This window comes from Pseudomonas sp. HMSC057H01, assembly GCF_001836405.1.
Lineage (GTDB): Bacteria > Pseudomonadota > Gammaproteobacteria > Pseudomonadales > Pseudomonadaceae > Pseudomonas > Pseudomonas aeruginosa.
On record NZ_KV828374.1, the window covers coordinates 1 to 47,855 of the forward strand.

Below are 47,855 nucleotides of genomic sequence, written 5' to 3' on the forward strand. Positions count from 1 at the left end.
CCACCGGCAGCCCGGACGCGGTACGCCTGGAACACCGCGTGGCCGGCGCCGACGCCAACCCCTACCTGCTACTGGCAGCGGTGCTGGCAGGCGTTCATCACGGGCTGACCAACAAGGTCGAGCCGGGCGCGCCGATCGAAGGCAACTCCTACGAGCAGTTGGAGCCGAGCCTGCCGAACAACCTGCGCGACGCCCTGCGCGAGCTGGACGAAAGCGAGATCATGGCGAAGTACATCGACCCGAAGTACATCGACATCTTCGTCGCCTGCAAGGAAAGCGAGCTGGAGGAGTTCGAGCACTCGATCTCCGACCTCGAGTACAACTGGTACCTGCATACCGTCTGAGGTAGCGGTATCGGCGCGCCGGTCCTGGGCCGGCGCCGTACGCAGCGAAATCCGGGGCGGTTTCGCAGACACTCAACGCGGGGGCGTCTGTGTCTGGGAAACCGCCCCGGTCCTTTTCTCGGAACCGGGAAATGTGCGCCACGGCACAGCCTGCCGCCACGCCTCCCGCCAGACTCGATGCTGGCCTGCATCAATGCCTCTGCCGCCTGGCTCCGGCACCATCGTCCGCTCCGTTCCGTCCAGCGAGAAGATTCCATGCCCCGCCTTTCCGCCCTGCTGTTCCTCGCCCTCGCACCCTGGCTGGCCCAGGCCGAGGAGACCCTGCGCGTCTACAACTGGAACGACTACATCGACCCGCAGGTGCTCGAGTCCTTCCAGAAGGACACCGGCATCCGCGTCGAGTACCACACCTTCGCCACCGCCGAGGAACTGGACAAGGCGCTGCGCAGTGGCGAGGCGATCGACGTCGCCGTCCCCTCCCACGACACCCTGCCGGCCCTGCTGAAGGACAACCTGCTGCGGCCGCTGGACTTCACCCAGCTGCCCAACCGCAGCCATCTCGACCGTCAATTGCTGAGCAAACTGGCCGCGGTCGACCCTGACAACCGCCACGCCGTCCCCTATCTATGGGGTGCCGTAGGCCTGGCCATCAATACCCCGCAGGCCGAAGCCGCCTATGGCGGGCCGCTGCCCAACAGCTGGAGCCTGCTGTTCGACGCCAGCCAGAGCCAGCGCCTGAAAAGCTGCGGCATCAGCCTGCTGGACGCGCCGGACGAAACCCTGGCGATCCTCCTCAACTACCAGGGCCGCAACCTCGGTCGTACCGCTCCGAGCCAGGTACGCCGCGCCGCCGAGGCGCTGCACGGACTGCGACCGAACCTGCGCTACGTCGACAGCGAGCGCTACATCGCCGACCTCGAAGGCGGTCGCCTCTGCCTGGCCATGGCCTGGGTCGGCGACGCCCTGCGCGCGGCCAAGGCGGGCCAGCCGGTAAGTTTCGAGGTACCGCAGGAAGGCTCGGTGCTGTTCATCGACAACCTGGTGATCCCGGCCGGCGCCCAGCATCCACGCGAGGCGCACCGTTTCATCGACTACCTGATGCAACCGAAGATCGCCGCACAGATCACCGCCGCCACCCTCTACCCCAGCGGCAACGCCGACGCCGCCGGCTTCCTCGATCCCGCCCTGCGCCAGCAACCCGGCCTGTATCCGGACCGCGACACCAGCCGCCGCCTGTTCGCCCTGGAAACGCCGCCGGAAAAACTCCGGCCGGTGGTCGACGAGATCTGGAAGGCCTTCCGCGGCGCCAGCCACTGAGCGGCTTGCCCCGGTCGCGTGAGCTGGCGTCCAATAGCCGCTCACGCCCGGAGACCCGCCACATGCAGCCCACCTCGCCCACCCGCAAGCCCCGCGCCAGCAGCCAGGCCCGGATCGCCGCGATCCTCGACGCCGCTCGCGGCCTGCTCGCCGACGAAGGCATCGGCGGCCTGACCATCTATAGCGTGGCCGAACGCGCGGAAATGCCACCATCGTCGGTCTACCACTTCTTCCCCAGCGTGCCGGCCCTGCTCCAGGGGCTGACCGGCGAGGTCCACGCCGCCTTCCGCGCGTGCCTCGAACAGCCGGTGGACCATGCAGGCCTGCGCTGCTGGCGCGACCTGTCGCGGATCGTCGAGGAGCGCATGCTGGCGGTCTACGCCCGCGACGCGGCGGCCCGCCAACTGATTCTCGCCAGCCACGGCCTGGCCGAAGTCACCCAGGCCGATCGCCAACATGACGTGCAACTCGGCCAGGCCATGCGCGCCCTGTTCGAGCGGCATTTCCTGCTGCCTCCGCTGCCGACCGATATCGAGATCTTCAGCCTGGCCATGGAGCTAGGCGATCGCGTCTACGCATTGTCGGTACAGCGTCACGGGATCATCGACGCACGCCTGGCGGAAGAAGGCATGCGGGTGTTCGACGCCTACCTGGGGCTCTACCTGCCGCCGATCCTGGAAAAGCGTAGTGAACCATTAACCGGATTTATATCCGATTTAAATCGATAGAAAATCCATAACACTCCCTTAAACCGCTTCACAGTCCGATTTTTATCGGATATAAATCCGCCCATCACTCGATCGGGCGCGACACCCCGTTCCCGCCCGCCCGACCCACAACCGGCCGCCGCCAAGCCCGGCAGCCATCCGAGCCAGCACACGAGGTGTTCCATGACCCGCAACGTCACCGTCGCCGCCACCCAGATGGCCTGCTCCTGGGATCGTCCGGCGAACATCGCCCGCGCCGAGAAACTGGTGCGCCAGGCCGCCGCCAGGGGTGCGCAGATCATCCTGATCCAGGAACTGTTCGAGACCCCCTACTTCTGCCAGAAGCCGAACCCGGACTACCTGCAGCTGGCCACCACGGTCGAGGAGAACGCCGCCATCGCCCACTTCCAGGCCCTCGCCCGGGAGTTGCAGGTGGTATTGCCGATCAGCTTCTTCGAACGCGCCGGGCGCGCCCGCTTCAACAGCATCGCGGTCATCGACGCCGATGGCGGCAACCTCGGGGTCTACCGCAAGAGCCACATCCCGGACGGCCCGGGCTACCACGAGAAGTACTACTTCAATCCGGGCGACACCGGCTTCAAGGTCTGGCAGACCCGCTACGCACGGATCGGCGTCGGTATCTGCTGGGACCAGTGGTTCCCCGAATCGGCGCGCAGCATGGCGTTGCTCGGCGCGGAACTCCTGTTCTACCCGACCGCCATCGGTAGCGAACCGCACGACGCCAGCATCAGCTCGCGCGATCACTGGCAGCGCGTGCAGCAAGGCCATGCCGGGGCCAACCTGATGCCACTGGTGGCTTCCAACCGCATCGGCCGCGAGGAGCAGGATGGCTACGACATCACCTTCTATGGTTCCTCGTTCATCGCCGACCCGTTCGGCGAGAAAGTCGAGGAGCTGAACCGCACCGAGGAAGGTATCCTTGTCCACACCTTCGACCTCGATGCGCTGGAGCGCACCCGCAGCGCCTGGGGCGTGTTCCGCGACCGCCGGCCGAACCTCTACGGTCCGCTGAAGACCCTCGACGGTTCGCTGGAGTCCTGAGGCCTCGGGAAACGATCCGCGCGGGGACGCCCCGCGCATTCCGCGCCGGCGTCCGCCGCGCATAGCAACGATTTCAGGAGCAGCGATGAGCAACCCGACCAGCACCCCACGCGCCGACGGCTTCCGCATGCCCGCCGAATGGGAACCCCACGAGCAGACCTGGATGGTCTGGCCGGAACGCCCGGACAACTGGCGCAACGGCGGCAAGCCGGCCCAGGCGGCCTTCGCCGCGGTGGCCAAGGCCATCGCGCGCTTCGAGCCGGTCACCGTCTGCGCCAGCGCCGGGCAGTACGAGAACGCGCGCGCGCGCCTCGACGACGGCAACATCCGCGTAGTGGAAATCAGCAGCGACGATGCCTGGGTCCGCGACACCGGCCCAACCTTCGTCATCGACGACAAGGGCGATGTACGCGGCGTCGACTGGGGCTTCAACGCCTGGGGTGGCTTCGAAGGCGGCCTGTACTTCCCCTGGCAGCGCGACGACCAGGTGGCACGCAAGATCCTCGAGATCGAACGGCGCGCCCGCTACCGCACCGACGACTTCGTCCTCGAGGGCGGCTCGATCCACGTCGACGGCGAAGGCACGCTGATCACCACCGAGGAATGCCTGCTCAACCACAACCGCAATCCGCACCTGAGCCAGGTGGAGATCGAGCGAACCCTGCGCGACTACCTTGCGGTGGACAGCATCATCTGGCTGCCGAACGGCCTCTACAACGACGAGACCGACGGCCACGTCGACAACTTCTGCTGCTACGTGCGTCCCGGCGAGGTGCTGCTGGCCTGGACCGACGACCAGGATGACCCGAACTACCTGCGCTGCCAGGCCGCCCTCCGCGTGCTGGAAGAAAGCCGCGACGCCAAGGGACGCAAGCTGGTGGTGCACAAGATGCCGATCCCCGGCCCGCTGTACGCGACCCAGGAAGAGTGCGACGGCGTGGATATCGTCGAGGGCAGCCAGCCGCGCGATCCCTCCATTCGCCTGGCCGGTTCCTACGTGAACTTCCTGATCGTCAACGGCGGCATCGTCGCGCCGAGCTTCGACGATCCCAAGGACGCCGAGGCCAGGGCGATACTCCAGCGCGTGTTCCCCGAGCACGAGGTGGTGATGGTCCCGGGGCGCGAGATCCTCCTCGGCGGCGGCAACATCCATTGCATCACCCAGCAGCAACCGGCGCCGCGCAAGGCCTGAGCAGCGTCCAGTCGACAGATAGCGCCGGCTGGCTCCGGAATGAAAAAAGCCCGCGCCCTCTCGGAAGACGCGGGCTTTTCCATGCCTGGCCGGCGCCTTACAGCAGCGGCAGGGTGTAGCTGACGATCAGGCGGTTCTCGTCCTGGTCGCGCTGGGTCGCAGTGCCCGAGCCGGACACCGGCAGACCGGTGCGGAACGAAGCGTTCTTCCAGGTGAAGCCCAGCCCTTTGAAGGTACCGTCCGGGATCACATAGGCTAGGGCGATGTCACGCTCCCACTCGCTCTGGTCGCCGCGCCCGGACTTGATGTTGTCGCCCTTGAGGTACATGGTGTTGAAGGTCAGGCCCGGCAGGCCGAGGCCAGCGAAGTCGTAGCCGTAGCGGACCTGCCAGGTGCGCTCGCCGGCGCGCTGGAATTTGCCGATCTGCACGTCGGTGATCAGGTACGCGGTGGAACCTTCGCCATCGCCACGGTTCAGGAACGGGAAGTCGCTGTCGCCGTTGAGGATCTGGTAACCGGCGCCGATGCTGTGGCCGCTGACGGTATAGGTGAAGAGACCGCTGAAGGCGCGGTTGTCGACTTCGCCCTTGGTCACGCCGCTGCCGTAGTAGCCGCTGCTGACGTAGCCGTCGGCACGGCCGGAACGGCTGCCGTTCTTGCCGTCGGAGCTGCTGTCGAAGGCGCGCAGGTCGGTCTTCAGGACGCCCGGGCCGATCTGCCAGTTGTGGATCAGGCCGAGGAAGTGCTGCTTGTAGAAGTCGTCCAGGTTGCCGTAGTAGTACTGCAGGGTCAGGTCCTTGTTGACCTTGTAGTCGCCACCCGCGTAGTAGAACTTGTTGCTGTCGCGCGAGCCGGCGCTGCTGCCGTTGGCGCCGGCGATGCTCAGGCTGCGGTTGTCGGTGGAGTTACGGCCCTTGGAGTGTTCCAGTTGGCCGGCAACCAGGGTGAAGTCCTTGAGGTCGGTCGAGGTGACCTGGCCGCCCTCGAAGGTGACCGGCAGCAGGCGGCCGTCGTTGTAGGTGACCACCGGCAGCTTCGGCTGCAGGGTGCCATAGCGGAACTCGGTGTTGGATACCTTGGCCTTGGCGGTCAGGCCCAGGCTGGCGAAGTCGTGCACCGGCTCACCGTTGCTTTCCAGCGGGAACACGGTGCCCGGCTGGCGGTCCAGGCCCAGGCCGCTCTTGCCGGCACGGCCGCCGCCGTCCAGGCGCACGCCGAGCAGGCCCAGCGCGTCGACGCCGAAGCCGACGGTGCCCTGGGTGAAGCCCGACTGGTAATTCAGGATGAAGCCCTGGCCCCACTCTTCCTGCTTGCTCGGCGAGGCGCTGCCATTGCGGTTGTCGGTATTGATGTAGAAGTTGCGCAGGGTCAGCGATGCCTTGCTGTCCTCGATGAAACCGGCGGCGACCGCCTGTTGCGCCAGGGCACCGAGGGTACCGGCAGTGATGGCCAGGGCCAGTCGTGACTTGTTGATCTTGCGACTCTTCATTGGTCTTTTCCCCATTGGTATTGCTAATTGTCTTCCGGTCGGGGGAAGTGGAACGCGTGGGCCCGACCGGTCGTTGAAACACTGAGCGCCGAACCATCCCGGAAGATGGCGCGCGCGAAACTCGGCATTCGATGGATCAGGAAACGGCGCAACCCGCGACGATGGAACGACGGGGCAGGCAAGCAGGCAGGGAGGCAGCGAACGGAAGCGTGTGCATGGGTGTACTCGTGTCTTGTTATTGTGCGGCGGGTGTCTCGACCCACCGCCAGTGAAGGCAATTTGTAAGCCAATCTTTCCATCGGGCTCCGCCTTCGCGTCCTCTCGGGCTTCCTGCCCTTCTCCCGGCTGACGGGCCGGAGGGTATCGGCAGAAAACCGCCTATTACAGCTTCCTTTCTGGCGAGTTACCGCCACGTTTCAGAAAATCGTTATTTCCTGCGCTTTATAGCGCGTGGGTAATAAACAGTAAAATATCCGCAATAAACCTAAAAAGAATTAATTATTCGTATTTAATAGCTTTAAGGAATATTGTACCGCAGCCGCAGCCTGCCGGTCGCCTCCCCAAAGAGGTATTCCGTGGCGCCGTCGACAAAACGGAAACGTTTGCCCAGCGGTCAGCCCACGACGATGCAGTCCTTGCCCTGGCGCTTGGCCGAGTACATCGCGGCGTCGGCCCGGCTGTAGAGGGCACCGAGCCCCTCGTCATCAGCCTGGAGGACCGTCAGGCCCTGGCTGACGGTGATCCCGAAGCTTTGTTCGCCCTCCTGGAAGCGCAGGCGTTGCACCTCGCGCTGCAGGCGTTCGCCGATCTGTCGCGCGGTCTGCTCGTCGCAGCCGGGCAGCAGCACGGCGAACTCCTCGCCGCCGATCCGCCCGAACAGGTCGCCACGGCGCAACGCGGCACTGCCGCTCTGGGCGATACGCTGGAGGACCTGGTCGCCGACCTGGTGGCCGAAGCGGTCGTTGATCTTCTTGAAGTCATCGACGTCCAGCAGCAGGAACGCCAACGGTATCCCCTCGCGGCGACACTCCTTGAAGGCCGCCTCGGCACTGTCGAAGAAATAGCGACGGTTGCTGCTCTGGGTCAGCACGTCGGTGGTGGCCAACCGTTGCAGCTCGCTCTCCATGTGCTTCTTGTCGGTGATGTCCTCGGCGATGCCCACCACCATCAGCGGCAGTCCCGCCTCGCCCTGGCGACTGACGAAGCACTTGTCGTTGAGCCAGCGGACCTCGCCGTCGCCGCGCACGATGCGGTATTCGCGTTGTTCCACGGCGCCACGTTCGAGCACCTGCAGCAGGCTGCTGTCGGCGTAGTCGAGGTCGTCCGGGTAGATGCTGTTGCGCCACTCCTCGTAGTCCGCCAGCAGCAGCGCCGCGGAACGGCCGAAGATTTTCTCGTAGGCGGGGCTGACGTAGACCATCCGCCGGTTCTGCCAGTCGTAGGCCCAGAGCACCGAGTTGACGCTGGCCAGCAAGGCGCTGAAGAGTTGCTCGCGCTCCTTCAGCCGGGCCACTTCGGCACGGCTGTGCAGCAAGGCCAGCGCGGCCTCCTGCGGGTCTTCGGGAATGCCGGGTAGGTCGTCCATGGATCGTCGCTCTGCTCGCGGAACGGGTTCGACCGCCAACTTAGCGCAGGGGTCGCGGCGATACAGAAATGCCCGCCGAACGGCAGGGAAAGGCTCCAGCCAGTGCGCTCGGTCACAGTTGCCGAGCGATACCGTTCGTATTCGCCGGCACCTGCACGCCCAGTTGTTTCTGCGCCTCGAACAGCGAGCGCAGGAACAGGGTCAGGGTCGGTCGTTCTTCGTGTCCCTGGCGGGTAATGCAATGGAATTCCGAGTCGTAGGCCAGTTGCCGCGGCCGGATCGCCCGCATGCGTCCTTCGGCGACCCAGGTGGCGGCGTAGTGCGTCGGCAGGTAGCCGATGTAGGTGCCGCTGAAGACCAGGGTAGCGATGGCCTCCATGGTGTAGGCATCGGTTCCCTGGTTGAAGCGCAGGTCGTGCGGGCGATGGTTTTCCGCCATGTAGCCGCGGCCGACATAGTCGGCGGCGCAGATCTCGTCCAGCGCCGGTTCGTCGTCCGCCCGGGCGAAGAAGGGGTGCGCGCTGCCGCAATAGAGGTTCTGCTCCTCGCGGAACAGGGGTTGGTAGTAGAGCCCGGACAACCGGTGGTGGAAGGCCCCCACCGCCAGTTGCAGGCGCTCTTCCAGCACCGCGTGCTCGAGTTCGTCGGGACGCCGCGTGTGCAGCTTGAGCAGCACCTCCGGGGCGCGCTGGCGAAACAGCCGGATGGCCAGCGGCAACGGTAGGCAATGCTGGCCGATGACGCCATCGACGCAGCCCAGGTGCAACGCCTCGCGATCGCGCCCGCCGAGGCCACGGACCTGCTCGCGGAAACGGGCGATGTCGCTGAACAGGCCGAGCGCGGCGTCGTAGAGTTCCTGTCCCTCCTCGGTCAACTGGAAACCGCCGTTGCCGCGCCGGCACAGGGAATAGCCCAGGCGCACCTCCAAGTCGCGCACCAGCACGCTCAGGCGCGACAGGCTGGTGTTCAGGCGCGCCTGGGCGGCAGTGAAGCCGCCGGCCTCGACGATGGCGCAGAAGGTGCGCAGCATGCGCAGGTCGATGTCGTTGAGGTTGCCCAGCATTCCCGCCCTCATGGCGTTCGGTCCGCCTTCGTTATAGCGCCAAAGCCGGGCCGGCGGAACGCCGTCAGGCGCTTCGCGCGGCCGACTCGGCAAGCAGGCAGAGCAGTTCGAACATCATGGTCGCCCCCACCAACGCCGTGGCGCCGCCGACATCGAACGGCGGCGAGACTTCCACCACGTCGGCGCCGACCAGGTCCAGCCCGCGCAGGCCACGGACCAGTTGCTGGGCCTGGAGGCTGGTCATGCCGCCGATCTCCGGGGTGCCGGTGCCAGGCGCGAAGGCCGGGTCGAGCACGTCGACGTCGAAACTCACATAGGTCGGCCCGTCGCCCACCACCCGCCGGGCTTCGGCCAGGGTCGCCTCGACGCCCAGTTCGACGAACTCTTCCATGTGGATCACGCGGATGCCGCACTCGCGGGCGAAAGCGTCGTCGTCCGGCGAATACACCGAGCCACGAATGCCGATCTGCACCGTGCGCAGCGGGTCGAGCAGACCTTCCTCGATGGCCCGGCGGAATGGCGTGCCGTGGGTGTAGGGGTTGTCGCCGAAGTAGCGGTCGTTGGTATCGGAATGCGCATCGAAATGCACCATGCCCAGCGGCCGCTCGCGACCCAGGGCGCGAAAGATCGGCAGGGTCACCAGGTGGTCGCCACCGACCGACAGCGGCAGGGTACCGGCGGCATGGACCTGGCGATAGAAGCCTTCGATGCGGCGCAGCGAATCGAGCAGGTCGATGGGATTCACCGGCGCATCACCGAGGTCGCCGACCCGCACCAGGTCGTAGGGCGCAATGCGGCTGACGTGATGCACCTTGCGCATCAGGCTGGACAGGTTGCGCACCTCGCGCGGGCCATGGCGGGCACCGGCGCGGTTGGTGGTGCCGCCGTCCCAGGGCACGCCGATCAGGCCGACCTGCAGCGCCGCCGGGTCGGTGAACGCCGGCAGGCGCATGAAGGTCGGGATACCGGCGAAGCGTGGAATCTCGGCGGCGTCGAGGGGCTGCGGATGGTCGTTCGACATGGAGCATCTCCGTGTGGCGGGAAGAAAGCACCGGGCGCCGCCCGGCGCAGTGGGTTCATTCCGGCTGGGCTCGCAGGCTGGCGGCAGGACGGGTGGCCAGGCTGACCGCGACGAAGGTCGCCAGGCTGGCCAGCAGGCCGTAGACGATCGGCGAGTTGGCGAGCAGGCCGTCGCGGGCCATGCAGGCGATCACCGCCAGGCAACCGGCGACGATGCTGGCGATCGCTCCCTGCGGACTGGCCCGACGCCACAGCAGCGCGCCGACGATCGGCACCAGCAGGCCGCCGACCAGCAGGTTGTAGGCGATGCTCAGGGCCGCGATGACGTCGTTGACCAGGCACGCCAGGACCAGCATCGCCACCCCCATCAGCAGGGTGATGCAACGGCTCAGGCGGATGTCGCTGGTGGTACCGGGGCGCAGGAAGCGCGCATAGATGTCTTCCTGCAGCACGGTGGCCGCCGCCAGCAGGCACCCGCTGGCGGTGGACATGATCGCCGACAGCGCGGCCGCCACCACCAGGCCGCGCAGGCCCGGCGCCAGTACCTCGCGGGTGATCTCGGCGTAGGCGTTCTCCGGCACCGCCAGGTCCGGCAGGAGGACCCGCGCCGCCGCGCCGATCAGCGCGCAGGCGGCGCCGTAGAGCATGCAGTAGACGCCGGCACCAAGCCCGGCATAGCGCACCACCGTCTCGCTGCGCGCGGTGAACACTCGCTGCCAGATGTCCTGGCCGATCAGCGCGCCGAAGAAGTACAGGAGGAAGTAGGTGAGGATGGTATCCAGGCCGATGTGGCCGAGGTCGAAGAAGCCCGCCGGCAGCACCTCCTGCATGCGCGCCAGGCCACCGGCGCCGTCGATCGACAACGGCAGCAGGACCAGGAAGATACCGACGGTCTTGATCACGAACTGGATGATGTCGGTCAGCGTAAGGGACCACATGCCGCCGATCACCGAATAGACGATGACGATCCCGCCACCGCAGAGGATCGCCGGGATCCGCGGGATGCCGAATACCACCTCGGTGACCGAGCCGATGGCGATGGTCGCGGTGACCGCCACCATCAGGTCGTAGGCGACCATGACCACCCCGCCGATCAGGCGCGAGGAGGCCTGGTAGCGCTGCTCCAGCACCTGGGTCACGGTGAACACCCGCAGGCGCGCGATCTGCCGCGAGAACACCAGGCTGAGGACGATGATCCCCAGGCCGAGCATGAACACCAGCCACAAGCCGGACAGGCCGAACTGGTAGCCGAGCTTGACCGTACCGATGGTCGACGCGCCGCCGAGCACCACCGCGGCCATGGTTCCCAGGTAGAGGCCGGGGCCGAGGCGGCGTCCGGCGACGAGGAAATCGCTCTGGCTCTTCGCCTTGCGCATTCCGTACCAGCCCAGGCCCAGCATGGCCAGGGCGTAGACCAGCATGATCAGGTAATCCAGCAACATCGCCCGCGCTCCTTTTCTTGTTGTTCTGCGTGACGCCCGGCGTGGCGCCTGGGCACGCCGAAGATAGGCCGGGCGCCGCCCGGGCTGAATCCCGGATCGGGCAAGTCGACTTGCGGAGGAAGAGAAGTATCGGCGGGGCGTCGCATTGGCGACGCCGAAACGCAACGCGCCGGCAGGAGCCGGCGCGTTGCAGAGGCGGCTGACGCACCCGCGAGGGCGCGCCAGGCGTCAGGCGGGACGCAGCGAGTAGGTCTTCAGTTGCGCGGCGAACTCCTTCAGCGACTGGATACCGCTGGCTTCCGCCTCATGCACCCAGTCCTTGATCGCCGCCAGCATGTCGTGGCCGTTGGCGCTGGTCTTGGCCCAGATCTGCTGCAACGCCAGGCGCTTCTCGTAGATCACCTTCAGCGCCTGGCTGTGGGCGAGCATCGAGTCGATGCGCACATGGTGGCGGTCCTGCAGCAGGCTGGTCTCGCGCGACAGCAGGCGCTTGGCGCGGCGGAACAGGTGGCGCACCGACTCGTCGGCCTTGGCCACTTCCTGTTTGACCAACGGCGCGATCACCAGCTTGCGGTACTGCGCCATGATCTGGAAGCGGTTGTTGAGGATCGCCATGGCGGTATCCATGTCCAGGCTGTGCTTGCCTTCGACCCGATGGGCGATCGGCGCAACCCGGGCGACCCTGGCCAGGCGCAGGAAACTGAACAGCTTGATCCAGGCCCAGCCCAGGTCGAATTCCCACTTCTTCACCGACAGCTTGGCCGAGTTCGGGTAGGTGTGGTGGTTGTTGTGCAGCTCTTCGCCACCGATGAGGATGCCCCAGGGCACCAGGTTGGTGGCGGCGTCGCGGCATTCGAAGTTGCGATAGCCGACCGCGTGGCCGAGGCCGTTGACCACGCCGGCGGCCCAGAACGGAATCCATGCCATCTGCACGGCCCAGACGGTCAGGCCAAGGGCGCCGAACAGGGCCAGGTCGATGAGCGCCATCAGCACCACGCCGCCGATCGGGAAGCGCGAGTAGAGATTGCGCTCGATCCAGTCGTCCGGGCAGTTCTTGCCGTAGATGCGCAGGGTGTCCTGGTTCTTCGCCTCGGCCTTGTACAGCTCCGCGCCTGCGCGCAGGACGGTGAACAGGCCCTTGTGCACCGGGCTGTGCGGATCCTCGACGGTCTCGCACTTGGCATGGTGCTTACGGTGGATCGCGGTCCATTCGCGCGTGTTCATCCCTGTGGTCAACCACAACCAGAAACGGAAGAAGTGCTGCAACGCAGGGTGCAGGTCGAGTGCACGGTGGGCGGAATAGCGATGCAGGTAGACGGTCACGCTGACGATGGTGATATGCGTCAGCACCAGGGTAACTGCCACCAGTTGCCAGGGCGACAGGTCGAGAAAACCGTTGAACCACATAGGCGGTACTGAACCTCGGGGGATTTGGGAGTGATGAGGGCCTTGTCTGACAAAACCTGGGGGCATTATCACCAAGCGGCTGGGGATTACCATCCGTTCTTTTAGATATGAACAGGGCCGGATGGCCATCATTTATACTGCCCGGCCAATAATTGCCCACTGAAAATCCCATGAGCCCCCGCCTGAGTGCCCTTCGCCTGAGCCTGGCTTATCTCGCAATCGCCATCGCCTGGGCGTTCCTGAGCGATCATTTGTTACAAAACCAGGTCCAGGACCACGACCAGCTGGTGTTCTGGATGACCGCCAAGCGGCTGTTCTTCTTCGCCGCAACCGGCCTGCTCCTGTACCTCTACCTGGTACGCCAATTCCGCCGCAAGGCCCAGGCCTACGACGAACTGCACGGCAGCGAGCAGCGCCTGAACCGTGCCCTGGAAGCGGTGCGCGACGGTCTCTGGGATTGGGACCTGGTGACCGACCGGATGTTCGTCTCGCCGGGCTACGCCGCGCTGATCGGCCTCGCTCCGGAGGAACTCGGCGACCCCATCGAGACCTGGAAGAAGCGCCTGCACCCGGAAGAGTACGCCACCGTGCTGGAGGCCCACCGCAACCACCTGCAGGGCCTGACCGACAATCTCGACCACATCTACCGCCTGCGCCACAAGGACGGCGACTACCGCTGGATCCACTCGCGCGGCCGGGTCCTCCGCGATGCCCTGGGCAAGCCGCTGCACTACACCGGCGTGGCCCGCGACATCACCCTGCAGCGGCTCAAGGAAGACCACCTGCGCCAGGCCGCGGCGGTATTCGACAGCACCCGCGAGGGCGTTCTGGTCACCGATGCCCAGGCGGTGATCGTGCACGTCAACCCTTCCTTCGAGCGCATCACCGGCTACCGTTCCGAGGACGTGCTCGGCAAGACCCCGGCGATCCTCCGCTCCGGTCGCCAGGACCAGGCGTTCTACCAGCGCCTGTGGCTGGCCCTGCGCGAGCAGGACGTCTGGAGCGGAGAGATCTGGAACCGTCGCAAGAGCGGCGAGATCTACCCGCAGTGGCTGCACATCCGCGCGGTGCGCAACGACCAGGGCCAACTGACCCACTACGTCGGGGTGTTCTCCGACCTGAGCAGCATCAAGCGCTCGGAGAACGAACTGGACTTCCTCGCCCACCACGACTCGCTGACCGGCCTGCCCAACCGCGTGCTGCTGCGCGAGCGCATCGAGCAGGCGCTGGAGAACGGCAAGGACCGGACGGTGGCCGGGGCCCTGCTGCTGATCGACCTCGACCACTTCAAGCACATCAACGACAGCCTCGGCCACACCACCGGCGACATGCTCCTCAAGGAAGTCAGCAAGCGCCTGCAACACCAGCTCGACGAGCGCTGCCTGCTGTCGCGACTGGGCGGCGACGAATTCGCCATCCTCGTCGAGAACGACGACCCGGAAGCCGTCGCGCGACTCTCACAGCGCATCCTCGACGGTTTCAACGCGCCGTTCGACATCCACTGCCAGCCGATCTATATCAGCGCCAGCCTCGGTGTCAGCCTCTACCCGGAAGACGCCAGCGACGTCGACCACCTGATGCAACACGCCGACGCCGCGCTGTTCCAGGCCAAGGACAGCGGGCGTAACGCCTACGCCTTCTACACCCGCGTGCTGACCGCCCGGGCCCGCGCCCATGTCCAGGTGGAATCGGCCCTGCGCCATGCGCTGGAGCACGACGAACTGCGCGTCCACTACCAGCCGGTGCACGACCTGGCCAGCGGGCGGATCGTCGGCGTCGAGTCGCTGGTGCGCTGGCAGCATCCCGAGCGCGGCCTGGTGCCGCCAGGCGAGTTCGTCCCGGTGGCGGAGGAATGCGGGCTGATCGCCGCGCTGGACAATTGGGTGCTCAAGCGTGCCTGCCGGCAGATGCGCGAATGGCAACAGCGCGGCGTCGAACTGGAGTTCGTCGCGGTCAACGTCTCCAGTCGGCTGTTCAACCGCGGCGGCCTAGAGGAAAGGATCGCCAACGCCCTGGAAGAGTCCGGGCTGGAGCCCCGCTACCTGGAGCTGGAAGTCACCGAAAGCGCGGTGATGGAGGACTTCGAGCAGTCCCTCAACCTGCTCTGCCGCCTGCGCATCCTCGGCGTGAACCTGGCCATCGACGACTTCGGCACCGGCTATTCCTCGCTGATGCGCCTCAAGCGGCTGCCGGTACACAAGCTGAAGATCGACCAGGGCTTCGTCGCCGGCCTGCCCGGCGCGGTGGACGACGCCGCGATCGCCCGTGCGATAGTTGCCCTGGCGCAAAGCATGGGCCTGCGGGTGGTTGCCGAGGGTATCGAGCACCAGGACCAGGCGCTGTTCCTGCGCGAACATGGCTGCGACTTCGGCCAAGGCTACTGGTACGGACGGCCGCAACCGGCGGAAGCGCTGCGCTTCGACCTGCCGCCCGTGGCGTTGCCGGAAGACTGAGCCTGGCGGCGAAGCCGGGCCGCTTCGCCGTCTTATAACCACTTTACCTATAAAGATTCTTAAACAATATTTTTAAGAATATTGCCCACTGCTTACTATGCGCCTTACGCCGCCTCCACTTCGTCGAGCAACGCGGCACCTCGAGCCACAGGAGCAGAGACCCATGAGCGCAACCCTCAGAAGCCTGGATGGCCAGGACGAAGCCACCATCCTGCGTGAAATCCAGAGTGCCCTGCGCGGCCTGCGCTTCGGCGCCGTCGAGATCACCGTGCACAACGGCCAGGTGGTGCAGATCGAGCGCAAGGAAAAATTCCGTCTGCAGCAACCGGCCGTCAAGCAGGCCTGAAGCACACGACCCGACTGGACCACCGGAGGCGTCTCGCCATGAACATCCGTTCGATACCCCATCCGCACCGGTACTGCAGCTGTCGGCCGCGAATGCGCGCCTGACGCCCCGTGTTCCCGTCGTTCTGCCAACACCCCATTAGAACAATCGAAACAGCACACACCTAGGAGCTGCACATGTCCCTTCGTCGTTTCGCCCTGGCCGCACTCGCCAGCGCCCTGGTCTCCGGCCCGGTTGCCGCGGCCACGCAACTGCTGAACGTTTCCTACGACCCGACCCGCGAGCTGTACCAGGCCTACAACGCGGCCTTCATCAAGCACTGGAAGGCCCAGGGCGGCGAGGACCTGACCGTCCAGCAGTCCCACGGAGGCTCCGGCAAGCAGGCCCGCGCGGTGATCGACGGGCTCAAGGCCGACGTGGTGACCCTGGCCCTGGCCGGCGACATCGACGAACTGCACAAGCTCGGCAAGCTGCTGCCGGCCGACTGGCAGGCACGCCTGCCGGACAACAGCACCCCCTACACCTCGACCATCGTGTTCCTGGTGCGCAAGGGCAACCCCAAGGGAATCAAGGACTGGGGCGACCTGACCAAGGAAGGCGTGGAAGTCATCACGCCGAACCCGAAGACCTCCGGCGGCGCGCGCTGGAACTTCCTCGCCGCCTGGGCCTGGGCGAAGAAGCAGTACGGCAGCGACGAGAAGGCCAAGGACTACGTGCAGGCGCTGTACAAGCACGTACCGGTGCTCGACACCGGCGCCCGCGGCTCGACCATCACCTTCGTCAACAACCAGATCGGCGACGTGCTGCTGGCCTGGGAGAACGAGGCGTTCCTGGCGAAGAAGGAACAGGGCGGGGAAAACTTCGAGATCGTCGTACCCTCCATCTCCATCCTCGCCGAACCACCGGTCGCGGTGGTCGACAAGGTGGTCGAGAAGAAAGGCACCCGCAAGGTCGCCGAGGCCTACCTGCAATACCTGTACAGCGAGGAAGGCCAGCGCATCGCCGCGCAGAACTTCTACCGGCCGCGCAACCAGAAGGTCGCCGCCGAGTTCGCCACGCAGTTCCCGAAACTGAACCTGGTCACCGTCGACTCCGATTTCGGCGGCTGGAAGACGGCCCAGCCGAAGTTCTTCAACGACGGGGGCATCTTCGACCAGATCTACCAGGCGCAATGATCGCGACGGCAGACCCGTCGCCCGAACCACGGCCCCTCTCCCAGACCCTCTCCCGGACGGGCGAGGGGGCTAGCAGGCCCGGTCCCGTACCGGGCCCACTGCCGGAAGGAACCGGCACCGGGAGAGCCACCAAGCGTTCCAACGCAGAGTAAGGACAGAACATGTCACGACGCATTTCCCCGGTCATACCCGGCTTCGGGCTGACCCTGGGATACACCCTGGTGTACCTCAGCCTGCTGGTCCTGATCCCGCTGGGGGCCATGTTCCTCAAGACCACCCAGCTCAGCTGGGAGCAATTCTGGGCCATCATCAGCGCGCCGCGGGTGCTCGCCGCGCTCAAGCTGAGCTTCGGCACCGCGCTCGCCGCCGCCGTGCTCAATGGCTTGATCGGTACGCTGCTGGCCTGGGTCCTGGTGCGCTACGAATTCCCCGGACGGAAGATCATCGACGCCATGATCGACCTGCCCTTCGCCCTGCCCACCGCCGTCGCCGGTATCGCCCTCACCGCGCTCTATGCGCCGGCCGGCCTGGTCGGCCAGTTCGCCAGCGACCTCGGCTTCAAGATCGCCTATACCCCCCTGGGGATCACCCTGGCGCTGACCTTCGTGACCCTGCCGTTCGTGGTCCGCACGGTGCAGCCGGTGCTCGCCGACATTCCCAAGGAAGTCGAGGAAGCCGCCGCCTGCCTCGGCGCCAGGCCGCTGCAGGTGTTCCGCCATATCCTCGTGCCGGCGCTGCTGCCGGCCTGGCTGACCGGTTTCGCCCTGGCCTTCGCCCGGGGCGTCGGCGAATACGGCTCGGTGATCTTCATCGCCGGCAACATGCCGATGAAGACCGAGATCCTGCCGCTGCTGATCATGGTCAAGCTGGACCAGTACGACTACACCGGCGCCACCGCCATCGGCGTGCTGATGCTGGTGGTGTCCTTCATCCTGCTGCTGCTGATCAACCTGCTGCAGCGTCGCATCGAAACCCCGTAAGGAGGGCGCCATGTCCAGTGCAAGCATTTCCGCTGCCACCGCCAGCGCCTCCCGCCGCGGCAACGCCGGCGGCCGCCTGGCCCTGATCGTCCTGGCCTGGCTGGTCTTCGCCCTGTTCCTCCTGCTGCCGCTCTACGTGGTCCTGAGCGAGGCGCTGAAGCAGGGTTTCGGCACCTTCTTCGAGGCGATCCTCGAGCCCGACGCGCTGGCCGCGCTGAAGCTGACCCTGATCGCGGTGGCCATCTCGGTGCCGCTCAATCTGCTGTTCGGCGTCGCCGCCGCCTGGTGCGTGAGCAAGTTCGAGTTTCGCGGCAAGAGCATCCTGGTGACCCTGATCGACCTGCCGTTCTCGGTCTCGCCGGTGATCGCCGGCCTGATCTACGTGCTGTTGTTCGGCGCCCAGGGCTACTTCGGCGAATGGCTGAGCGACCACGACATCCAGATCGTCTTCGCGGTGCCCGGCATCGTCCTGGCGACCCTCTTCGTCACCGTGCCCTTCGTCGCCCGCGAGCTGATCCCGCTGATGCAGGAACAGGGCACCCAGGAAGAGGAGGCCGCCCGCCTGCTCGGCGCCAACGGCTGGCAGATGTTCTGGCACGTGACCCTGCCGAACATTAAGTGGGGCCTGATCTACGGCGTGGTGCTCTGCACCGCCCGGGCGATGGGCGAGTTCGGCGCGGTGTCGGTGGTTTCCGGACACATCCGCGGCGTCACCAACACCCTGCCGCTGCACGTCGAGATCCTCTACAACGAATACAACCATGTCGCCGCCTTCAGCGTCGCCAGCCTGTTGCTGCTGATGGCGCTGGTCATCCTTCTGCTCAAGCAGTGGAGCGAATCCCGCATGTCCCGACTGAAAAGCAATGCTGACGAGGAATGAACCATGAGCATCGAAATCCGTAACGTCAGCAAGAACTTCAACGCCTTCAAGGCCCTGGACGACATCAACCTCGACATCCAGAGCGGCGAGCTGGTGGCCCTGCTCGGCCCCTCCGGGTGCGGCAAGACCACCCTGCTGCGGATCATCGCCGGGCTGGAAACCCCGGACGCCGGCAACATCGTGTTCCATGGCGAGGACGTCTCGCAGCACGACGTGCGCGACCGCAACGTCGGCTTCGTCTTCCAGCACTACGCGCTGTTCCGCCACATGACGGTGTTCGACAACGTCGCCTTCGGCCTGCGCATGAAGCCCAAGGGCGAGCGGCCGGGCGAGTCCGCGATCAAGGCCAAGGTCCACGAGCTGCTCAACATGGTGCAGCTCGACTGGCTCGCCGACCGCTATCCAGAGCAACTCTCCGGCGGCCAGCGGCAGCGTATCGCCCTGGCCCGCGCGCTGGCGGTGGAGCCGAAGATCCTGCTCCTCGACGAACCCTTCGGCGCCCTCGACGCCAAGGTGCGCAAGGAGCTGCGCCGCTGGCTGGCGCGCCTGCACGAGGAGATCAACCTGACCTCGGTGTTCGTCACCCACGACCAGGAAGAGGCGATGGAAGTGGCCGACCGCATCGTGGTGATGAACAAAGGCGTGATCGAGCAGATCGGCTCGCCCGGCGAGGTCTACGAGAACCCGGCCAGCGATTTCGTCTACCACTTCCTCGGCGACTCCAACCGCCTGCAACTGGGCAACGACCAGCACCTGCTGTTCCGCCCCCACGAAGTGTCGCTGTCGCGTTCCGCGGTGGCCGAGCACCGCGCCGCCGAGGTCCGCGACATCCGTCCGCTGGGGGCGATCACCCGGGTAACGCTGAAGGTCGACGGCCAGGACGAACTGATCGAAGCCGAAGTGGTGAAGGACCACGACAGCCTGGCCGGCCTGGCCCGCGGCGAGACCCTCTACTTCAAGCCGAAGGCCTTCCAGCCGGTGGCCAATCTCTGATCCCCGGCGGGTTCAGCCCGCCGTGCGTTCCGCCAGGCCGCGCAGTCCCGCGCGGCCCTTCGGCGACACCTGCAACGCCCGCGAGCCGTCCTGCGGCCGCAACCAGCCCTGGCGCAGACAGGCCTCCAGCAACGCCGCCCCCAGCGCGCCGCCGAGGTGCGGCTTGCGTTCGCTCCAGTCGGGGCAGGCGCAGGCGAACTGCCGACGGCGGCGGCGGACCTCCGCCAGGTCGATCCCCAACCCGGCCAGCCCGGCCTCGCCGGTCGCGCTCAGGCGCAGCGTCCTGCCCTCCTGCTCGATCCAGCCGGCATCCAGCATCCGTGCGAACACACCGACCGCGAGTTCGCCGGCCAGGTGGTCGTAGCAGGTCCGCGCCTCGCGCAACGCCGACGGCGTGCCGTGGCTCGGCGGCAGGCTGCGCCGCTGCGGCTGCAGGGCCAGGGAGGCGCTGGCCAGCGCTTCCACCGCCTGCCCCACTTCCGGCCCGGCCAGGCGATAGAAGCGATTGCGCCCGCGCGCCTCCAGGCTCAGCACGCCGCCCTCGACCAGCCGTCCCAGGTGGCCGCTGGCGGAGGACGGCGAAACGCCTGCCAGCAGCGCCAGCTCGCTGGCCGGGCGGGCGCTGCCATCCATCAGTGCCCAGATCATCTGCGCGCGACCGGGATCGGCGAGCAGCGCCGCCAGCGAACTGAAGCCGGGATTGAATTGCATGCTTCACCTCCGGATGAAACATTGCCTGTCGACGACGAGAGATACTGGCCGCCATCGCCCGCTCGCGCCAGCCCGAGACAAGGAAGAACCCGCATGTCCGTCGACCTCCACGCCCTGATCCCGCTGATCGCCCTCACCTTCCTTCTCGCCGGCTTCGTCAAGGGCGTGGTCGGCCTGGGCCTGCCGACGGTCTCGGTGGGCCTGCTCGGCCTGGCCATGCCGCCGATGCAGGCGGCGGCGCTGCTGATCGTACCGTCGATGGTGACCAACCTCTGGCAGCTCGCCTGCGGCCCGCGCTTCCTCGGCTTGATGAAGCGCCTGGCCGGCCTGCTGCTCGGGGTGGTCGTGGGCACCCTGCTGGTCGGCGCATGGCTCGGCGGCGACGCACCAAGGCAGGCCACCGGCGTGCTCGGCCTGGCCCTGGCGGCCTACGCGCTGCTCGGCCTGGCCGCGATCCCGCTGCACCTGCCGGCACGCCACGAGCCCTGGGCCGGCCCGCTGGTCGGGCTGGCGACCGGCGCGCTGACCGCGGTCACCGGGGTTTTCGTGATTCCCGCGGTGCCCTACCTGGGAGCCCTACGATTGCAGCGCGACGAACTGGTCCAGGCCCTCGGCCTGTCGTTCAGCGCCTCGACCCTGGCCCTGGCGGTCACTCTCGGCGTGCACGGCGACCTGCTCGAACCGCAGATGCTCGGCGCCTCGCTGCTGACCCTGGTCCCGGCGCTGGGCGGGATGCTCCTCGGCCAGTGGCTGCGCCAGCGGATCAGCGCGACGCTGTTCAGGCGCTGCTTCTTCGTCGGTCTCCTGCTGCTCGGCGCCGACCTCGCCTGGCGCGGTTTCCACTGACGCCAGGGACGCATTGCGCACCCGCCAGGGCGGGCCTGCGGCCTTCGCGGGACTTCCGACGAACGGCACAAGCCGCTATCATCCGCCGCCGCGCGACCCCCACCGGGCGCGCGGCACCGGGCGGAACACGCCCGTCCGGCACGGAACGCCACCTATCGCAAGGAGCACACGATGAAGACCCGTCTTTCCCTTTCCGCCCTGGCCCTCGCCTGCGCCACCCTGGCCGGCTGCCAGAACCTGCCCCAGGGGGACCTCATGCAGCACGGCATGATGGCGGTGAAGGCCGCCACCCTGAGCGACGCCGAGGTCCGCCAGGTCGCCGACCAGGCCTGCGCCGAGTCCGACCAGCAAAACCGCATCGCCCCGGCCAACAGCAAGTACGGCCAGCGCCTGGACAAGATCGCCAAGGCCCTGGGCGACCAGATCGACGGCGTGCCGGTGAACTACAAGGTCTACCTCACCGAGGAGGTCAACGCCTGGGCCATGGCCAACGGCTGCATCCGCGTCTACAGCGGGCTGATGGAGCTGATGAGCGACAACGAGATCGAAGGCGTGCTCGGCCACGAGATGGGCCACGTCGCCCTCGGCCACACCCGCAAGGCCGCCCAGACCGCCTACGCGGCCGCCGCGGTGCGCGGCGCCGCCGGCGCCTCGAAGAGCGGCGCGCTGGCCGCCCTGTCCGGCTCCCAGCTGGGCGAACTCACCGAATCGCTGATCAACGCGCAGTTCTCCCAGTCCCAGGAATCCGACGCCGACGATTTCTCCTACGAGCTACTGAAGAAGCGCGGAGTGAACACCCAGGGCCTGGTCACCGCCTTCGAGAAGCTGGCCAAGCTGGGCGGCGGCGACAGCAGCATGTTCGATTCGCACCCGGGCTCCCAGGCCCGCGCCGATCACATCCGCCAGCGCATCGCCGCGGATCGCAAGTAACGCTCCCGCCCCGGTCTCCCGCGCTCGCGGGAGACCGCCTCACGCCGCCCGCTTGTGCTCGCGAATGCAGGTCGGGCCGGCGCGCTCCTCGACCTCGCGCTGCACGTCGCCGCGCAGCCCCAGCAGAAAGGCCAGTTCCGCCAGCACGAAGAGCGGACCGACGATCAACCCGCTGAGATCGTCGACGAAGGCCGGCTTGCGCCCTTCGTAGTAATGACCGACGAACTGGATGATCCAGCCGACCACGAACAGGCCAACGCCCCAGCCCAGCCAGGCCGCGGTAGTCCCCGCCGCCAATTGCGCAGCGCCCCACACCGTCAGCGCCAGCAGCGCCGTCATGGCCGCGCCGAAGCGCAGGTCCAGGCGCAGGTAGAACAGCGCCGCGGCGAGCGCCAGCAGCAGCGCCGGAGACAGGCCGAACCCCAGCGCCGGCCGCGCCAGCAACACGGCGATGGAGAGGACGATCATCGGAATGCCGATGAAATGGCTGAAGATGTTGCGCCGGTCGCGGTGGTAGGCGGCGTATTGCGCAAGGTGATCGACTAGGGTTTTCATTGTTGTGGTCTCACGCCAGGGTTCTCGCATCATCGCGCCGCCCCGGTTTTCCACTCTGTCAGCTAGACGACAAACATGAACGAGCGTACCGACTACCGTTCGCAACTCCAGGCCGGCCGCTGGTTCCAGGGTTTGCCGGAGGCCTTGCAGACGCACCTGCTGGCACTCGCCCAACCGCGCCATTTGCCGCCGGGCCAGCGCCTGTTCGCCCGCGGCGACGCGCCCTGCGGACTGTACTGCGTGGTCGAGGGCGCGATCCGTATCAGCGCGGTCAGCGAGAACGGCAAGGAGGCGCTGCTGATCCTGGTGGAAGCACCGCACTGGTTCGGCGAGATCGCCCTGTTCGACGGCCAGGCGCGCACCCACGACGCCTACGCCGAAGGCCACACCCAGCTACTCCAGGTACCGCAGGCGGCGCTGCTCGAACTGCTTCGCCGCGAGCCGCATTACTGGCGCGACATGGCCCTGCTGATGAGCCACAAGCTGCGCCTGGCATTCATCGCCCTGGAAGAGATGGCCCTGCTGCCGGCCGCGCAACGCCTGGCGCGGCGCCTGCTGATGCTCGCCGAGGGCTACGACAACAGCCGCAGCCGGCAGGTCCTGCACCTGCCGCAGGAACAGTTGGCATTGATGCTGTCGCTGTCGCGGCAGACCACCAACCAAATCCTCAAGGACCTCGAAGCCCAGGGCATCCTCCAGCTCAGCTACGGCGGCATCGAGATCCTCGACCTCGCCGGCCTGCGCGCGGCCACCCACGGCTGAGCGCGAATCACACTTTCGAACGCTTGCAGGCGCGCCATGGCCGGCTACCGTGTGCAGGGCACCTGCCCTCGGTGCGGATATCCATAACGACAACAACAGGATCTCCCCATGCCCCGTCCCGCGCTTCCCGCTGTCCTCTGTCTTTGCTGCCTGTTGCTGGCGCTGCCGGCGCGCGCCGCCCTCGACGACCAGCAACGCGCCCTGCAACAACTGCAGGTCCAGGCCTGTCGCGCGGTGGGCAGCCTGTTGCTGCTGCGCGGCGAGGGCTTCCAGGAACAGCACGCGGCGCAACTGGAGAAGGACCTCGCCAGCCTCGATCGGGCGCTCGCCGCCGCCCCCGAGGGGGTGCTCCTGCGGCAAGGCGAAAGGGCGCTGGTGGCGCGCATCCGTGAAGGCGCGGCCTACGGCCCCCGCGAGGAGGACCTGCCCTGGCGCTACCCGCAGCAACTGAGTCGCGCCCTGCGTGACTTCCTCAACCTAGTGGAACGCCAGGTGCCGCCGCCCCCGCCAGGCCAACCCCTGCCGCTCTGGCAGTTGCCGGTGCGGGTCGAGTACCTGTCCCTGCAATACCTGGCGCGCGCCTACCTGGGCGGGCTGGAGATTGCCCGCGAACAGCCCCGGGACTATCTCGGCCAGGACGAGAGCGTGCTGGTCCCGCTGATCGACCGGCGCATCGCCCTGCTGGTGGCGCAAAGCGCCAACCCGGCGGGACTGAAGAAACTGGAAAACCGCTGGGAGTACCTGAGCCAGGCCCTGCGCGACCTGAACAGCAAGAGCAGCGCGCTGGTCAGCGCTTCCGGCAGGCCCTGGGCGCCGATCATCGTCGACCGCCACGCGCGGGCCCTGAGCGAAAGCCTGATGCGCTTGAGTGCGGAGTGAGGCCACGCGCCGCACGGGGCGGATAACCTCGCCACTCGCCACGCTGCGCCAGCGTCCGCCCCGACTCCCTGGCCAGCGCATTTTTTCGAATCCGCCCTGCGGATTTTGATTTGCCGCCACGCCCTGGCGCAGGCGCAATGGTGCTCCCGAAAGGAGATCGCCATGCCCACTGCCAACCCACCCGGCCGCACCCTCTGGCTGATGGCCGCCATCGTCCTGGTCGGCCTCAACCTGCGGCCCTCCATGGCCGCCGTCGGCCCACTGCTGAACGCCATGCGCGGCGAGATCGCGCTCAGCTTCGGCGACGTCTCGCTGCTGACCGCCCTGCCGGTGCTGACCCTCGGCCTCGGCATGTTCTTCGGTCTGAGCATCGCCCGCCGCGTCGGCGAGTGGCGTTCGGTGGCCCTCGCCCTGCTGCTGATCGGCGCCGCCAGCGCCCTGCGCCTGGGCAGCCGAGGCCTGCCCGACCTGCTCGGCAGCGCCATGCTCGCCGGCCTCGGCATCGCCCTGATCCAGGCGCTGATGCCGGCCCTGATCAAGGCCCGTTTCGGCGCGCGCACGCCGCTCTGCATGGGGCTCTACGTCACCGCCATCATGGCTGGCGCGGCGCTGTCCGCCAGCGCTGCGCCGACCCTGGCGGAGCACGCCGGCTGGCGGCTCGGCCTCGGTGCCTGGGCGGCGCTCGCCGCGCTCGCGCTGCTGGCCTGGTGGCTGCAACCCGGCACCCGCCTGCGCCTGCCCGACGCGCAGCCGGGCAGGAGCCTCCTGCGCTATCCGCGGACCTGGCTGCTGATCCTGTTCTTCGGCCTCGGCACGGCCTGCTACACCTGCGTGCTGGCCTGGCTCGCGCCCTATTACCTGGAACAGGGCTGGAGCGCCCAGGAATCCGGGCTGCTGCTCGGTTTCCTGACGGCCGTGGAGGTACTCTCCGGGTTGCTCGCGCCGGCCCTGGCCAGCCGCTCGCGGGATCGCCGCCCGGTGCTGGTCGGGCTAACCGCGCTGATGCTGGCCGGCTTCCTCGGCCTCGCCTGGGCGCCGGCCAGCCTGCCGCTGCTCTGGGCGCTGTGCCTCGGACTGGGCATCGGCGGGCTGTTCCCCATGGGCTTGATCGTCTGTCTCGACCACTTCGACGCGCCGCAACGCGCCGGTCAACTGGCTGCCCTGGTACAAGGCGCCGGCTACCTGATCGCCGGGGTCTCGCCATGGATCGCCGGGCTGCTGCGCGACAGCCTCGGCAGCTTCACCGGCGCCTGGCTCGGGCTGACCACGGTGGCGGCGCTGCTACTGGGGCTGGGCCTGCGCTTCGACCCGCGGCGCTATGCGGCACTGTTCGCCGAGCGACAGCCGCAAGGCGTCGGCGCCGAAAGCTTGCGCTGAGGAAAGGGACGGGTTCTGATGGCGCTCCCGACGCCGTCAGGACGCCCCGATGCTGATCGCCAACGGCCTGCGCAAGGTCGACATGCAGGACCTGCTGGTCTTCCTCCAGGTCCACCAACGACAGAACCTCGTCGAGGTCGCCGAACAGCTGAACCTCAGTCCGTCGACGGTCAGCTACTGCCTGAAGAAGCTGCGCCAGGCCTTCGACGACGAGCTGTTCATCGCCACCCGCGGCGGCATGCAGCCGACCCACAAGAGTCGCGCCATGCTGCCCCATGTGGAGGAAATGCTCGCCCGCATCAACGCCTGTCACGCCGCCCAGGGCAGCTTCGACCCGCGTGGCGAGCCGCGTACCTTTACCCTCTGCGCGCCGGAATACGTCGAGCTGCTGATCCTTCCGGCACTCCTGCGACGGCTCGCCGCCAACGGCCCGAGGATCGGCCTGGACATCCGCCGCCTGGGTCCCGAACTGCCCACCGAAGCATTGCTCGACGGCCAGGTCGACCTGGTCTTCGACTTCGGTCCCGAGTACCACCGACCGGCACCGGAGCTACAGGCGCTCGCCCTGTTCAGCGACGAACTGCTCTGCGTGCAGGATCGTGCCCAGCCGCGCCACGAGCGCCTGGAACTGGACGAGTTCTGCCGGCGCCGCTTCGTCTTCCCGACCCCGCTCGACGCCAGCAACGCCAACCTGGTGGACACGTGGCTGCGACGCCAGGGCCGCAGCCGCGAAGTCGCCGCGCGCGCCAACAGCTACGTCGCCGCCCTGCAACTGCTGTCGGGCAGCGACTTCGTGCTGATGCTGCCGCGACGTATCCACGCGCTGCTCGACGATGGCCGCCATCGCGCCTGCCTCGCACCGTCAGGGCTGCCGCCGTTCGCCCTGCACCTGTCATGGAGCCGCGCCGCCGACCAGGACCCGGCGAACCTCTGGCTGCGCGAACAGGTGCTGATCGTCTGCGCCGAGCTGGGTTTGCTCTAGCCTGCGTCATCCTGCACTTCGAGGCTCGCCGCCAGGGAGCGCCAGAGCACTTCGGCGAATACCTGCTGGATGCCGCCGGCCAGGTAGTCGAACATCTGCTGCGCTTCCCGCCACTGGCTGCACACCAGCCAGAGATCCGGCTCGAGGGCGTCCCTGCGCACCTGGTACTCCAGGCAACCCGGCGCCTCCAGCCCCGGTTCGACCAGTTGTTGCAGGCGCAGGCCAAGCCGTTCCGACTGACCGTTGCGCGCGCGAATACGGATGACCTGGCTGGCGCTCATGACGGACGCTCCTCCGGACGAACGAGCGACGCCTCAGTGGGCGCCGCGCTCCAGTGGCTTGAGGATCGGGTCGCCCTCCTTGAGCAACTCCCAGACCAGCAACTTGGCCGGCTTCATCGGATCGGGATTGCGTGCCAGCAGGTGCGGCACGTTCGCCGGCTCGTACCAGCTCTGGCCCACCGTGTAGGTTTCCACCGGGCCGCCTTCCAGTTGCGTCTGCACGGTGCCTTCGAGCACGTAGACGAACACCGAGCCGGGATGCACATGGGGCGCGGAGACCTGGCCGGGCTTGAACGACACCGTCAGCATCAACCCACGATGGCCGGGAATCTCGGCCAGGGCCTGGTCGCGCAAGGTTTCCACCTTCTCCGCAGCATGGGCGCTGGCCAGCGTCGGCAGCGCGGCGAGCAGCAGGCAGGCGATCGATCGATTGGCCTTCATCGCCGCCCACCTCACTCCGGTTGCATGCCCATGCCGACGCCGAAGCGGTTCCAGGCGTTGATGGCCGAGACCGCCAGGGTCAGTTCGGCGATCTCCTTGTCGTCGAAGTGCTCGCGCAGTTCGTCGAGCAGGCCGTGCGGCAACGGACCCTGACTGAGGCGGGCGAGTTGCTCGGTCCAGGCCAGGGCGGCGCGCTCGCGCGGGGTGAAGTAGGGGGTTTCCTGCCAGACGCAGAGCGCTTGCAGACGCTGCTCGGTCTCGCCGGCCTTGCGCGCGTCGTTGGCATGCATGTTCACGCAGTAAGCGCAACCGTTGATCTGCGAAGTACGCAGGTAGACCAGTTCGATCAACGGGCGCTCCAGGCCGGCCTTGGCCAGGGCCTTTTCCAGGCCGAGCATGGCGGCATAGGCGTCGGGGGAGGCTTTGGCCCATTCGAGGCGGGTGGTCATGGCGAATCTCCTTGGCTGATTGGCAGCCGCGAGAGTGGAAAGCGGCGCGGCATGGGGTAACACTAAGCCTGCCTTTGGCTTCCACGAAGAGCCAATTACCAGAAATACCAGGTAGCCAATTTCGCCATGGAACTGCAACTGATCCTCGACGGCCGCCACGACCTGGTCGGCCAGCTCTATCGCCAGCTGCGCGACGCGATCCTCCACGGTCGCCTGGCCACCGGCGATCGCCTGCCAGCCACGCGCTACCTCGCCGAACGCCTGGAAGTGTCGCGCAAGACCGTCAGCGAAGCCTACGAGCGCCTCACCAGCGAGGGCTTCCTCGAAGGCCGGGTCGGCAGCGGCACCTTCGTCGCCCGCGGGCCCGCCGGGGAAGCGCCGCCGCAGCGCGCCGACGGTCCGTTGCGGCCGGCCGCGCGCTGGGCACGCATCGAACCGCAGTCCGGTCTGATGGACCAGCGAGCACCGCTCCGCTACAGCTTCGCCGGCGGCACGACCGACAAGCGCCGCTTTCCCTTCGATACCTGGCGTACCTGCGTGCTCCAGGCGCTACGCCTGCAACAGCGCTCGCCGGCGTTCTACAAGGAAACCGAAGGCGACCCCGAACTGCGCCTGGCGATCTCCCGCTACCTGGCGATCAACCGCGCCGTGCAGTGCGACTGGAACGCCCTGATGGTCACCCAGGGCGCCCAGCAGGGACTCGACCTGCTGGCCCGGGTGATGCTCGACCCCGGCGACCTGGCGGTGGTCGAGGAACCCGGTTATCCGCCGGCCCGCGCCAGCCTGCTGGCCACCGGCGCCGAGGTACGCGGAGTGCCGGTGGACGCCGAGGGGCTGCGCGTCGACCTGCTGCCGGACAACGCCAAGCTGGTCTACGTCACCCCGTCGCACCAGTTCCCGCTGGGCATGCCGATGAGCCTCGAGCGGCGCCTGCAGTTGCTGGACTGGGCGCAGCGCCACCGGGCGCTGATCATCGAGGACGACTACGACAGCGAGTACCGCTTCGACGGGCGTTCGCTGGAGTCGCTGCGCAGCCTCGACCGGAACGGCCAGGTGGCCTACCTCGGGACCTTTTCCAAGACCCTCTTCCCCGAGCTGCGCCTCGGCTACCTGCTGCCGCCGGCGAGCCTGCGCGAAGCGGTGCTGGCGGCGCGCAAGCTGGTCGACCGGCACAGCGAGACCTTGCAGCAACGCGCCCTCGCGCTGTTCATCCAGCGCGGCGACTTCGCCCGCCATACGCGCCGCCTGCAACGCGAATACGCCCAGCGTCGCCGGCGCCTGCTGGAACGCCTGCACGGCGACCTGAGCCCCTGGCTCGAAGCGCTGCCGGCGGTGGCCGGGATCCACCTCGCGGCGCGCTGTCGCGAACCGCTGGATGTGCTGCGCATCGCCCGTCATTTGCGCCAGCAAGGCCTGGAGGTCGGCACCCTGCCGCCCTTCTACGCGGAAACCCCGGCACAGGCCGGCTTCCTCTTCGGCTTCGGCTGCATCGAACGGGACGACATCGACCCGGCGTTGGACCTGTTGCGCGCCGAGCTGCGGCGCTAGGCGCGCTCCCGCCCATCCACGGCCGACAACTCGGCGGCGTGCGTAGGAGCCGATCTCCCCGGCAAGAGGCTCGATTGCAACCGCGCCCATGCCCAGCGGCGCATGACGCGCCGCGTTATCCGCCCTATGGGAGGCGCCGCCCCTTGCAAAGGCCCGGCGAGGACGGCTCAGGGCTGCAGCAGTTTCGCCAGTCGTTCGCCGTCCAGGCCGAGCATGCGGGCAGCCTTGCTCTCGGCCAGTTGCTCCGCGTCGTCCTCGGGCAGGCTGGCGGCCTGGGTCGCCAGGCTGAGGATCAGCTCTTCGCGGGAAAGCACGCCACCGAACTGGTACGCCGCAGCGATCAGCCGGCGCAGCTCCAGCGGCAGCCGCCAACGCGCCCGCAGGGCCGAGCCGAAGCTGGCGCCGAAACGCCCCAGCAGCTCGTCGAGCCGCGCCTCGTCCAGCGCGCCGCCGCCATCGCACCAATCCTGCAATGTCCGCAGCAGCGCCAGGTCGCCCAGGCGATGCAGCAGCCCTGCGGTATAGCAGCGCTCGACGTCCGCGCCGAGGGCGTCGGCCAGTTCCCAGGCGATGTCCGCGCAACGTTGCGAAAGATCCCAGAAGTGCATGGCGCGCTCGGCCAGCAGCGGCTCGCCGAGCTGGATGGCCCGCTGCAGACTGAAACCGAGCACCAGGTTCAGGCTGTGCCCGAGTCCCAGCCGCCGCAGGGCCTGGCCCAGGGTCTGGCAGGCCGGACCGACGTGCCGGGCGGCGCTGTTGGCGGCGGCGATCAGGCCAGCGGTGATCTGCGGGTCGCGACCGAACTCATCCTCCAGCACGCGCAGCGGATGCTCCTCGGCGCTCAGGCAACGATCGCTGGCGGCACGCACGTCGGCCAGCAACGGCGCCCCCTCCGCGGAGTCGCGCGCGCGTTCGAGGAAAGCCTCCAGGTTCTCGCCCGCGTCCCGCTCCGGCAGCGGACAGGCGACCACTTCGTCGCCCTTCAGCAACAACCCTCGCAGGCGTTGCATCAGGTTCTCGGCCTGGAACGGCTTCACCAGGTAGGCGGTCGGCGCCAGTGCCACGGCGGCGCGCACGCTGGCCTGGTCGGCGCGGTCGCTGATCAGGATGAACGGCTGCTCGGCGACCGAGCGGCGCAGGCGCGCTTCGCGCAGCAGCTCGAAGCCATCCACCTGCGGCAGGTTCAGCTCGGCCAGGATCAACGCGAAGCGCCGGCGCCGGCAATGCGCCAGCGCTTCCCCGCCATCGCCGCAGAGGACCAGCCGGGCATCGCAACGCACGCCGAGGACCAGTTGGCCAAGCAAGTCGCGACTCCAGGGGTCCGGGTCGGCAATCAGGATGACGGGGGCCTTTTTCGCGGCACTCATGGCGTTCCTCTTCGAACCTGGCGAACCGAGCGGGACGCACCAGGCATGACAGGCGGGCACGACACGGCCCGCGGGCACACAAGGGTATGACGGACGAACACGGTGCGCCTCTAGGACCTGTCCTAATCGCCACGAACGGAACGACCGGAGGAATGCGGGAGGATTCGTATGCGCCAGGCGCCCAAGGGTAACAGGGGAAAACCGTTCGTCGGGCGTTTCGCGGAAAACCCTGGCAGAAAAAAGAGGCTTCCGTTTCCGTGAAGCCTCTGAAAGAAAGGCCCGCGCGGACGCGCGGGCCTCGGGGGTATCGCTTTGCCGGTGAAGCTTAAGCGAGTTCGTCGAAGCACTCGGCCAGGATGGCCAGGCCCTTCTCCAGTTGCGCGTCGGGGATGGTGACGGGCATGAGGAAGCGGATGACGTTGTAGTAGGTGCCGCAGGAGAGCAGGATCAGGCCCTTCTCGCGCGCACGGACGACGATCTTGCTGACCAGCTCGGCGGCCGGCTTGTGGGTATCGCCGCCCTCGAACAGCTCGATGGCCACCATCGAACCCAGGCCACGAACGTCGCCGATCACCTTGTGCTTGGCCTGGATCTCGCGCAGGCCGGCCTTGAGGCGCTCGCCGAGGGCTTGCGAACGTTCCAGCAGCTTCTCTTCCTCGAACACCTTCAGCACGGCCAGTGCCGCGGCGCAGGCGATCGGGCTGCCGGCATAGGTGCCGCCCAGGCCGCCGGGCGCGATGGCGTCCATGATCTCGGCCTTGCCGGCCACGCCGGAGATCGGGAAGCCGCCGCCGACCGACTTGGCGAAGGTGGTCAGGTCAGGAACGATGCCCAGTTGCTCGGTAGCGAAGAAGGTGCCGGTACGGCCGGCGCCGGTCTGCACTTCGTCGGCGATCAGCAGGATGCCGTGCTGGTCGCACAGGGCACGCAGGCGCTGCATGAAGGACTTGGAGTTGACGTAGAAGCCACCCTCGCCCTGCACCGGCTCGATGATGATCGCGGCGATGTCCTGGGGCTGGGCATCGTTCTTGAAGATGCGCTCGATGCTGGCGATGGAGTCGTCCTCGCTCACGCCGTGCAGCTCGCAGGGCGCCAGGGCGCGGAAGATGCCGCCCGGCATCAGGCCCATGCCGGCGGAGTACGGGACCACCTTGCCGGTCAGGCCCAGGGTCATCATGGTGCGGCCGTGGTACGCGCCGGTGAAGGCGATCACGCCAGCGCGGCCGGTGGCGGCGCGGGCGATCTTGACGGCGTTCTCCACGGCTTCGGAGCCGGAGGTGACCAGCAGGGTCTTCTTCGGGAAGTCGCCCGGCACGCGCTTGGCGATTTCCTCGGCCAGCTCGATGTAGGGTTCGTAGGCCAGCACCTGGAAGCAGGTGTGGGACAGCTTGCCCAGTTGCTCCTGGACCGCGGCGATCACCTTCGGATGCAGGTGGCCGGTGTTCAGCACGGCGATGCCGCCGGCGAAGTCGATGTACTCGCGGCCTTCCACGTCCCAGACGGTGGAGTTCTCGGCGCGCTCGGCGACGACCGGGTGGATCTGGCCCACGCCGCGGGGTACCGCGGCCTGGCGACGCTTCAGCAGGGATTCGTTGGTCTTGCTCATGGCTTCCTCAGTGGCCGCTCATCGGGTCGGCCGGGTCAAAGGATGAAGGCGGGAAGGAAGCTCCCCAAGGCAGCATGCGATGATCGACTGCCTCGGGACTTGCAGGCCCGCCAGGGCTCGGAGCCGCTTCGCGATCGGCGACCGCGACTCCCGGTTCGTCCGGTGCCACCACCGGCAACGTCGACACCGGACGGCGCAGCTCTTGCCTGCCGTCCGGCCCCTCCGGATGCGTTTCTCGCCGGACTCAGATACCGCCCAGGCAGAGGTACTTGATCTCGAGGTAGTCCTCGATCCCGTACTTGGAGCCTTCGCGGCCCAGGCCCGAGGCCTTGATGCCGCCGAACGGCGCCACTTCGTTGGAGATCAGGCCGGTGTTGATGCCGACCATGCCGTACTCCAGTTGCTCGGCGACGCGGAACACGCGGGCCAGGTCGCGGGCGTAGAAGTAGGACGCCAGGCCGAACTCGGTGTCGTTGGACATGGCGATGACCTCGGCCTCGTCCTTGAAGCGGAACACCGGCGCCAGCGGGCCGAAGGTCTCGTCCTTGGACACCAGGGCGTTCTTCGGCACGTCGACCAGGATGGTCGGCTCGAAGAAGGTGCCGCCGAGGGCGTGCGGCTTGCCGCCGGAAACCACCTTGGCGCCCTTGGAGACCGCGTCGGCGATGTGTTCCTCGACCTTGGTCACGGCCTTGGCGTCGATCAGCGGACCGGTGGTCACGCCGGCTTCCAGGCCGTTGCCGATGTTCAGCTTGGCCACGGCGGCCTTCAGCTTGTCGACGAAGGCGTCGTACACGCCGTCCTGCACGTACAGGCGGTTGGCGCAGACGCAGGTCTGGCCGTTGTTGCGGTACTTGGAAATCAGCGCGCCCTCGACGGCGGCGTCCAGGTCGGCGTCGTCGAACACGATGAACGGCGCGTTGCCGCCCAGCTCCAGGGACACCTTCTTGATGTCCTGGGCGCACTCGGCCATCAGTTGGCGGCCGATTTCGGTGGAACCGGTGAAGGTCAGCTTGCGCACGATCGGGTTGCTGGTCAGCTCGCCGCCGACTTCGCCGGCGCTACCGGTGACCACGCTGAACACGCCCTTCGGAATGCCGGCGCGCTCTGCCAGCTCGGCCAGGGCCAGGGCGGAATACGGGGTCTGCGAAGCAGGCTTGAGCACCATGGTGCAGCCGGCGGCCAGGGCCGGGCCGGCCTTGCGGGTGATCATCGCCGAGGGGAAGTTCCACGGCGTGATGGCCGCGGTCACACCGATCGGCTGCTTGATCACGATGATGCGCTTGTCCGGCTGGTGGCCGGGAATGGTGTCGCCGTAGATGCGCTTGGCTTCTTCGCCGAACCATTCGAGGAAGGAGGCGGCGTAGGCGATCTCGCCCTTGGCCTCGGCCAGCGGCTTGCCCTGCTCGATGGTCATCAGGCGGGCCAGGTCGTCCTGGTTCTCGATCATCAGGTCGAACCAGCGGCGCAGCTTGTTGGCGCGCTCCTTGGCGGTCAGCGCACGCCAGGCCGGCAGGGCCTTGTCGGCAGCCTCGATGGCGCGGCGGGTCTCGGCGGCGCCCATCTTCGGCACGCTGCCGATGATCTCGCCGGTGGCCGGGTTGTTCACCTTGATGGTCTGGCCGTTGTCGGCATCCACCCAGGCGCCATCGACGTAGGCTTGTTGACGGAACAGCTTGGCATCTTTGAGTTGCATGACCTGTCTCCTTCGAGGAATGCCGTGAGCAGCGGGTCTACCTCGACTACCCCGCGTGCCTGGTTGTCTGGTTCGGTTGTAACCGGAAAGTGTTGCCTGCTGGTTATTCGAAAGGGCCAGCGCCCCGGTGTTCCATTTCCTGCGCCCTGTGCCAGCGGCGTCGCCGTTACCGGCCGGCCACCGTGCGCAACGGGCGGACGCGGACGAACGCGACCGCCGACAGGCGTCGGGGAGGATACGAAAGACTCGTGCGGGAAAGGGATTGCGGACGAAACGCCACGCCGGCACCACGGCGGCCCGGCAGCGCGAAAGGCCGGACGAGCGACGGGCAGGTCAGAAAGAGGTCATTCCAGGGGCACGCGGCCGGCTGAACTGATGCCAATTCCCCGGTCTCCTGTTGTTGTGGCTTTGGGGGCGTTTGAAATCTCAAACGAATCCTAGGGCCACCACTGACAAAGGGCAATACCCGTTCGATAAAATCAACGAAAGTCGGAAAATTCTGCTGCTTTGCTGAGCACATCCTCGACGGACGGTCGTTTTCGTTCGAAATCACGAACGTACGCACATGGAATGGACTCCCGCCGACGAGATGCGTATGATTGCGGCCTGCCGCGCGAGCCGCGGCGCTGCATCCGTAGCTCAGCTGGATAGAGTACTGCCCTCCGAAGGCAGGGGTCGTGGGTTCGAATCCCGCCGGATGCGCCATATAAGACAAGGGCTTAGGTGAAAACCTAGGCCCTTTGTTTTTTCATGTGGCCAAAATGTGGCCAAAATGTGCCCCAGCAACGGATGCGCCGCAGCAGGGCACGCTGAATTTGATCACTGCCCTCAATTAGATGACACCAATTGACGCAAAGGGCGATGTAGTCCGGTCCGGCAGGCATCACTCGGGCTAATTCGCCACTCGCTTGAGCAAATCGCTCAACTCACATTCCAGGTAGTCACACAGCAAATCGATGTGATCCGTCGAAGTGTTGTAGCCCGGAGTGTTCGCTATACGCGATAGCGTCGCTCTGGAGATACCGGTTGCATCGCTCACCTCCTGCAACGTGATCCTCCGCTTATCCCTGTAAGACTTTTCGTCCAGCTGCTGCTTGAACATCACTCGAATCATGTGGAAGGCCTGGACCTGGTAGATCACTCATTCTGCATTCGACTCAAATTTGAGTCAAAAACAGCTTGAAAGTCTCATACGCCTCATTAATATCACTTTCGATCCAAACAGCTCATATTTGATTCATTTGAATCCGGAGAGAGTGATGAACGAAATCTATCTGACGACCGACGAGCTGTCTCAGCGCATCAAATACGATGCGCGGACCATCCGTAATTGCCTGAAGGACTCTGTGCTGCTGGAAGGTATCCATTACTTCCGCCCCTTTGGCGGTCGAAAAATCCTGTTCATCTGGGAAGCTGTAGAACGGGACATGGTCAAGTTCTCGCGTGAAAACGGCTTTGGCATCCCGATGGCGAATGGGGGGATCTGCCGTGGGTAAGATTGTTGCCCGTAAAGAGACCGGAAATCTGTTCTTCGATTTCCGTTACCTGGGCAAGCGCTGCCGTGAGCAGACGGCCCTTCCCGACACCCCGACCAACCGGAAGAAACTGGAGAAGATCCTCGAGCGCATCGAGGCCGAAATCACTCTCGGCACCTTCGATTACAACGAGTATTTCCCGCAGAGCGGCCGTGCCGACGAGCTAAGCCGGCTCAAAGCTGGCATCTCGAGACTGAAGGTGCCGCAATTCAAAGACTTCGCCCAACTCTGGTTCGACGAAAAAAAGATGGAATGGCGCGATAGCCACACCAATACCGTACGCCTCACGCTCGAGAAATATCTGCTGCCAACGTTTGGCAAACAAGAGGTCAGCGCCATCACCAAGGCAGACATCCTGGCTTTCCGCTCGGCACTCGGCAAAGTTCCCGGGCAGAAAGGTCAGAGTCTGACAGCGACGCGAATCAACCACATCAGATTGTTGCGCTGCAGCGTGACGCCATAACCGGGGAAAGGCAGCGTGAGCCTATGTTCGCCGTCGGGCCACTGCATGCAGAGCGGAACTGAAGTTGCAGGCCGAGCGCTCGTGCTTTTCAGCCTGAGGACCAGGTTTGTCCCATCATGACGGCTGTCCAGCTCGATCTCTTCGTTCTCACAACGGACTGGTACGTCGGGCCAGTTGTCGAGCCGGATGGTTCCTTCGAGGGTGCTTGCCGCTGGAACATAGGTAATGGAAGCTCCCTCCGGAAGGAGTACGGCGCGGGTGCTCAGTAGGCGCTGGCCATCCTTGCGCCAGATCAGTCGGCATAGTCCTGGTGCCTGTGCCTCACCGAGTGGGAGCTCCTTGGAATGACTGCGAACAAAAAGTTCATGGGACGGCGCGTAACTGGAATGCCCCAGCCCCTGATCGACTCGAAGGTGTGGCGTACCGCGGAACAGCAGGCCCGGCACAGAGAGCGCCTCTAGGCTATTACCTTGCCAATAGGCTTCCGGGCGGTGCGTAGCACTGGCGCTGATGGTGACAATGAACGCTTGTCCGCGATAGGCGAGCCTCGTTTTGCCGGCCGGAAGCTCCATCAGCATCTGCCCATCAGCAAGGCAGTCGTGAAGTTCACGGGTCTCGCCTTCCTCAGCCAATACGATGGTTCTTGCCGGCATGACCGCCAGTGCGGACAGCCCCTTCACCAGAGCATCGCCTTGCGCAATCAGACGAGCAAAGGGATAAGTATTTTCGAAGATCAACGGTTCGTCGTGGCTTAACGCTTCGCCGCCGGGCAGGTTGGCGATGTGCAAAGTGGCGCCCCAGCGACTGACTATCAGCTGCGCAGCTTCGTGCACAGTTTGAATGGAGGGCAGCGGTCTGGCGATAAGCTGATACTCGTCATCCCTGAGCAATGCTTCGCCGACCAGGTGCTCTCGCTCGCCGATGCGCAGCAGCAGTTGGAAGTGCGGCGGCAGTCGATCAGCAGCCAACCCCAGTGACTCGGCAACTTGATCTCGCTTGGCTTGTGCCTGCATGGCAAAGGACAGCTCGTAGACGGGCATGGAGCCGTCGGAGCTGAAGCGCAGGCCACGCTGAATCTGGAAAGGGGGGCGCCTGGACTGGGGCGTGATGCTGACTGTGACCCGGACCAGGCCCTTGATGAGGCTGGCTGCTGCCTGACTGTCGAGTGCGATGGGAAAGAGCTCTTCCCACTGAGGGCATTCTTCCTGCAGCTTGGCGATCGGATCTTGGGTACCCTTCAGAGCATAGGTCCTGCGGATATGCAGGACCGCCTTGATCAGGTTGTCCAGCAGCTCATAGACCGGTGCTTGCTGATAGCATGCGGGCAAAAGAGCAGCCTGGGCTTCGATAGCCTGACGCAGTTGCTCATCGTGCAGGTCGTAGTCCACCGCCTGTAGGGTGACCATGCGCAGCAGGCCGGATAGCCCGCCCTGCGCCGACTCGACCAGGCGCATCGGCAGGCCGCCATTCACCGCGACCAGGCCGATGAAACGTTTGCCTTCATTCTTGATGGCGGTTTGCAGACACCATTGGCGACGCCCTTCAATGACCAGCTTGCGAGTCTTCTCATGTGACAAGCCCCGCTGGCCTGCCGCCTCGCACAGCGGCCCCCAGCGCCATGCGCCACCTGAATATTCTCGCTTCCACCACTCGGCGGCAAACAGTAGCCAAGCCTGAGGGTAGCTGGGACTTACTTGCTGTCCTCCGGGAAGATTCTGCAAAAGCTGGCGCAGTGCCCTGAACTCTTCTGAAGAGGTCTTATAGGCAAAAAGGGGACGACCATCTGGCTTTTGCAGTCCACGCCTGGATAGAAAATCTGAGATCCATCGGGCAAGCGGCACACATAATTCCCTTTTTGTGAACGACTGAGCTGCCTCTAGGGCAATCATCGGATCGTGTCTTTTTTTCAATCTCAAAACAAGGCAGCTGATCTTGCCCGGACGCTCTGGCTCTCAAGCGGATTGGCAGACGCGTGCTAATCAAATGATGAGCAGCCACCGTTGAGCAAGGCAGCTGCCAAACCACCGAGATCGCTTTGGGTCTTTTCACATTGGACAGACCAACAGGGTCAATGAGGATGCATAGGGAGTGGAGTGCTTGTGCTCCATTTTCATTGGTGTTTGGAGTGTATGCGCTCCACTCTTGTTTGTAATGGCGATTTGCCACGCTTAATCTTCCGTCATCGCAACACGGAAGATTGCCATGGATAGAAACCTGCCAGATGGTCCGCCCAAGGCGCTGGGCCAGTACTTCAGCGATAACCTTTGCGCCGTGCTGGCCGTTGCCGGCAAGCCGCGCGATAACGGCACTGCAGGGCCAATCACGGCAACCCGCATACAGCGCGAAACAGGTGTTGCCCGCAGCACCCTCCGGGCATTGAAGTCACAGCGTGGCGAAGTTGCAGCTAATCCAGACCTCGACACGCTTGATCGAATCGCCGATGTCCTTGGTGTTCCTCCGGCTTTCCTACTTATGCGCCCCCAGGACTGGGTTGCCTTGGCCAACGCCATGGGCAGCATCAACGATTACCTGGCTGCTGCTGTGAAACTGCATAACGACGGCCAGTTGGACTTCGGCAGCCCGGTCGAAAAGGTGTTGCGCGAATGTAAGGTTCACCCCGATGCCCGCCCGATGGGGGTTGGCTCCTCTCCAGAGATCAAGCGCGCAACCGCGAGGGATGAATGGCGCCGCCTCGCCTGCCTCAAGCTCAATGCCTTGATGCTCCGCCCAGTCCATGCCGCCCAGCCTCGCGTTGCGCTGGCCGCAGTAGCTGGTGCGCTAGTGAGCCGGGGCACTCCACACGACCCGAACATCGGCGACTAGTTCATCGAACATTCAAGAGGAATCGCAGTATGTCAATCATTCATGACGCCGACCTGGCTGGCGTGCTGATGAGCGCTAGCGCTGACGATATTAGGCTGCTGATCGACGTCATCACCGACAGCGGTAAGGGGCGGATCTCGTTGTCCTCAGCGATTTGCCGCCAACTGACCGCGGCGAAGGAGGGTGAAGTCGGCGACTACGAGCGCGCATTGGTCGCCGAAGAGCTCACGCGGTTTGGCGGCAACTCGCTGATGAACCTGTTCCGGGGCGGCAGCGGCGTGTCTTATGTAGAACTGCTGAGCGATGTTGCTTCTCACGTGGGTGTCTCGAAGGCCGGGACGGGCGATTGCGCGCAGATGGAAATGGCCATCATCGCCAAGGTGGTCGAGCAGTCGATTGGTCGCATGAGCGAGGAAGACAAAGAAACCTTCTTTGAGTCGATGGGGGCCAGCTACCGGCCGGGAATGGGCGCGGCTGCCCTGGCAGCGCTGATCACCAGCCTGAGTGCCAGCTCGACTGCCTACCGGCTTGCCGCGGTAGTGGCCAGCGCAACGATGAGCAGCCTGGTCGGCCGGGGCGTCGCGTTTGCCGGGGGCGCTGCCATGGGCAGGGGATTGGCGGTGCTCTCAGGGCCCGTCGGCTGGGCAATTACCGGCATCTGGACGGCCTTCGAGTTGGCCAGCCCGGCCTACCGGGTGACGGTGCCATGCGTCATCCAGATTGGCCACATGCGCCAGAAAATGCTGCTCAAGGAGGGGTGCCCTGAATGCCACGCGTCGACTCCCGCTGGCAGTAAGTTTTGTAGCAGTTGCGGCGCACGGCTTGCGAGTCGCTTACCTCATTCCATTCACGATTAGTGTCCCCGACCCGAAGGAGTCTCTCATGAACCCTACGATCTCCCCGTTGGAGTTCTTGCTCACCAACGTCATCTGTTTCGCCGCGGGTGCTGTCGTGGTTGTCGCGCTGCAGTTGGCGGGCAAAGCGGCATATGCCACTGGGAAGCGCAGCTCAAATGCTCATGCGTGATGTACAGATGATGTGTACCAGGTGAGCAGAGAAAACGATAAAGGATTAACTATGTCCGGTAATGAGCATGCGAGCCGACTGGCCGCGCTGACCCATAGAGCGGGGCTGATCAGTCAGGACGCTTGCCAGCAGAACAAGGAGTCGCTGTAGTGACCAGCATCGATATCAGCAATACCCGCCAGCTTCTGGAGCGTGCCAGCAATGATGATCTGGAACCTCTGGTGGAGTACATCCTCAAGGCCAATACCGAGTCGCTGTCGAAGCAAGTGGACTTCAAGCGCAGCCACCCGGAACACCGCCGCTATGCCAGTTCGATCCTTGATGAGCTGCGATTGTTCGGCGGGAACAGCTTCGTCAACCTGTGGCGTAAGAGCGGGCCTTCCTACACCGAGGTGGTCCGGGATGTTGCCAGCAAGCTTAAGGTCAAGGGGGCTGGCTCAATGGAACTCATTGAACTGGAGGAGGCGATGGTGCAGTCGATCCTCCGTCAGGCGTTGGAGAAGTCGTCGGGCGAGGATCGCCGCGAGCTGGAAGTGATTCTGCGCGAGGCGGGGCTCGACAAGACCAAGATGACGGCTCTGCTGAATGGTTCGGCACTGAGTGGGCTGGTAGTGCCGACCGTAGCACGGCTAATCCTCTATCGCACTTCGACGGTGATCGTGAACTCGATGGCTCAGCAGCTGCTTGGGCACGGGCTGCGCAGTGCGGTGGTTGCTGGGGGAACCTTCGCTGGCGGTCGTGCCGTCGCCGCGCTAGCCGGGCCGGTCGGCTGGGTGATAGCCGGTATCTGGACCGCCGTGGATCTGGCCGGCCCAGCCTACCGGGTCACCATCCCTTGCGTGTTGCAAATCGCCATGCTGCGTCTCAAGGCTCGTGCCGAGGCCGCGACTGATTTCATGAATGGAGCTTTCGATGGCTGAGCTAAATGTGATCTTCGATGTGCCGGAGGCGATTGCCGAGGGGCTGAAAAACGGTGTTTATGAACGTATCGGTGGCGTCATCCGCAGGGTGGCTGACAAGCAGATCGTGATGTGGCTGCAGGAAGGTGTGCTGCTGGAACGCGATACTGCCGAACAGTTGCTCAAACAGGGGGCCGAGCATGTCCAGTTGCTGCGTCAGCAGGCTGAGCAACTGCAAATGCTCGGTGTGCAACAGCAGTTGATCATGGGGCTGGAGGTGGCCAATCTGGCGGTCAGTGTCGCGGGCTTTGCGCTAACGCTGTACAAGCTGCAGGGTATCGAGAACCAGCTTAGACACATGGATGGCAAGCTCGACGACATCCGGCAGGGTGTCGAGTGGCTAGATGTCAGGCAGATGATCAGCCGGCTGGCTCCTTTACATGCAGCCCTGCAGCATGTACGCGAGGCCGGGCTGTATCGTAATGCCGCGATGATGCAGCAGCAGCTCGGTATTGCTAACAGCCAGCTCGCAGAGAGCCAAAGTTACTTTGGTGGGCTATTGCAGCATGTGAGTGAGCGTTCGTTTGAGTATCTGCAGCCCGGCGAGTTTGCGGCCGCTTACCGGGGTTGGGTGATGTCTGCGCAGGGGCGGTTGCAGGTGCTGGCTCGTTTGGGGGAAATGGATCTGGCTGCGCATCTCGCCAATGAGTTCAAGGAACGTCATGCCGGGTTCGGTCAGCGGCTGCAGCAAAGCCTGAAAAATCCGGCGCTGCGCCTAATGGCGGGTCAGCAAGGCGAAACCAATCATGCTCGCTTGCTTAGCATTGCTGAGCAGGCCGTCGGTGCACACGAGATCATCCGCGGTAACGTTATGCAGCTGGAGTTCATGCGCGATGAGCAATTGGATCTGCCAATTCTGAATAGTCCGGCCGGGTATCAAGGATTGGCGTTCTGCCGAGTGGGCTGATTGGCTCGCGATAGATACGACGCAATTTGCGGAATACCCGGAGCAGTCTGCGTTAAGAGCACCGGATACTGAACCGCCTCATTCATCTGCACTCGGTGCAGATCCAGCAATTGCAGGTCAACGTCCCGTACTGGGGCTGACCTGCATCCCCCTTTGCATACGGAGCGCGGGCTTGCATGGCCAGCGTTACGTTTCCTTTAGGACATTTGCCCGCGTTGTTGGCGCGAGGCATTACAGAGTCATCGGACATGGATCTCCAAGGTCATCTTCTCTACATCGACATCACCCAGATATGCGGAATCGGCTGTGCCTTTTGTATGTACGCCGACAAGCACAAGGCGGGCATCAGCATGGAGCTATCAACGTTGGCGCGGGAAAACCTCGCTAGGTTGATCAATGCCCCGGAGGTCAAGCGCATCTCCATCAGCGGCGAAGGCGAGCCGCTCAACAACGTCAAAGTGTTCCACGAGATCCTCGGGTTGTCCGAAGGTGGCAAGTGCTTCGAGTTCATCACTAGTGGGTTCTACCCACACGACAAGATGGCGGACTTCTACGACACCACCAACCGCATCGTCTTGGGCAATGGCGACGTCTGCAACATCCGCCTGAGTGCCGACAGTCACCACATTGAGCAAGTCAAATGGCGGGCCCATGGCTTCAGTCTGGACTACCTGCGGAGCCGGTGCCCGTCCGGTCTGAGTTTCTCGTTCCGCTCGATCGACACGGATCGCGACTTCACTCGCGAGTATCTGAAGTCCGAACTGGCCCGCTGGGGGGTTGAGGCAACCATCGAGCCGCGAAGTGTGCTGGAAGACGTGCTGGTCGCGGGCGGTGAGTGCTTCGGCATCGACTACAAGAACCTGGTACATCCCGCTCCTGGAACCGCACCGGGTTATCTGGACATGCTGGGCTACATCGAGGCGATCGAGTCTAAGGTCAACAAACGCTTCACCTTCGGAAGCCTGAACAAACCGCCGCAGGCCAACGGTTTGGATGTCACGGTGAAGCCGAACGGCGACGTATACCTATATGGCATCGAGAACCAGCGCCTGGGCAACATTCACTTTGACCGGGTCGATTGGCAACGGCTAGTTGCGCACGTGCGGGAGACACCATTGACCCGAGCACTCTATACGCAACCCTTGACTGAGTTGCTGGCGCGCCTGGAGAAGACGGACCTGCTGCGTTCAATCATTGCCAAGGCGAACAACCCCTACTGGCTGGTGAAGGAGCTGGCAGGTCATGCCGGGTTGCTCGAACAGTGGGAGGCTGCATGATCGACTCACACAGCCACACCTTTTATTCGAAGCATGCGACCGGCACCGTCGATGAATTGGTTCGCGCCTCGATCGCCGCCGGCGTGACCATCCTAACCCTCACCGACCACGCGCCGTTCCCCGTGGATACCGACAATCGTCTGCTCGCGTCCGAACTTGATCGCTATTTCGCCGACATCGAGCGGGCGCGGAATAGCTACCAGGAGCAGATCACCATCCTGTGCGGCCTGGAGCTCGACTACATGCCAGGCACCGACGCCTTCAATCGCGAGCTGCTTACTTGTTACCCGATGGACTTCGTAATCGGCTCAATTCATTACGTGGAAGTTCCAGACGAAACCATGGTGAAGGTCTGGGAGCTGCCGCGCCTGGCCGGACAGGCGTTCCTGGACCGCTACTTCGCAAATCTCGAAGGTCTGCTAGACAGCGGACTGTTTGATGCCGTAGGGCACGCCGACACCTTGCTGCGTGGCGTGCCGGAAGACATCTTCCTGCGCCGTTTCGAACCTTTGCTGGCGCCGCTCGCCCGAAGCGGTATTGCATTCGAGCTCAATGCCTCAGGTCTTCGAAAGTCGAGTCTGGATCCTGCAACGGGGAGGGAGGTTCAGGGCTTTTGGTCTTATCCGTCTCGAGAGTTGGTGGCTCAGCTTATCGCGCACGAAGTGCCCTTCACGGTTGGGTCCGATACCCATGACCCGAGTGACGCCGGTGCAGGCATTGCCGAGCTGCTCACGGCCCTGCAGCCTTTGGGGCTGCAGCGCATTAGTTACTACGAGAGGCGCCGACGAATTGATGTCGCCCTCGACACCCTGGCGCTACCAGGTGCACCAGCAACTTTGACAGAAGGACTTGAACGGCCTTGAACATGATGACCCCCGGAAAATCACTGCCCTGGTCTGAGGTGCTTACGAGGCCGGTTGATGTCCAATTGACGATGTTTCGTCAGGCTTCCGCTCAGCCCTGTGCTGATGATGTGAAGACAGGTTTCCGTGCGTTCTCTGCCGACCTGTTCGCACGCGGACTGATCAGCATGGCCGAGTATGTTTCGATTTTCGGCGGTACTGTCCTGCACTGCCTGACACCCGCCGAGTCGGGGCTGTTCCGAGACATGGATACGGGTGCCGATGCCTCGGCGCTGGCCGGGGTCTACAGCCGTGCCAAATACGGCAGTGTGGGTGACATCCAATATCTCGCTCGACAACTCATCGATTACCTCTGCGGCGAGCTGGATAGGCCGGACTCGCAGTGGTCGTGCCTTTTCCGGAATGCCAAGGCCTGTGGTGACAATGTGGTGATGATGACCACCGGTTGGCGCAACGTGCCGTCAACGGCGAACGTGCTCTATGAGATCGTGGTCGAAGAGGTCAACGTCAAACTAGCGCATATGGCGTTGCCCACCATCATCAACGTCAAGCTGCCTAGAATTGCGCCACCTTGTGAGGACTACGCAAACCTCAGCACCGAGGAGCGCGAGCGCGTCAATCTGGTCCAGGATCACGTCATTCCGGCTGAAAATTTCTATCGTTGGAGCGGTGTGCATGTGATCTTCGGCGACGATGTGTTGGTTACCGGATCTACTGCCGACAAAGTGCTTTATGAGTCCATGCGTAGCGGTGCAAAGTCGTTCCGCGCAATCTATCCGGTGGCGATCGATCCCCGAGTGGCCCTGGGCGATGCCTCGGTCGAGGATCGGCTGAATAGTGTGGTGGTCGAGCAACGGCTGGACGATACCGTTGCGGAGCTGTTGTCTGCGCGGGACTACCAACCTATCTTGCGCACCCTGCGCCTGCTGTTCGGGGAGGGCAACCGAGAATCGCTCGCCGCCTTCCTGCCGAAGGTGCCTGCGCCGACCTGGCTGCGCCTGTACAAGTCTGCCTTGGGTAACGAGTTTCTAGGTCAGCCGCAATGTGCTCCTTCCTTGGTGTTGCTGAGGGAGTACCTGACAAATGCCGGGTTGCTAAGTACCAATGGCAGGGCGATTCACCCGTGAACAGCTGCCTTCATGGTTCCGTTCGATATGTGAGCTATTGGGAAAATCCCCCTGGGCAGGTCATGCCAGCCTATGTCGCGCTGGCATTGGTCTCGATGCGTAGAGCCCTGGGTGAGCGCTTTCTATTGCTTACACCGGGAACGGTCCTGGACCTGATCGACCCACGAATCCTTGGTAAAGCATGGGCCTTTGAGCCATTGCCATTCACTCTGGCAAAGGGAATTGAGGCCATAGTTGCCAAGAGCGACTTCATCCGCATGGCCTTCGTCCATCGACATGGAGGCGCATGGGTAGATGCGGACACACTGTTCTTGCGCGACCCAACCAGCGCGCTGTTTCCGGCAGGTCTCAGTCATAAGCTGCATTGGCATAGTGAATGTATTTTTGCGTCCCAACCGGGAAACCCCCTGCTTGCCCGGGCGTTGGCTACTGGGTTGGAAGGAGGTGCCCATTGCTGGGGTAATCCTGGGCGTATCAAGGACATCGTGGCGCAATCTGCTGACGAGCTGGTGCCTATTGCCGGAGATGTCGTCGACCCCGGCTACCGTCCACGGTACAACTTCGCAAGCTGTGAGGTGATGCGTCGCCAGGATGTGAGCGTTGCAGATTTTCTGGTGACAGATGCAACCATGCTCAAGCTTTACAACACCTACTTTCGGCGTACGGCTAGGCGTATGGAGTCTGTTGAAGAGTTTCTCTCTGGCGGTACCTTGCTAGCCAAACTATTCCTGCACATCGAAGCTGACCCTGGCTATTGGCTGGGGGAAAGCGAGCGGCTGATAGAAGCCGTTTGTTGATCTGGGCGTGCCAGTGTTACGGCGCTTGCGCGTAGATGAACCTGGCACTCACGGACCTCGCTCAGGTTTAACTGCCGGGCGATCACCTCATGAACAGTCGGTGTGCAGCGGTGAGGGGATCCGTGGGCAACGTACAACCATGCGGGCACTCGCGTTGGTAACGGGCCGAACTCGAGCTCAATTCGCACCAAGTCGAATACTTCAGTCGTCCGTCCGCTCGGGGTCCAGGCGAGCGGAGCGGTGCGATGGTCGGGCTGCGTCACTTCTAGAGGACATTCGAGCTCCAAATTTATGGTCCCGGGGTGACAGTCGGCTACCTCGGGGAAGTCCTGGCTGATCAGGGGCAACTGTCGAGCGAGGGTTCCATTCGCGGCACCCAGGCCAGGCACTTTCCGCGCTCTGATCGAATGGAGTTGTTCAGTTTCGGGTGTAGTAGCCAACAACTCGTGAAGGTTGTCCAACAGAGCCTCGAGCGAGAATGCATTCATGTCCTTTTTGCCGGTGCGCCGAATTTGGCCAGGGTGTTGCTGGCTATAGACGACACGGGTCAACGGAGAGGGTGGGGGCAGCCACGGGTTGGCTTGTCCATCTACGTCTGGGTAGATTGCCACCAGCCTTGTTTCTAGGCCGACCGCCATGTGTACGATGGCCGTGTCGACACTGACCACGACCTGAGCGCAGCGGATGTACCCGGCGACATCCTTGGGGGATGCCAGTCCGTGGACGACGTGCACGTTGCTTCGAGCCACCGCGACTTCCATGCGCAGCGCATCCTCTTGGGTCGCGGGGCTGCACAGGATGCCGACAGACCGGGTTGGATAAGCATCGGCGATGGCGTGTAGCAAGCTCACGGATCGGTCGAAGGCCAAGCATTTGTCTGGGCGGCTGGCGTAGGGGTTGAGTAGGATTTTCGGGGCGAGGGTGGGGTTCGGCATCGTGTCAGGAAGGGGGACGATGTACTTCCTATCGACCATACTTGCACCCAAGTCCATGAGTACACGTCGGTAGCGCTCGGCCATGTCGAGACCAGCAGTTGTTTCACCGAACTTGCGATTGACGCAGCGTAAACGGTCATCGAGTGAGTACACGCGGGTCGGACGCAGCAGTCGCAAAAACAGGATCTCCGCAGGCTGGATCCTTCCTACCAGATGCACCACGACATCGACCTGTCCAAGCTGCTGCGCCAAGCGGCGAAGTTCGAGTACTCCAGGATTGGCGTTCGTGATCACGACCTGATCCACACCAAAGTCCTGCGTGTGCGCCTGGGCAAGCTCTACGACCGTCAGCACGGTCACCCGGGCATTGAGTCTGCGAGCCTCACGAAAGAAGAAAGACGAAACGATCGAGTCGCCCAATTTGGCATCCCAACGGGGGACAAGAATGTGCAGGCTTTCTTTCGTGCTTCTGGGCTTTGGCAGCCTGTCTGCCAGAAGACGAAATGCCGCGCGCGCGACTACTCGGCGAAAATCCCGTAGGAATGACATGTTGCTCAGATGCTCGGTTTCTATGAGGGCTGGGACGAGAAAGCCTGGCTTCTTGTGGCTGCAAGCCACTCCACCACAGCAGCGGCAGCTTTGGGTCGAGTACCACGGCTAGAGCCGGGCTTTTGGGCGCATGCCCCTTTGCAGGTTGCCGGGCTGGTGGAGTCATATAGTGGCCTACCACGAGACTGTCTGGAACGGATGGACCACTACGTTTACATGCTTCGGGTAATGGGGCTGTCTCGTCAGCAATGATTCTGAGCGCGCAGCACGCGAAGCAGATGCTCCACGATTCTCCCGGCGGAGATATTCAGGTCCGTATTCTTACCGTCAGAGGTATGCGTCCCATACTCGCTATAGAAGGAGTCTTGCAGACACAGCATTTCCGGGAGTCGTGCTCGGGTCGGTGTACATGGCGCTGTAAGCGACAACAGAATGCACAGGATAACCTTCTCGCGCAAAGTGCCTCGTGGACGGTGGTCGCCGAACCTGGCCATGGCCTCGAACAGCTTATGTAGGAAGCAGGACAGGTGGAAAAGCTCATCCTCGCTCAAGGCATTCCGTCGGCTGACGGAGACGCTGACATTGCAGTTGAAGCGCGCATCCCTGCTTATGGGCGGTAGCATTTGCCCAGGGCTTAGGAACTCGTTGACGGCTTCGAGTACGTCGGCTTGCAGACTGTAGTGGTCAACCCATCCCGGACAGTGGGTTG

Annotated in this window: 46 protein-coding genes, 1 tRNA gene and 1 pseudogene; 30 read left to right on the forward strand and 18 right to left on the reverse strand. The window is 64.8% G+C overall.

Annotated features, from left to right (window positions below; all coding sequences use genetic code 11):
* The 5 genes and pseudogenes from HMPREF2581_RS00005 to aguA form a co-directional block, all read left to right on the forward strand.
* Positions 1-344 (forward strand): annotated as a pseudogene (locus HMPREF2581_RS00005) (glutamine synthetase); the annotation flags it as partial.
* A 255-nt stretch (positions 345-599) separates the two neighbouring features.
* The gene (locus HMPREF2581_RS00010; protein WP_003107781.1) at positions 600-1,661 is read left to right on the forward strand and encodes a polyamine ABC transporter substrate-binding protein; all 1,062 of its coding nucleotides are present in this window, start codon (positions 600-602) and stop codon (positions 1,659-1,661) included.
* 62 nt (positions 1,662-1,723) lie between these two features.
* Positions 1,724-2,389: a TetR/AcrR family transcriptional regulator gene (locus HMPREF2581_RS00015; protein ID WP_003137218.1), complete on the forward strand. Its 666-nt coding sequence runs from the start codon at positions 1,724-1,726 to the stop codon at positions 2,387-2,389.
* A gap of 162 nt (positions 2,390-2,551) precedes the next feature.
* On the forward strand, positions 2,552-3,430 hold the full coding sequence (aguB, locus tag HMPREF2581_RS00020; RefSeq protein ID WP_003111119.1) for an N-carbamoylputrescine amidase: 879 nt from the start codon (positions 2,552-2,554) through the stop codon (positions 3,428-3,430).
* An 85-nt stretch (positions 3,431-3,515) separates the two neighbouring features.
* Positions 3,516-4,622 carry an agmatine deiminase gene (gene aguA, locus HMPREF2581_RS00025; RefSeq protein WP_003121701.1) on the forward strand — a complete coding sequence of 369 codons (1,107 nt, stop codon included), beginning with the start codon at positions 3,516-3,518 and terminating at the stop codon, positions 4,620-4,622.
* A 97-nt stretch (positions 4,623-4,719) separates the two neighbouring features.
* Here the strand turns inward: aguA and HMPREF2581_RS00030 are convergent, their stop codons facing one another.
* From HMPREF2581_RS00030 to desA, 6 genes are all read right to left on the reverse strand, one after another.
* Positions 4,720-6,111 carry an OprD family porin gene (locus HMPREF2581_RS00030; protein ID WP_003137216.1) on the reverse strand — a complete coding sequence of 464 codons (1,392 nt, stop codon included), beginning with the start codon at positions 6,109-6,111 and terminating at the stop codon, positions 4,720-4,722.
* Between the two features lie 613 nt (positions 6,112-6,724).
* The gene (locus HMPREF2581_RS00035; protein ID WP_003137214.1) at positions 6,725-7,696 is read right to left on the reverse strand and encodes a GGDEF domain-containing protein; all 972 of its coding nucleotides are present in this window, start codon (positions 7,694-7,696) and stop codon (positions 6,725-6,727) included.
* Between the two features lie 112 nt (positions 7,697-7,808).
* Complete coding sequence (locus HMPREF2581_RS00040) at positions 7,809-8,771, reverse strand: LysR family transcriptional regulator (protein WP_003137213.1); 963 nt, start codon at positions 8,769-8,771, stop codon at positions 7,809-7,811.
* 52 nt (positions 8,772-8,823) lie between these two features.
* Positions 8,824-9,780 (reverse strand): agmatinase, encoded by a 957-nt coding sequence (gene speB, locus HMPREF2581_RS00045; RefSeq protein WP_003104498.1) that lies wholly within the window; start codon positions 9,778-9,780, stop codon positions 8,824-8,826.
* Positions 9,781-9,835: 55 nt separating this feature from the next.
* A complete protein-coding gene (locus HMPREF2581_RS00050; protein ID WP_003104497.1) occupies positions 9,836-11,221 on the reverse strand; it encodes a sodium:solute symporter family protein in 1,386 nt (461 codons plus the stop codon).
* 228 nt (positions 11,222-11,449) lie between these two features.
* Positions 11,450-12,628: a delta-9 fatty acid desaturase DesA gene (desA, locus tag HMPREF2581_RS00055; protein WP_003084252.1), complete on the reverse strand. Its 1,179-nt coding sequence runs from the start codon at positions 12,626-12,628 to the stop codon at positions 11,450-11,452.
* A gap of 170 nt (positions 12,629-12,798) precedes the next feature.
* Between desA and HMPREF2581_RS00060 the strand changes: the two genes are divergently transcribed.
* The 6 genes from HMPREF2581_RS00060 to HMPREF2581_RS00085 all read left to right on the forward strand — a co-directional run bounded on the left by HMPREF2581_RS00060 (position 12,799) and on the right by HMPREF2581_RS00085 (position 19,455).
* Positions 12,799-15,081 (forward strand): putative bifunctional diguanylate cyclase/phosphodiesterase, encoded by a 2,283-nt coding sequence (locus HMPREF2581_RS00060; RefSeq protein WP_003084250.1) that lies wholly within the window; start codon positions 12,799-12,801, stop codon positions 15,079-15,081.
* A 163-nt stretch (positions 15,082-15,244) separates the two neighbouring features.
* Positions 15,245-15,427, forward strand: coding sequence for a sulfur starvation response protein OscA (oscA, locus tag HMPREF2581_RS00065; RefSeq protein WP_003084246.1), 183 nt, complete (start codon positions 15,245-15,247; stop codon positions 15,425-15,427).
* Positions 15,428-15,603: 176 nt separating this feature from the next.
* Positions 15,604-16,602: a sulfate ABC transporter substrate-binding protein gene (locus HMPREF2581_RS00070; protein WP_003084243.1), complete on the forward strand. Its 999-nt coding sequence runs from the start codon at positions 15,604-15,606 to the stop codon at positions 16,600-16,602.
* 161 nt (positions 16,603-16,763) lie between these two features.
* Positions 16,764-17,582, forward strand: a complete 819-nt coding sequence (gene cysT / locus HMPREF2581_RS00075; protein WP_003084241.1) for a sulfate ABC transporter permease subunit CysT — start codon at positions 16,764-16,766, stop codon at positions 17,580-17,582.
* A 10-nt stretch (positions 17,583-17,592) separates the two neighbouring features.
* A complete protein-coding gene (cysW, locus tag HMPREF2581_RS00080; RefSeq protein WP_003084239.1) occupies positions 17,593-18,462 on the forward strand; it encodes a sulfate ABC transporter permease subunit CysW in 870 nt (289 codons plus the stop codon).
* A 3-nt stretch (positions 18,463-18,465) separates the two neighbouring features.
* Positions 18,466-19,455 (forward strand): sulfate/molybdate ABC transporter ATP-binding protein, encoded by a 990-nt coding sequence (locus HMPREF2581_RS00085; protein WP_003084237.1) that lies wholly within the window; start codon positions 18,466-18,468, stop codon positions 19,453-19,455.
* A 12-nt stretch (positions 19,456-19,467) separates the two neighbouring features.
* On the opposite strand, the gene HMPREF2581_RS00090 is transcribed toward HMPREF2581_RS00085, so the two are convergent.
* Positions 19,468-20,166 (reverse strand): ArsR/SmtB family transcription factor, encoded by a 699-nt coding sequence (locus HMPREF2581_RS00090; protein WP_003137212.1) that lies wholly within the window; start codon positions 20,164-20,166, stop codon positions 19,468-19,470.
* A gap of 93 nt (positions 20,167-20,259) precedes the next feature.
* On the opposite strand from HMPREF2581_RS00090, the gene HMPREF2581_RS00095 reads away from it, so the two are divergent.
* Positions 20,260-21,012: a sulfite exporter TauE/SafE family protein gene (locus tag HMPREF2581_RS00095; RefSeq protein WP_003137211.1), complete on the forward strand. Its 753-nt coding sequence runs from the start codon at positions 20,260-20,262 to the stop codon at positions 21,010-21,012.
* A gap of 171 nt (positions 21,013-21,183) precedes the next feature.
* Positions 21,184-21,942 (forward strand): metalloprotease LoiP, encoded by a 759-nt coding sequence (locus tag HMPREF2581_RS00100; RefSeq protein ID WP_003112168.1) that lies wholly within the window; start codon positions 21,184-21,186, stop codon positions 21,940-21,942.
* A gap of 39 nt (positions 21,943-21,981) precedes the next feature.
* On the opposite strand, the gene HMPREF2581_RS00105 is transcribed toward HMPREF2581_RS00100, so the two are convergent.
* A complete protein-coding gene (locus HMPREF2581_RS00105) occupies positions 21,982-22,497 on the reverse strand; it encodes an Mpo1 family 2-hydroxy fatty acid dioxygenase (RefSeq protein WP_003084225.1) in 516 nt (171 codons plus the stop codon).
* 75 nt (positions 22,498-22,572) lie between these two features.
* Between HMPREF2581_RS00105 and HMPREF2581_RS00110 the strand changes: the two genes are divergently transcribed.
* From HMPREF2581_RS00110 to HMPREF2581_RS00125, 4 genes are all read left to right on the forward strand, one after another.
* A complete protein-coding gene (locus HMPREF2581_RS00110; RefSeq protein WP_003137209.1) occupies positions 22,573-23,259 on the forward strand; it encodes a Crp/Fnr family transcriptional regulator in 687 nt (228 codons plus the stop codon).
* A gap of 108 nt (positions 23,260-23,367) precedes the next feature.
* Complete coding sequence (locus HMPREF2581_RS00115) at positions 23,368-24,138, forward strand: hypothetical protein (protein ID WP_003137207.1); 771 nt, start codon at positions 23,368-23,370, stop codon at positions 24,136-24,138.
* 162 nt (positions 24,139-24,300) lie between these two features.
* A complete protein-coding gene (locus HMPREF2581_RS00120; RefSeq protein ID WP_003137205.1) occupies positions 24,301-25,515 on the forward strand; it encodes a CynX/NimT family MFS transporter in 1,215 nt (404 codons plus the stop codon).
* 49 nt (positions 25,516-25,564) lie between these two features.
* The gene (locus HMPREF2581_RS00125) at positions 25,565-26,497 is read left to right on the forward strand and encodes a LysR family transcriptional regulator (RefSeq protein ID WP_003137203.1); all 933 of its coding nucleotides are present in this window, start codon (positions 25,565-25,567) and stop codon (positions 26,495-26,497) included.
* On the opposite strand, the gene HMPREF2581_RS00130 is transcribed toward HMPREF2581_RS00125, so the two are convergent.
* The 3 genes from HMPREF2581_RS00130 to HMPREF2581_RS00140 are packed head-to-tail and all read right to left on the reverse strand — an operon-like array spanning position 26,494 to position 27,668.
* Positions 26,494-26,778 (reverse strand): antibiotic biosynthesis monooxygenase family protein, encoded by a 285-nt coding sequence (locus HMPREF2581_RS00130; protein ID WP_003106257.1) that lies wholly within the window; start codon positions 26,776-26,778, stop codon positions 26,494-26,496. The two genes, HMPREF2581_RS00125 and HMPREF2581_RS00130, sit on opposite strands and share 4 nt — an antisense overlap.
* 33 nt (positions 26,779-26,811) lie before the next feature.
* The gene (locus HMPREF2581_RS00135; RefSeq protein WP_003084212.1) at positions 26,812-27,219 is read right to left on the reverse strand and encodes a cupin domain-containing protein; all 408 of its coding nucleotides are present in this window, start codon (positions 27,217-27,219) and stop codon (positions 26,812-26,814) included.
* Positions 27,220-27,230: 11 nt separating this feature from the next.
* The gene (locus tag HMPREF2581_RS00140; protein ID WP_003084211.1) at positions 27,231-27,668 is read right to left on the reverse strand and encodes a carboxymuconolactone decarboxylase family protein; all 438 of its coding nucleotides are present in this window, start codon (positions 27,666-27,668) and stop codon (positions 27,231-27,233) included.
* A gap of 126 nt (positions 27,669-27,794) precedes the next feature.
* On the opposite strand from HMPREF2581_RS00140, the gene HMPREF2581_RS00145 reads away from it, so the two are divergent.
* On the forward strand, positions 27,795-29,216 hold the full coding sequence (locus tag HMPREF2581_RS00145; RefSeq protein ID WP_003137201.1) for a MocR-like pyridoxine biosynthesis transcription factor PdxR: 1,422 nt from the start codon (positions 27,795-27,797) through the stop codon (positions 29,214-29,216).
* Positions 29,217-29,383: 167 nt separating this feature from the next.
* On the opposite strand, the gene HMPREF2581_RS00150 is transcribed toward HMPREF2581_RS00145, so the two are convergent.
* The 3 genes from HMPREF2581_RS00150 to gabD all read right to left on the reverse strand — a co-directional run bounded on the left by HMPREF2581_RS00150 (position 29,384) and on the right by gabD (position 33,885).
* Complete coding sequence (locus tag HMPREF2581_RS00150) at positions 29,384-30,583, reverse strand: HDOD domain-containing protein (protein ID WP_003084206.1); 1,200 nt, start codon at positions 30,581-30,583, stop codon at positions 29,384-29,386.
* Positions 30,584-30,908: 325 nt separating this feature from the next.
* The gene (gene gabT / locus HMPREF2581_RS00155; RefSeq protein ID WP_003084201.1) at positions 30,909-32,189 is read right to left on the reverse strand and encodes a 4-aminobutyrate--2-oxoglutarate transaminase; all 1,281 of its coding nucleotides are present in this window, start codon (positions 32,187-32,189) and stop codon (positions 30,909-30,911) included.
* A 244-nt stretch (positions 32,190-32,433) separates the two neighbouring features.
* On the reverse strand, positions 32,434-33,885 hold the full coding sequence (gene gabD / locus HMPREF2581_RS00160; RefSeq protein ID WP_003084198.1) for an NADP-dependent succinate-semialdehyde dehydrogenase: 1,452 nt from the start codon (positions 33,883-33,885) through the stop codon (positions 32,434-32,436).
* Between the two features lie 628 nt (positions 33,886-34,513).
* Here gabD and HMPREF2581_RS00170 point away from each other — a divergent pair.
* A tRNA-Arg gene (locus HMPREF2581_RS00170) sits at positions 34,514-34,590 on the forward strand.
* A 187-nt stretch (positions 34,591-34,777) separates the two neighbouring features.
* Here HMPREF2581_RS00170 and HMPREF2581_RS33770 read toward each other — a convergent pair.
* Positions 34,778-34,999, reverse strand: coding sequence for a helix-turn-helix domain-containing protein (locus HMPREF2581_RS33770; RefSeq protein ID WP_023099074.1), 222 nt, complete (start codon positions 34,997-34,999; stop codon positions 34,778-34,780).
* Between the two features lie 145 nt (positions 35,000-35,144).
* On the opposite strand from HMPREF2581_RS33770, the gene HMPREF2581_RS00180 reads away from it, so the two are divergent.
* Both HMPREF2581_RS00180 and HMPREF2581_RS00185 read left to right on the forward strand, forming a co-directional pair.
* Complete coding sequence (locus HMPREF2581_RS00180; protein WP_016254326.1) at positions 35,145-35,381, forward strand: hypothetical protein; 237 nt, start codon at positions 35,145-35,147, stop codon at positions 35,379-35,381.
* A complete protein-coding gene (locus HMPREF2581_RS00185; RefSeq protein WP_003137199.1) occupies positions 35,374-35,883 on the forward strand; it encodes an Arm DNA-binding domain-containing protein in 510 nt (169 codons plus the stop codon). The genes HMPREF2581_RS00180 and HMPREF2581_RS00185 overlap by 8 nt, the downstream gene beginning before the upstream one ends.
* On the opposite strand, the gene HMPREF2581_RS00190 is transcribed toward HMPREF2581_RS00185, so the two are convergent.
* Positions 35,820-37,772 carry an STY4851/ECs_5259 family protein gene (locus HMPREF2581_RS00190; protein WP_223720393.1) on the reverse strand — a complete coding sequence of 651 codons (1,953 nt, stop codon included), beginning with the start codon at positions 37,770-37,772 and terminating at the stop codon, positions 35,820-35,822. The genes HMPREF2581_RS00185 and HMPREF2581_RS00190 overlap by 64 nt on opposite strands.
* Before the next feature lie 313 nt (positions 37,773-38,085).
* On the opposite strand from HMPREF2581_RS00190, the gene HMPREF2581_RS00195 reads away from it, so the two are divergent.
* The 9 genes from HMPREF2581_RS00195 to HMPREF2581_RS31445 all read left to right on the forward strand — a co-directional run bounded on the left by HMPREF2581_RS00195 (position 38,086) and on the right by HMPREF2581_RS31445 (position 45,662).
* Positions 38,086-38,706 (forward strand): helix-turn-helix domain-containing protein, encoded by a 621-nt coding sequence (locus tag HMPREF2581_RS00195; protein WP_016254329.1) that lies wholly within the window; start codon positions 38,086-38,088, stop codon positions 38,704-38,706.
* Positions 38,707-38,735: 29 nt separating this feature from the next.
* Positions 38,736-39,563, forward strand: a complete 828-nt coding sequence (locus HMPREF2581_RS00200; RefSeq protein ID WP_016254330.1) for a zinc-ribbon domain-containing protein — start codon at positions 38,736-38,738, stop codon at positions 39,561-39,563.
* Between the two features lie 25 nt (positions 39,564-39,588).
* Positions 39,589-39,732 (forward strand): hypothetical protein, encoded by a 144-nt coding sequence (locus HMPREF2581_RS33110; protein WP_016254331.1) that lies wholly within the window; start codon positions 39,589-39,591, stop codon positions 39,730-39,732.
* A 149-nt stretch (positions 39,733-39,881) separates the two neighbouring features.
* Positions 39,882-40,652 (forward strand): YaaW family protein, encoded by a 771-nt coding sequence (locus HMPREF2581_RS00205; RefSeq protein ID WP_003137196.1) that lies wholly within the window; start codon positions 39,882-39,884, stop codon positions 40,650-40,652.
* Positions 40,645-41,598 carry a hypothetical protein gene (locus tag HMPREF2581_RS00210; RefSeq protein WP_003137195.1) on the forward strand — a complete coding sequence of 318 codons (954 nt, stop codon included), beginning with the start codon at positions 40,645-40,647 and terminating at the stop codon, positions 41,596-41,598. Before HMPREF2581_RS00205 ends, HMPREF2581_RS00210 begins: the two co-directional genes overlap by 8 nt.
* 248 nt (positions 41,599-41,846) lie before the next feature.
* Positions 41,847-42,875: a radical SAM family protein gene (locus HMPREF2581_RS00215; protein WP_016254333.1), complete on the forward strand. Its 1,029-nt coding sequence runs from the start codon at positions 41,847-41,849 to the stop codon at positions 42,873-42,875.
* Complete coding sequence (locus HMPREF2581_RS00220) at positions 42,872-43,738, forward strand: histidinol-phosphatase (RefSeq protein ID WP_003137191.1); 867 nt, start codon at positions 42,872-42,874, stop codon at positions 43,736-43,738. The genes HMPREF2581_RS00215 and HMPREF2581_RS00220 overlap by 4 nt, the downstream gene beginning before the upstream one ends.
* Before the next feature lie 5 nt (positions 43,739-43,743).
* Entirely contained in the window at positions 43,744-44,865 is a 1,122-nt protein-coding gene (locus tag HMPREF2581_RS00225; RefSeq protein ID WP_003137189.1) for a hypothetical protein, read from the forward strand.
* A gap of 62 nt (positions 44,866-44,927) precedes the next feature.
* A complete protein-coding gene (locus tag HMPREF2581_RS31445) occupies positions 44,928-45,662 on the forward strand; it encodes a glycosyltransferase family 32 protein (protein ID WP_071535558.1) in 735 nt (244 codons plus the stop codon).
* Here HMPREF2581_RS31445 and HMPREF2581_RS00230 read toward each other — a convergent pair.
* Together HMPREF2581_RS00230 and HMPREF2581_RS33390 are read right to left on the reverse strand one after the other, a co-directional pair.
* Positions 45,617-47,146 carry a glycosyltransferase family 9 protein gene (locus tag HMPREF2581_RS00230; RefSeq protein WP_016254336.1) on the reverse strand — a complete coding sequence of 510 codons (1,530 nt, stop codon included), beginning with the start codon at positions 47,144-47,146 and terminating at the stop codon, positions 45,617-45,619. The genes HMPREF2581_RS31445 and HMPREF2581_RS00230 overlap by 46 nt on opposite strands.
* A gap of 242 nt (positions 47,147-47,388) precedes the next feature.
* Positions 47,389-47,855 (reverse strand): hypothetical protein (locus tag HMPREF2581_RS33390; protein ID WP_049264935.1); only part of this gene is annotated, 467 nt, incomplete at its 5' end.

Bases quoted from the DNA above. Each gene is read 5' to 3' on its own strand.
- gabT (WP_003084201.1), bottom strand. From the start codon at position 32,189: ATGAGCAAGACCAACGAATCCCTGCTGAAGCGTCGCCAGGCCGCGGTA.
- HMPREF2581_RS00215 (WP_016254333.1), top strand. From the start codon at position 41,847: ATGGATCTCCAAGGTCATCTTCTCTACATCGACATCACCCAGATATGC.
- HMPREF2581_RS00140 (WP_003084211.1), bottom strand. From the start codon at position 27,668: ATGACCACCCGCCTCGAATGGGCCAAAGCCTCCCCCGACGCCTATGCC.
- HMPREF2581_RS00095 (WP_003137211.1), top strand. From the start codon at position 20,260: ATGTCCGTCGACCTCCACGCCCTGATCCCGCTGATCGCCCTCACCTTC.
- HMPREF2581_RS00050 (WP_003104497.1), bottom strand. From the start codon at position 11,221: ATGTTGCTGGATTACCTGATCATGCTGGTCTACGCCCTGGCCATGCTG.
- oscA (WP_003084246.1), top strand. From the start codon at position 15,245: ATGAGCGCAACCCTCAGAAGCCTGGATGGCCAGGACGAAGCCACCATC.
- HMPREF2581_RS00010 (WP_003107781.1), top strand. From the start codon at position 600: ATGCCCCGCCTTTCCGCCCTGCTGTTCCTCGCCCTCGCACCCTGGCTG.
- HMPREF2581_RS00150 (WP_003084206.1), bottom strand. From the start codon at position 30,583: ATGAGTGCCGCGAAAAAGGCCCCCGTCATCCTGATTGCCGACCCGGAC.
- HMPREF2581_RS00085 (WP_003084237.1), top strand. From the start codon at position 18,466: ATGAGCATCGAAATCCGTAACGTCAGCAAGAACTTCAACGCCTTCAAG.
- desA (WP_003084252.1), bottom strand. From the start codon at position 12,628: ATGTGGTTCAACGGTTTTCTCGACCTGTCGCCCTGGCAACTGGTGGCA.
- HMPREF2581_RS00130 (WP_003106257.1), bottom strand. From the start codon at position 26,778: ATGAGCGCCAGCCAGGTCATCCGTATTCGCGCGCGCAACGGTCAGTCG.
- HMPREF2581_RS00100 (WP_003112168.1), top strand. From the start codon at position 21,184: ATGAAGACCCGTCTTTCCCTTTCCGCCCTGGCCCTCGCCTGCGCCACC.
- HMPREF2581_RS00060 (WP_003084250.1), top strand. From the start codon at position 12,799: ATGAGCCCCCGCCTGAGTGCCCTTCGCCTGAGCCTGGCTTATCTCGCA.
- HMPREF2581_RS00195 (WP_016254329.1), top strand. From the start codon at position 38,086: ATGGATAGAAACCTGCCAGATGGTCCGCCCAAGGCGCTGGGCCAGTAC.
- HMPREF2581_RS00190 (WP_223720393.1), bottom strand. From the start codon at position 37,772: ATGATTGCCCTAGAGGCAGCTCAGTCGTTCACAAAAAGGGAATTATGT.
- HMPREF2581_RS00035 (WP_003137214.1), bottom strand. From the start codon at position 7,696: ATGGACGACCTACCCGGCATTCCCGAAGACCCGCAGGAGGCCGCGCTG.
- gabD (WP_003084198.1), bottom strand. From the start codon at position 33,885: ATGCAACTCAAAGATGCCAAGCTGTTCCGTCAACAAGCCTACGTCGAT.
- HMPREF2581_RS00200 (WP_016254330.1), top strand. From the start codon at position 38,736: ATGTCAATCATTCATGACGCCGACCTGGCTGGCGTGCTGATGAGCGCT.
- HMPREF2581_RS00125 (WP_003137203.1), top strand. From the start codon at position 25,565: ATGCTGATCGCCAACGGCCTGCGCAAGGTCGACATGCAGGACCTGCTG.
- HMPREF2581_RS00015 (WP_003137218.1), top strand. From the start codon at position 1,724: ATGCAGCCCACCTCGCCCACCCGCAAGCCCCGCGCCAGCAGCCAGGCC.
- cysT (WP_003084241.1), top strand. From the start codon at position 16,764: ATGTCACGACGCATTTCCCCGGTCATACCCGGCTTCGGGCTGACCCTG.
- HMPREF2581_RS00145 (WP_003137201.1), top strand. From the start codon at position 27,795: ATGGAACTGCAACTGATCCTCGACGGCCGCCACGACCTGGTCGGCCAG.
- HMPREF2581_RS00040 (WP_003137213.1), bottom strand. From the start codon at position 8,771: ATGAGGGCGGGAATGCTGGGCAACCTCAACGACATCGACCTGCGCATG.
- cysW (WP_003084239.1), top strand. From the start codon at position 17,593: ATGTCCAGTGCAAGCATTTCCGCTGCCACCGCCAGCGCCTCCCGCCGC.
- HMPREF2581_RS00120 (WP_003137205.1), top strand. From the start codon at position 24,301: ATGCCCACTGCCAACCCACCCGGCCGCACCCTCTGGCTGATGGCCGCC.
- HMPREF2581_RS00090 (WP_003137212.1), bottom strand. From the start codon at position 20,166: ATGCAATTCAATCCCGGCTTCAGTTCGCTGGCGGCGCTGCTCGCCGAT.
- HMPREF2581_RS00030 (WP_003137216.1), bottom strand. From the start codon at position 6,111: ATGAAGAGTCGCAAGATCAACAAGTCACGACTGGCCCTGGCCATCACT.
- HMPREF2581_RS00220 (WP_003137191.1), top strand. From the start codon at position 42,872: ATGATCGACTCACACAGCCACACCTTTTATTCGAAGCATGCGACCGGC.
- HMPREF2581_RS00105 (WP_003084225.1), bottom strand. From the start codon at position 22,497: ATGAAAACCCTAGTCGATCACCTTGCGCAATACGCCGCCTACCACCGC.
- HMPREF2581_RS33770 (WP_023099074.1), bottom strand. From the start codon at position 34,999: ATGATTCGAGTGATGTTCAAGCAGCAGCTGGACGAAAAGTCTTACAGG.
- HMPREF2581_RS00230 (WP_016254336.1), bottom strand. From the start codon at position 47,146: ATGTCATTCCTACGGGATTTTCGCCGAGTAGTCGCGCGCGCGGCATTT.
- HMPREF2581_RS00225 (WP_003137189.1), top strand. From the start codon at position 43,744: ATGACCCCCGGAAAATCACTGCCCTGGTCTGAGGTGCTTACGAGGCCG.
- HMPREF2581_RS00135 (WP_003084212.1), bottom strand. From the start codon at position 27,219: ATGAAGGCCAATCGATCGATCGCCTGCCTGCTGCTCGCCGCGCTGCCG.
- HMPREF2581_RS00115 (WP_003137207.1), top strand. From the start codon at position 23,368: ATGCCCCGTCCCGCGCTTCCCGCTGTCCTCTGTCTTTGCTGCCTGTTG.
- speB (WP_003104498.1), bottom strand. From the start codon at position 9,780: ATGTCGAACGACCATCCGCAGCCCCTCGACGCCGCCGAGATTCCACGC.
- HMPREF2581_RS00110 (WP_003137209.1), top strand. From the start codon at position 22,573: ATGAACGAGCGTACCGACTACCGTTCGCAACTCCAGGCCGGCCGCTGG.
- HMPREF2581_RS31445 (WP_071535558.1), top strand. From the start codon at position 44,928: ATGCCAGCCTATGTCGCGCTGGCATTGGTCTCGATGCGTAGAGCCCTG.
- HMPREF2581_RS00210 (WP_003137195.1), top strand. From the start codon at position 40,645: ATGGCTGAGCTAAATGTGATCTTCGATGTGCCGGAGGCGATTGCCGAG.
- HMPREF2581_RS00070 (WP_003084243.1), top strand. From the start codon at position 15,604: ATGTCCCTTCGTCGTTTCGCCCTGGCCGCACTCGCCAGCGCCCTGGTC.
- aguA (WP_003121701.1), top strand. From the start codon at position 3,516: ATGAGCAACCCGACCAGCACCCCACGCGCCGACGGCTTCCGCATGCCC.
- HMPREF2581_RS33110 (WP_016254331.1), top strand. From the start codon at position 39,589: ATGAACCCTACGATCTCCCCGTTGGAGTTCTTGCTCACCAACGTCATC.
- aguB (WP_003111119.1), top strand. From the start codon at position 2,552: ATGACCCGCAACGTCACCGTCGCCGCCACCCAGATGGCCTGCTCCTGG.
- HMPREF2581_RS00180 (WP_016254326.1), top strand. From the start codon at position 35,145: ATGAACGAAATCTATCTGACGACCGACGAGCTGTCTCAGCGCATCAAA.